This is a genomic window from Phenylobacterium sp. (assembly GCF_046291545.1).
In the GTDB taxonomy this organism is placed as follows: domain Bacteria; phylum Pseudomonadota; class Alphaproteobacteria; order Caulobacterales; family Caulobacteraceae; genus Phenylobacterium.
In genome coordinates this window covers 112,952-161,373 of sequence record NZ_JBKBSM010000006.1, presented here as the reverse complement: position 1 = coordinate 161,373, position 48,422 = coordinate 112,952, and the positions used below count along the sequence as shown (strand labels likewise).

At 71.5% G+C, this 48,422-nt stretch carries 45 protein-coding genes (1 of these 45 cut by a window edge); 18 read left to right on the top strand and 27 right to left on the bottom strand.

What is annotated here, in order from left to right:
* Positions 1-2,623: helicase-related protein (locus ACK4YQ_RS14495; protein ID WP_409612132.1), on the bottom strand; the 2,623-nt coding region annotated here is incomplete at its 3' end.
* Between the two features lie 343 nt (positions 2,624-2,966).
* Between ACK4YQ_RS14495 and ACK4YQ_RS14490 the strand changes: the two genes are divergently transcribed.
* Positions 2,967-3,515 carry a hypothetical protein gene (locus ACK4YQ_RS14490; protein ID WP_409612131.1) on the top strand — a complete coding sequence of 183 codons (549 nt, stop codon included), beginning with the start codon at positions 2,967-2,969 and terminating at the stop codon, positions 3,513-3,515.
* 112 nt (positions 3,516-3,627) lie between these two features.
* On the opposite strand, the gene ACK4YQ_RS14485 is transcribed toward ACK4YQ_RS14490, so the two are convergent.
* The 5 genes from ACK4YQ_RS14485 to ACK4YQ_RS14465 all read right to left on the bottom strand — a co-directional run bounded on the left by ACK4YQ_RS14485 (position 3,628) and on the right by ACK4YQ_RS14465 (position 9,255).
* The gene (locus tag ACK4YQ_RS14485) at positions 3,628-5,463 is read right to left on the bottom strand and encodes a DUF885 domain-containing protein (RefSeq protein WP_409612130.1); all 1,836 of its coding nucleotides are present in this window, start codon (positions 5,461-5,463) and stop codon (positions 3,628-3,630) included.
* Between the two features lie 117 nt (positions 5,464-5,580).
* Positions 5,581-6,729 (bottom strand): ABC transporter permease, encoded by a 1,149-nt coding sequence (locus ACK4YQ_RS14480; RefSeq protein WP_409612129.1) that lies wholly within the window; start codon positions 6,727-6,729, stop codon positions 5,581-5,583.
* The gene (locus tag ACK4YQ_RS14475; protein ID WP_409612128.1) at positions 6,726-7,643 is read right to left on the bottom strand and encodes an ABC transporter ATP-binding protein; all 918 of its coding nucleotides are present in this window, start codon (positions 7,641-7,643) and stop codon (positions 6,726-6,728) included. The genes ACK4YQ_RS14480 and ACK4YQ_RS14475 overlap by 4 nt, the downstream gene beginning before the upstream one ends.
* Entirely contained in the window at positions 7,640-8,614 is a 975-nt protein-coding gene (locus ACK4YQ_RS14470; protein WP_409612127.1) for an HlyD family secretion protein, read from the bottom strand. Before ACK4YQ_RS14470 ends, ACK4YQ_RS14475 begins: the two co-directional genes overlap by 4 nt.
* Positions 8,611-9,255 (bottom strand): TetR/AcrR family transcriptional regulator, encoded by a 645-nt coding sequence (locus ACK4YQ_RS14465; protein WP_409612126.1) that lies wholly within the window; start codon positions 9,253-9,255, stop codon positions 8,611-8,613. The genes ACK4YQ_RS14470 and ACK4YQ_RS14465 overlap by 4 nt, the downstream gene beginning before the upstream one ends.
* Before the next feature lie 119 nt (positions 9,256-9,374).
* Here ACK4YQ_RS14465 and ACK4YQ_RS14460 point away from each other — a divergent pair, with 119 nt between their 5' ends.
* Together ACK4YQ_RS14460 and rpmB are read left to right on the top strand one after the other, a co-directional pair.
* The gene (locus ACK4YQ_RS14460) at positions 9,375-11,180 is read left to right on the top strand and encodes a DUF4153 domain-containing protein (protein WP_409612125.1); all 1,806 of its coding nucleotides are present in this window, start codon (positions 9,375-9,377) and stop codon (positions 11,178-11,180) included.
* Positions 11,181-11,435: 255 nt separating this feature from the next.
* Positions 11,436-11,732 carry a 50S ribosomal protein L28 gene (gene rpmB / locus ACK4YQ_RS14455; protein WP_409612124.1) on the top strand — a complete coding sequence of 99 codons (297 nt, stop codon included), beginning with the start codon at positions 11,436-11,438 and terminating at the stop codon, positions 11,730-11,732.
* A 60-nt stretch (positions 11,733-11,792) separates the two neighbouring features.
* Here the strand turns inward: rpmB and ACK4YQ_RS14450 are convergent, their stop codons facing one another.
* The 3 genes from ACK4YQ_RS14450 to cobT are packed head-to-tail and all read right to left on the bottom strand — an operon-like array spanning position 11,793 to position 15,467.
* The gene (locus ACK4YQ_RS14450; protein ID WP_409612123.1) at positions 11,793-12,539 is read right to left on the bottom strand and encodes a dienelactone hydrolase family protein; all 747 of its coding nucleotides are present in this window, start codon (positions 12,537-12,539) and stop codon (positions 11,793-11,795) included.
* Between the two features lie 10 nt (positions 12,540-12,549).
* A complete protein-coding gene (locus ACK4YQ_RS14445; RefSeq protein WP_409612122.1) occupies positions 12,550-13,521 on the bottom strand; it encodes an esterase-like activity of phytase family protein in 972 nt (323 codons plus the stop codon).
* Positions 13,518-15,467 (bottom strand): cobaltochelatase subunit CobT, encoded by a 1,950-nt coding sequence (cobT, locus tag ACK4YQ_RS14440; protein ID WP_409612121.1) that lies wholly within the window; start codon positions 15,465-15,467, stop codon positions 13,518-13,520. The genes ACK4YQ_RS14445 and cobT overlap by 4 nt, the downstream gene beginning before the upstream one ends.
* A 122-nt stretch (positions 15,468-15,589) precedes the next feature.
* Between cobT and ACK4YQ_RS14435 the strand changes: the two genes are divergently transcribed.
* The gene (locus ACK4YQ_RS14435) at positions 15,590-15,769 is read left to right on the top strand and encodes a DUF1328 family protein (RefSeq protein WP_409612120.1); all 180 of its coding nucleotides are present in this window, start codon (positions 15,590-15,592) and stop codon (positions 15,767-15,769) included.
* A gap of 49 nt (positions 15,770-15,818) precedes the next feature.
* Here the strand turns inward: ACK4YQ_RS14435 and ACK4YQ_RS14430 are convergent, their stop codons facing one another.
* Positions 15,819-16,994 (bottom strand): DUF3089 domain-containing protein, encoded by a 1,176-nt coding sequence (locus tag ACK4YQ_RS14430; RefSeq protein ID WP_409612119.1) that lies wholly within the window; start codon positions 16,992-16,994, stop codon positions 15,819-15,821.
* A 107-nt stretch (positions 16,995-17,101) separates the two neighbouring features.
* Positions 17,102-18,106, bottom strand: coding sequence for a cobaltochelatase subunit CobS (gene cobS / locus ACK4YQ_RS14425; protein ID WP_409612118.1), 1,005 nt, complete (start codon positions 18,104-18,106; stop codon positions 17,102-17,104).
* 191 nt (positions 18,107-18,297) lie between these two features.
* Between cobS and ACK4YQ_RS14420 the strand changes: the two genes are divergently transcribed.
* Together ACK4YQ_RS14420 and ACK4YQ_RS14415 are read left to right on the top strand one after the other, a co-directional pair.
* Positions 18,298-19,167 carry a TauD/TfdA dioxygenase family protein gene (locus ACK4YQ_RS14420; protein ID WP_409612117.1) on the top strand — a complete coding sequence of 290 codons (870 nt, stop codon included), beginning with the start codon at positions 18,298-18,300 and terminating at the stop codon, positions 19,165-19,167.
* Between the two features lie 4 nt (positions 19,168-19,171).
* Positions 19,172-19,645: a GFA family protein gene (locus ACK4YQ_RS14415; protein ID WP_409612116.1), complete on the top strand. Its 474-nt coding sequence runs from the start codon at positions 19,172-19,174 to the stop codon at positions 19,643-19,645.
* Positions 19,646-19,649: 4 nt separating this feature from the next.
* On the opposite strand, the gene ACK4YQ_RS14410 is transcribed toward ACK4YQ_RS14415, so the two are convergent.
* Complete coding sequence (locus ACK4YQ_RS14410; protein ID WP_409612115.1) at positions 19,650-20,561, bottom strand: phytanoyl-CoA dioxygenase family protein; 912 nt, start codon at positions 20,559-20,561, stop codon at positions 19,650-19,652.
* Positions 20,562-20,644: 83 nt separating this feature from the next.
* Positions 20,645-21,304 (bottom strand): J domain-containing protein, encoded by a 660-nt coding sequence (locus ACK4YQ_RS14405; RefSeq protein ID WP_409612114.1) that lies wholly within the window; start codon positions 21,302-21,304, stop codon positions 20,645-20,647.
* A gap of 52 nt (positions 21,305-21,356) precedes the next feature.
* Here ACK4YQ_RS14405 and ACK4YQ_RS14400 point away from each other — a divergent pair, with 52 nt between their 5' ends.
* From ACK4YQ_RS14400 to ACK4YQ_RS14385, 4 genes are all read left to right on the top strand, one after another.
* Complete coding sequence (locus ACK4YQ_RS14400; RefSeq protein WP_409612113.1) at positions 21,357-21,629, top strand: BolA family protein; 273 nt, start codon at positions 21,357-21,359, stop codon at positions 21,627-21,629.
* An 85-nt stretch (positions 21,630-21,714) separates the two neighbouring features.
* Positions 21,715-22,221, top strand: coding sequence for a 2Fe-2S iron-sulfur cluster-binding protein (locus ACK4YQ_RS14395; RefSeq protein WP_409612112.1), 507 nt, complete (start codon positions 21,715-21,717; stop codon positions 22,219-22,221).
* Positions 22,218-23,171 (top strand): FAD binding domain-containing protein, encoded by a 954-nt coding sequence (locus ACK4YQ_RS14390; protein ID WP_409612111.1) that lies wholly within the window; start codon positions 22,218-22,220, stop codon positions 23,169-23,171. Before ACK4YQ_RS14395 ends, ACK4YQ_RS14390 begins: the two co-directional genes overlap by 4 nt.
* Complete coding sequence (locus ACK4YQ_RS14385; RefSeq protein WP_409612110.1) at positions 23,168-25,420, top strand: molybdopterin cofactor-binding domain-containing protein; 2,253 nt, start codon at positions 23,168-23,170, stop codon at positions 25,418-25,420. The genes ACK4YQ_RS14390 and ACK4YQ_RS14385 overlap by 4 nt, the downstream gene beginning before the upstream one ends.
* A 4-nt stretch (positions 25,421-25,424) precedes the next feature.
* On the opposite strand, the gene ACK4YQ_RS14380 is transcribed toward ACK4YQ_RS14385, so the two are convergent.
* From ACK4YQ_RS14380 to ACK4YQ_RS14365, 4 genes are all read right to left on the bottom strand, one after another.
* Complete coding sequence (locus ACK4YQ_RS14380) at positions 25,425-25,802, bottom strand: response regulator (protein ID WP_409612109.1); 378 nt, start codon at positions 25,800-25,802, stop codon at positions 25,425-25,427.
* A gap of 80 nt (positions 25,803-25,882) precedes the next feature.
* Positions 25,883-27,175 (bottom strand): HlyC/CorC family transporter, encoded by a 1,293-nt coding sequence (locus tag ACK4YQ_RS14375; protein ID WP_409612108.1) that lies wholly within the window; start codon positions 27,173-27,175, stop codon positions 25,883-25,885.
* On the bottom strand, positions 27,172-28,284 hold the full coding sequence (aroB, locus tag ACK4YQ_RS14370) for a 3-dehydroquinate synthase (RefSeq protein ID WP_409612107.1): 1,113 nt from the start codon (positions 28,282-28,284) through the stop codon (positions 27,172-27,174). The genes ACK4YQ_RS14375 and aroB overlap by 4 nt, the downstream gene beginning before the upstream one ends.
* Entirely contained in the window at positions 28,281-28,829 is a 549-nt protein-coding gene (locus ACK4YQ_RS14365) for a shikimate kinase (RefSeq protein ID WP_409612106.1), read from the bottom strand. The genes aroB and ACK4YQ_RS14365 overlap by 4 nt, the downstream gene beginning before the upstream one ends.
* Before the next feature lie 66 nt (positions 28,830-28,895).
* Between ACK4YQ_RS14365 and ACK4YQ_RS14360 the strand changes: the two genes are divergently transcribed.
* Positions 28,896-30,206, top strand: a complete 1,311-nt coding sequence (locus tag ACK4YQ_RS14360) for a hypothetical protein (RefSeq protein WP_409612105.1) — start codon at positions 28,896-28,898, stop codon at positions 30,204-30,206.
* Positions 30,203-31,120, top strand: a complete 918-nt coding sequence (locus tag ACK4YQ_RS14355; protein ID WP_409612104.1) for a site-specific tyrosine recombinase XerD — start codon at positions 30,203-30,205, stop codon at positions 31,118-31,120. The genes ACK4YQ_RS14360 and ACK4YQ_RS14355 overlap by 4 nt, the downstream gene beginning before the upstream one ends.
* A 4-nt stretch (positions 31,121-31,124) precedes the next feature.
* Here ACK4YQ_RS14355 and ACK4YQ_RS14350 read toward each other — a convergent pair whose 3' ends face one another.
* Positions 31,125-32,150: a YeiH family protein gene (locus ACK4YQ_RS14350; RefSeq protein ID WP_409612103.1), complete on the bottom strand. Its 1,026-nt coding sequence runs from the start codon at positions 32,148-32,150 to the stop codon at positions 31,125-31,127.
* An 80-nt stretch (positions 32,151-32,230) separates the two neighbouring features.
* On the opposite strand from ACK4YQ_RS14350, the gene ACK4YQ_RS14345 reads away from it, so the two are divergent.
* The 4 genes from ACK4YQ_RS14345 to ACK4YQ_RS14330 all read left to right on the top strand — a co-directional run bounded on the left by ACK4YQ_RS14345 (position 32,231) and on the right by ACK4YQ_RS14330 (position 37,036).
* Positions 32,231-33,133, top strand: a complete 903-nt coding sequence (locus tag ACK4YQ_RS14345; RefSeq protein ID WP_409612102.1) for a LysR family transcriptional regulator — start codon at positions 32,231-32,233, stop codon at positions 33,131-33,133.
* Positions 33,134-33,211: 78 nt separating this feature from the next.
* On the top strand, positions 33,212-34,174 hold the full coding sequence (locus ACK4YQ_RS14340) for an acetyl-CoA carboxylase carboxyltransferase subunit alpha (protein WP_409612101.1): 963 nt from the start codon (positions 33,212-33,214) through the stop codon (positions 34,172-34,174).
* Between the two features lie 90 nt (positions 34,175-34,264).
* Entirely contained in the window at positions 34,265-35,263 is a 999-nt protein-coding gene (locus tag ACK4YQ_RS14335; protein ID WP_409612100.1) for an NAD(P)H-dependent flavin oxidoreductase, read from the top strand.
* A 69-nt stretch (positions 35,264-35,332) separates the two neighbouring features.
* Positions 35,333-37,036: an alpha/beta fold hydrolase gene (locus ACK4YQ_RS14330; protein WP_409612099.1), complete on the top strand. Its 1,704-nt coding sequence runs from the start codon at positions 35,333-35,335 to the stop codon at positions 37,034-37,036.
* On the opposite strand, the gene ACK4YQ_RS14325 is transcribed toward ACK4YQ_RS14330, so the two are convergent.
* Genes ACK4YQ_RS14325 through ACK4YQ_RS14315 form a run of 3 tightly spaced genes read right to left on the bottom strand, consistent with a single transcriptional unit; the run spans position 37,033 to position 39,849 of the window.
* Entirely contained in the window at positions 37,033-38,046 is a 1,014-nt protein-coding gene (locus ACK4YQ_RS14325) for a threonine aldolase family protein (RefSeq protein ID WP_409612098.1), read from the bottom strand. The two genes, ACK4YQ_RS14330 and ACK4YQ_RS14325, sit on opposite strands and share 4 nt — an antisense overlap.
* Complete coding sequence (locus ACK4YQ_RS14320) at positions 38,043-39,194, bottom strand: epoxide hydrolase family protein (protein WP_409612097.1); 1,152 nt, start codon at positions 39,192-39,194, stop codon at positions 38,043-38,045. The genes ACK4YQ_RS14325 and ACK4YQ_RS14320 overlap by 4 nt, the downstream gene beginning before the upstream one ends.
* A 55-nt stretch (positions 39,195-39,249) precedes the next feature.
* Positions 39,250-39,849, bottom strand: coding sequence for a TetR/AcrR family transcriptional regulator (locus tag ACK4YQ_RS14315; RefSeq protein WP_409612096.1), 600 nt, complete (start codon positions 39,847-39,849; stop codon positions 39,250-39,252).
* A gap of 84 nt (positions 39,850-39,933) precedes the next feature.
* Between ACK4YQ_RS14315 and ACK4YQ_RS14310 the strand changes: the two genes are divergently transcribed.
* Together ACK4YQ_RS14310 and ACK4YQ_RS14305 are read left to right on the top strand one after the other, a co-directional pair.
* Positions 39,934-40,986: a DUF2855 family protein gene (locus ACK4YQ_RS14310; RefSeq protein ID WP_409612095.1), complete on the top strand. Its 1,053-nt coding sequence runs from the start codon at positions 39,934-39,936 to the stop codon at positions 40,984-40,986.
* A gap of 26 nt (positions 40,987-41,012) precedes the next feature.
* On the top strand, positions 41,013-42,398 hold the full coding sequence (locus ACK4YQ_RS14305) for a carotenoid oxygenase family protein (protein ID WP_409612094.1): 1,386 nt from the start codon (positions 41,013-41,015) through the stop codon (positions 42,396-42,398).
* Positions 42,399-42,539: 141 nt separating this feature from the next.
* Here ACK4YQ_RS14305 and ACK4YQ_RS14300 read toward each other — a convergent pair whose 3' ends face one another.
* The 6 genes from ACK4YQ_RS14300 to ACK4YQ_RS14275 all read right to left on the bottom strand — a co-directional run.
* On the bottom strand, positions 42,540-43,796 hold the full coding sequence (locus ACK4YQ_RS14300) for a DUF418 domain-containing protein (RefSeq protein ID WP_409612093.1): 1,257 nt from the start codon (positions 43,794-43,796) through the stop codon (positions 42,540-42,542).
* Positions 43,797-43,911: 115 nt separating this feature from the next.
* Positions 43,912-44,826, bottom strand: a complete 915-nt coding sequence (locus tag ACK4YQ_RS14295) for an SDR family NAD(P)-dependent oxidoreductase (protein WP_409612092.1) — start codon at positions 44,824-44,826, stop codon at positions 43,912-43,914.
* Between the two features lie 106 nt (positions 44,827-44,932).
* Entirely contained in the window at positions 44,933-46,426 is a 1,494-nt protein-coding gene (locus ACK4YQ_RS14290; RefSeq protein ID WP_409612091.1) for an MFS transporter, read from the bottom strand.
* Positions 46,427-46,486: 60 nt separating this feature from the next.
* Positions 46,487-47,809 carry an MATE family efflux transporter gene (locus ACK4YQ_RS14285; protein ID WP_409612090.1) on the bottom strand — a complete coding sequence of 441 codons (1,323 nt, stop codon included), beginning with the start codon at positions 47,807-47,809 and terminating at the stop codon, positions 46,487-46,489.
* Between the two features lie 75 nt (positions 47,810-47,884).
* Entirely contained in the window at positions 47,885-48,196 is a 312-nt protein-coding gene (locus ACK4YQ_RS14280) for a hypothetical protein (RefSeq protein ID WP_409612089.1), read from the bottom strand.
* A gap of 112 nt (positions 48,197-48,308) precedes the next feature.
* Positions 48,309-48,422: the end of an ABC transporter permease gene (locus tag ACK4YQ_RS14275; protein WP_409612088.1), read on the bottom strand. It continues 690 nt past the right edge of the window; only the last 114 of its 804 coding nucleotides appear in the window; its start codon lies beyond the right edge, outside the window; its stop codon occupies positions 48,309-48,311.

Below are 48,422 nucleotides of genomic sequence, written 5' to 3'. Positions count from 1 at the left end.
TCCACGGCCGTCGCCATCGCCGCCCTGTCGTCCGCCGACAGTCGGCCGAAACCTGAAATGAAGCCGTCGCCGAACAGGCCGGGCGATGCTGCGGCCGCGGCGGCGGCGCCTTCAGCGCGGCCAGGGCGGCGAAGGGCGAGGCCTCGGCCACCCGTTCGGCCTTGCGCCCGGCGCGCTTGTCCTCGGCCGGCTCGCCCCGCCGCCGCCAGGCCTGCGGCTCGCCGGGCTGCGCCTTGCCCTGGGGGGCAAAGCCCAGGCCCTTCAGGATCGCGCGCGCCTCGGCCTCGCTCCAGCCCAGCTCCTCGCGGGCCTGGTCGGAGAACACCGCCGCCGCCCCCTGCCGCGGCGCCCCGCGCAGCAGTTCGTCCAGCCGCTCCAGCGCGCTCACCGGAACCGCCAGTCCCGCCACCCGGCGAAGGCCGAAGGCGGCCAGGGCGGCGGGCGCGGGCGCCGGGTCGGGCAGGCGGCTCGGCCGGTCGGCGGGCGGGCGCCAGCCGCCGGCGCCGGCCGCCGTCGCGAATCCATGGGTGAACGCCTGGGCGAAGGCCAGGGCCTCGGGCTTCAGGAGCCCGGGCATGAACAGGCTGAAGGCGCCGATCCGCACCCCCAGGCCCTTCAGCGTGCGCCGCTCCACCTGGCTCAGCGCCCGGGTCTCCTCGCGCACCGCGGCGCGGTCCAGCACTCCGCCGCCCTCGATCAGCCGATAGGCCAGGCCCCGGGCTAGGCCCTTGACCGCGCCCTCGGCCACCGCGCTCTCCAGCCGGCGCAGGGGCGACAGCCGCCGGCCCGCCTCGGCCGCGATGAAGGCCTCCAGCCGCCGCGCCGCCCGCTCGCGGGCCGCCGCCGGGCCGAGCTCGCCCAGCAGCCGCACCCGCGGGGCGAACGGCGCGCCGCCGGCCAGGGCCCCGGCCGCTTCGCCGCGCCACAGCACCAGCCCGTCGGGCGCGAGGGCGAAGGCCTCGTCGCCCTCCGCCGCCAGGGCGCCCAGCCGCCGGGCGATCTCCGGCGCCACCGCCGCGTTGGCCGCCGCCCGCAGCGCCTTCTCCTCCAGAAGGCTGGCCCCCTGCGCCGGCTCGAAGCGCACCCCGCTCAGCCGGCCGACATAGTGGCCCTCCACCGTCACCTCGCCGTCGCCGCCGACCCCTGCCAGCACGTCCTCGCGCACCCGCAGCGCCCGCATCAGGGCGCTGGTGCGGCGGTCGACGAACCGGGCCATCAGCTTTTCGTGCAGGGTGTCGGACAGCCGGTCCTCCAGCGCCCGCGTGCGCCCCTGCCAGCCGGCCGCGTCGGCCAGCCAGTCGGGGCGGTTGGCCACATAGGCCAGGGTCCGCACCCCCGCCAGCCGCGCCGACAGGGTGTCGATCTCCCCGTCGGTGCGATCCAGGTGGCGGAACTGTCCGGCCATCCAGTCCTGCGGGATCTTGCGCTCGCGGCTGGTCAGCCAGCCGAAGAACTCCCGCGCCAGGCGCAGGTGCTCCTCGTTCGAGGTCTTGCGGAAGTCCGGCGTCTGGCACACGTCCCACAGCCGCATCAGCGCCACCCTGTCGCGGCAGCGGTGCGCCACGTCCGGATCGGCGGCGAGCTGGCGCAGGGTGGTCTCGTCCAGGCTCTCGGCCGCCAGCTTCAGCCCAGCCCGGTCCGGAGGCCGCGACAGGCTGGCCATCAGGTTCGCAAGGCTCGAGAAGTCCAGCTTGGCGTTGCGCCACTCGCCCGCGCCCAGCGGCTCGAAACGGTGGCCCTCCACGGCCGCCACCAGGTCCGGGTCCATGTCGTCGGCCTCGCCAGTCACGCCGAACGTGCCGTCCCGGCGGAAACGCCCCGCCCGCCCGGCGATCTGGCCGATCTCCGGCGGGTGCAGCCAGCGGGTGCGCCGCCCGTCGAACTTGCGCAGGCCCGCGAACGCCACATGGTCCACGTCCATGTTCAGGCCCATGCCGATGGCGTCCGTGGCCACCAGGAAGTCGACCTCGCCGGACTGGTAGAGCTCCACCTGGGCGTTGCGGGTGCGCGGACTCAGCGAGCCCATCACCACGGCCGCGCCCCCGCGCTGGCGGCGGATCAGCTCGGCGATGCCGTAGACCTGGTCGGCGGAAAACGCGACCACCGCCGTGCGCCGGGGCAGGCGGGTCAGCTTCTTGGAGCCCTGGTAGGTCAGGGCCGAAAACCGCTCGCGCGCGACGATCTCGGCCTTGGGCAGCAGCGCGCGCACCAGGGGGGCCATGGTCGCGGCCCCCATGAACATGGTCTCGTACTTGCCGCGGGCGTGCAGCAGCCGGTGGGTGAACACGTGGCCCCGCTCGGGGTCGGCGCAGAGCTGGATCTCGTCGACCGCCAGGAACTCCACCTCCCGCGACAGCGGCATGGCCTCCACGGTGCAGACGAAATAGACCGCCCGCGGCGGGACGATCTTCTCCTCGCCGGTGATCAGCGCCACCGCCCGCGGCCCGCGCAGCTTGACGATGCGGTCGTAGATCTCCCGCGCCAGCAGCCGCAGCGGCAGGCCGATCATGCCCGAGGCGTGGCCCAGCATCCGCTCGACCGCCAGATGGGTCTTGCCCGTGTTCGTCGGACCCAGCACCGCCACCAGCCGCGACGGCGCCTGTCCCGTGGGACGGTCGCTCATGACCTCAAGGTGGGGCGGGAATCGGGACCCGGCAAGCGCCTGCGACGTCAGGGCAGGGGAGGGCTCGCCCCCGGCTTTCCGATCAGGCGGAGTCCGGATGGGCGCGGTGGCGGCCGCGGGTACGCGACCTTCCCGTATGCTGTGCGCCCGAAGGCGCAGCCCGCAGCTCCACGATTGACTCGGCCGCCGCCGACCTTTGTACCGCCGATGCGGCGAAAGTCACCGTCTCCTGCAAGACGGCGTCTCGGGGGATCTCGGCGGCGAGGCCGTTCTGGCTCGAAAATCCTTGACTTTGGGCAAGATTGATGTTCTTGTGTTGTTCATGTGTGCGGCGCCCACCGAGATGACCGAACGGCAGGGCCGGGTGCTGTCCGAGCTTTGCGACATGGGCCTGGAGCTGACCCGCAAGCTGCACCGCATGGCCATGGACTGTGAGGACGCCGAGGAGGCCCAGCGCCTGGCCGCCGCCTTCCATCGCCTGTCCCGATCCGTGCGCCAGACCCTGGCCCTGGAAGCCCAGCTCGAGCGCCAGGCCCGCCGCGACCTTCTTGAGGCCGAGCATCGGGCCGAGGCGGCCCGCGCCCGCCGCCTCGAGCAGCGCACCGACCAGGCTGACGCCCGCCTCACCCGCCTCATCTGGACCGAGGCCGACCCCGCCGAGGCCTACCAGCTGCACAGGCTGATGGGCGTGCTCCTCGCCGACGAGGCCGCCCAGGACCGCTTCCTCGAGGGCCCGCTTACGGCCGTCATCGACCGCATCCGCGAAGACCTCGGCCTCGGCTGCGAGGCCGAAGACGACGAGGACCTGGAGCCTCCCCCTCTGGGGGACCGCGAAGCGGCGGCGGGGGCGCGCCCGCCCCCACGCCAGCCGGACCTCCACAGCTCCGCCTGAGCCGGCCGAACGTCTCCGGCCCGGAAGCGCGCGCCCAGCCTTGCGCCAGACCCAAGCCCCCGCGTCACGGCGCGCCCGCTCCCCCTCGGGGCGCGGGGCGCCGGCGCGCGCCTCAGCCCTTCTTGGCCGCGGCGATGTAGTTGTCGATCACCCGGTCCAGAACCGTCAGCGGGGTGCCCCCCGCCAGCAGGCCCGCGTCATGGAACTTGCGGATGTCGAACTTGCGGCCCAGGGCCTTCTTCGCCCGCTCGCGCGCGTTCAGCCAGGTCATCTTGCCGACCATGTAGCTGCAGGCCTGGCCCGGCCACACGCAGTAGCGCTCGACCTCGGTGATCGTGCCCGCCTCGGTGTCGCCCAGGGTGTCCATGTAGAACTTCACCGCCTGTTCGCGGCTCCAGCGCTTGTCGTGCATGCCCGAGTCCACCACCAGGCGCACGGCCCGGAACATGGCGTCGTGGATCATGCCGATGTGGCCCAGGACGTCGTTGTCGTAGGCGCCCATCTCGACGGCGAGCTGCTCGGCGTAGAGCGCCCAGCCCTCGCTGTAGCCGGAGAAGCCGACCACCTTGCGGATCAGCGGCAGGTCGCCGGCCTCGTTGTTCAGGGCCAGCTGCAGGTGGTGGCCCGGAATCCCCTCGTGGTAGCTCAGCGTCGGCAGGGTCCAGGCCGGCACCTCGGCGGTGTCGCGCAGGTTGATCCAGTAGATCCCGGGCCGCGAGCCGTCGAGGGAGGGGGAGTTATAGTAGCCCCCCGGCGCCCCGGCCTCGATCGCCGGCGGCACCCGGCGGATCTGCAGCGGCGCCTTGGGCAGCTGGCCGAACCACTGCGGCAGCTTCTTGGAGATCGCCTCGACCTGCTCGTTCAGCTTGGCCAGCAGCTCCTCCTTGCCGGCGTCGGTGTTTGGGTAGATCTGCTTGGGGTCCTCGGCCATCGCGCGGAAGCGCTCGCCGACCGAGCCCTGCGTGTAGCCGGCCTTCTTCATCAGCACGTCGGCTTCGGCGCCCAGGCTCTGCACCAGGTCCAGGCCCAGCTTGTGGATCTCCGCCGGGGTCATCTCGGCGGTCGTGTAGTTCTTCAGCGAGACCGCGTAGTATTCCTCGCCGTCGGGCAGGCGCCAGCAGCCGGCGTCATGCACCGCCGTGGGCCGCAGGCTTTCCAGGAAGGCGAGCTGGCGCTCGAGCGCGGGCTTCACCTGGTCGACGTAGAGCCCTTCGGCCTGGCCGGCCCAGTCGCCCTCGATCTTCTTCTCGCCCGTGCGCCGCACCAGGCTCTTGACCACCGGCGCCTCGGCCGGGGCGTAGGCCAGGAAGGCCTTGAGCTGGGTCATCGCCTTGTCGAGCACGAAGTCCGGCGGGGTCACCCCCAGGGCCACGTCGTGCTTGGCCACCTCGACCTCCTGGTCCAGCAGGCGGCCGAAGGATTCCATCCGCGCCAGATAGGCGTCGGCGTCGCCCTTGGCCTCGATGACGTGCTGGTTGTCCAGGAAGTCCGGCATCGACTGGTAGGAGCCGGTCAGCTGGGAGAGCACATAGGGCGCGCCCGAGCCCTGGCCGCCGTACTGGAACTTGGTGTCGCCCTCGTGCTGCACCGAAAGGGTGAACTCCACGGTGTCGTAGTTCACCGCGTCCATGCCCGACAGCTGCTTGCGGTCGATCGCCTTCAGCGCCTTGAGCTGCTCGGCGGTCTTGGCCTTGTTCTCGGCCAGGGCGGTCAGCGAATAGTCCGACAGCTCCGACTTGGTCCAGGCCATCGCCCCCTTGTCGATGCCCAGGTACGTCGGCAGCTCGGGCATCCGGCGGAAGGAGTCGGCCATCGCCTGGTCGAACAGGGCGTACATCTTGGCCGCTTCGCCGGTCGGGGCGGCGGCGGCGGCCTGCGCCATGCGCGGCGCTGCGGCCACGAGGCCGAAGGCGGCGGCGGTGGAAAACAGTTCGCGACGAGTCTGCATGGGATTGGTCCCCCTCCCGGTCAACCGTAACATTGGCCGGGAGTGTTACGCGGGCTCGGCCGGCTGCGCGCCTTAATTCTGCGTAATCCGCATTCTGCGTAATCCGCCGGGTCCGGATCAGTCCAGGGTGCGCCGGAACCGCGCCATCGCCAGGGCCGTGACCACGCAGACGAAGGCGACCAGGGCGGCCAGCTCGCGCCACATGTCCTCCAGCCCCTGGCCCTTCAGGAGCGCGCCGCGCACCACCCTGAGGAAATGGGTGACCGGGATCGCCTCGCCGATCGCCTGGGCCCATGCCGGCATCCCGCGGAAGGGGAACATGAAGCCGGACAGGAGGATCGAGGGCAGGATGTAGAAGAAGCTCATCTGCATCGCCTGGAGCTGCGAGCGCGCCAGGGTCGAGATCAGGAAGCCCAGCGCCAGCGAGCCGACGATGAACAGCGCCACCCCCAGCGACAGGCCGATCCAGCCGCCGCTCATCGGCACCCCGAACAGGAACCGCGCCAGCACCAGGATGATCAGCGTCTGCACCAGCCCGACCAGCACATAGGGCGCGAGCTTGCCGATCATCACCTCGATCGGCTCGGCCGGGGTCGCCAGCAGCGATTCCATCGTGCCGCGCTCGTTCTCCCGGGTCACGCTCAGCGCCGTCATCATCACCAGCGTCAGCGACAGGATCACGCCCAAGAGCCCCGGCACGATGTTGTAGGCGGTGACGGCCTCGGGATTGTAGCGCCGGTGGACCACCACCTCGAACGGGGCTGCGGCCTGGCCCCGGGCGGCCAGGGCGCCCTTCAGGTCGTGGGCCAGGGCCTCCTGCGGCAGGGCCGCCAAGGCGGCCACCGCCCCGCTGGTGGCGCTCGGGTCGGTGGCGTCGGCCTCCACCAGGATCTGGGCCTCGTCGCCGCGCACGACCCGGCGGCTGAAGTCGCCGGGAATGGTCACGGCGAACTGCACCTCGCCCTTTCGCACCATGTCGTCCAGCTCGGCCGGGGTGCGGGCCTGGGCGACCAGGTCGAAGAAGGCGCTGTTGCGCATCGCCGCCAGGATCGAGCGGGCGAACACGCCGTCCTCCTGCGCCAGCACCGCGGTCGGCAGGTGGCGGGGCTCGGAGTTGATCGCATAGCCGAACAGCAGGAGCTGGATCACCGGGATCGCCAGCATCATCGCGTAGGTCAGCCGGTCGCGGGTGAGCTGCTTGAACTCCTTGACCAGCACGGCCATCACCCGGCCGCCCGAAAAGCCGTGGCCGTTCGCCCCGCTCATTGGAAGTTGTCCTCGGAGCGGTTCATCAGGTGGATGAACACGTCCTCCAGCGTCGGCTCCACCGGCGTCCAGCGGTAGGGCTCGCGCCGCCACGGCGCGATCGCCGCCTCCAGGGCCTCCCGGTCCTGACCGCTGACGTGCAGGGCCGCGCCGAACGGGGCGGCCATCTCCACCCCCGGCCGCGCGCCGATCTCCTTGGCCAGCCGGTCGACGCCCGCGCCCTCGCCGCGCAGGGTGACGAGGTGCGAGCGGGCGACCACCTCCTCGGCCGTCCCGCGGGCGATCAGCTTGCCGTAGCTGATGTAGGCGATCTCGTGGCAGCGCTCGGCCTCGTCCATGTAGTGGGTGGAGACCAGCACCGTCAGCCCCTGGGCCGACAGGGCGTGGATCTCGTCCCAGAACCCGCGCCGCGCCTTGGGGTCGACCCCGGCGGTCGGCTCGTCCAGCAGCAGCAGCTTCGGCTCGTGCAGAGTGGTGGTGGCCAGCGCCAGCCGCTGCTTCCAGCCGCCGGAAAGGGCGCCGGCGAGCTGCTTGCGCCGCTGCGCCAGCCCCAGCCGCTCAAGCGCCTGATCGACCCGCTCGCGCCGCCGGTCCAGCCCGTAGACCCGTGCGGTGAACTGCAGGTTCTCCTCGATCGTCAGGTCCTCGTAGAGCGAGAACTTCTGCGTCATGTAGCCGGTCCGCCGCTTGATCGCCGCGGCCTCGCCGATCAGGTCGAAGCCCAGGCACTGGCCTTCGCCGCTGTCGGGGGTCAGAAGGCCGCAGAGCATCCGCAGGGTGGTGGTCTTGCCCGAGCCGTTGGGGCCCAGGAAGCCGCAGATCCGCCCTTCCTCCAGCTTCAGCTCGACGTCCTGGACGACGTGCTTGTCGCCGAAGCTCTTGTTCAGGCCATGGACGTCGATCGCCAGGCTCACGGCCGCGCCTCCAGCGGAACCACGTCCACCGGCTGGCCGGGGTTCAGGAGGGCCGAGGGCCGGGCCTCCACCAGGTAGACCAGCCGGTCGCGGGTCTCGCGGCTGTAGATCACCGGCGGGGTGAACTCCGGCCTTGGGCTGACATAGGTGATCTGGGCGCTCAGCCCTTCGGCGCAGCCGTCGCAGGAGAACCGGACCGTGCGGCCCGGCCGGTAGAGCGCGACGCTCGCCTCGGGCACGAAGAAGCGCAGCTTCACCCGCGCGTCGGGCAGGAGCGACAGGACCGGCTGATTGGCGCTGGCCCATTCCCCGGGCTGGAAGAAGACGTCCTCGACCCGTGCCGGGCCGGGGGCGCTGGGCGCGGCGTCGGAGAGCCGCGCGCTGGTGGAGGCGACGGCGGCCTTGGCCTGGACCACCTGGGCCTCGGCGGCGCGGATCTGGTCCTCCCGCGCCCCGAGCGCCGCGGCGTCGCGCCGGCGCCGGGCGGCCGCGGCCTGGGCGAGGGCCGCGTCGTGCGCGGCCTTGGCGTCGTCCAGCCGGGCGGGGGCGTAGACGCCCGTCTTCACCAGGGGGCGCACGCGGTTCAGGACGGCGGCGGCGTCGCGCACCTGCGCCTCGGCCGCGGCGATGTCGGCGTCCAGCACGGCCAGCTCGATCGGCCGCTGGCCCTTGCGCGCGTCCCGCGCCTGGGCTTCGGCCGCGGCCAGCCGGGCCAGGGCCTCGTCCCGCGCCCCGCCCACCTGGGAGGTGTCGACCACGAAAAGTTCCTGGCCGGCCGCCACGCGCTCCCCGCGCTGGACGAACACCGCGCGGACCGGCCCGGCGACGGGCGCGGCCATGTAGAGCGGCTCGCCCTCGACGTAGCCGGACAGCACCTGCGGCCGGTTGATCCGCGGGACCAGAACGATCGCCGCCACCACCGCCGCGGCGGCGAGCACGAGAACCGGGACGAGCAGGCGGTGCGGGCTCATGCGCAGGGGTCCTTGTCGGCGAGCATGCCCTGCAGCAGCGTCTCCACGTGCTGGCGGGCCAGGCGGGGCAGGTGGAAGGGCTCGGCGCCGATCGGCACGAAGGTCTCGCGCCAGATGACGCCCAGCAGCAGCGGGCTGATCAGGGACAGGGCGTAGGCGCGCGGGTCGCCGGCCCGCACCTCGCCGCGCGCCTGGGCCGCGGCGATCGCGCCGGCCATCGCCCCCAGGGCCGGCCCGACCAGCTCGTCGTGCCAGACGCGGGCGAGGGCGGGGAAGTTCTGCGCCTCGCCGATCACCATCTTGGCCACCCCGCCCACAGGGGTGGTCTCGACCATCGCGGCCATCCGCTCGGCGACGCCTCGGACGAGGTCGGCGAAGGGACCCGGATGGCCGGCGATGAGGCCGAGGACGAGCTGGATGTTGGGCGCGATGGCCTGCTCCACGACCGCGTGGAACAGCTCCTCCTTGGTGGCGAAATAGAGGTAGAGCGCGCCCTTGGAGACGCCGGCGCGGGCGGCGATGTCCTCCAGCCGCGCGGCGGCGAAGCCCTTTGCGGCGAACACCTGCAGGGCCGCCTCGACGATCTCGTCCGGGCGTTCGGCCTTGCGCCTGCGGAATTTCGGCTCCCCGGTGGGCAACATGTTCGATCGCAAATAACTGACTGGTCAGTTACTAATAGCGAGGGGCGGCCCCCCTGGCAAGCCGTCGCGATTGGCGAATGGGCCAGCCCGTGCCACCGTCGCGGGAAGCGGAGGCGTGGATGAGCGATCTGGCGGAACGGTCATTGATGATGCGCGCAGGTCGCGCGCGGCTGGCGATCGGGCTGGTTCAGGGGCTGGCGCTGTTCGTGCTGTTCGACCGGCTGAAGCCGGGCGACGGCGAGGTCCTGTCCTCGTGGCTGGCCGCGGCGCGCGCCGCGGCGGTGCTCACGCCCTTCGTCCTCCTGGGCGGACTGGGCGCGATGCGGATCAGAGCCCTGGCGGCCTGGGGCGCAGCGGCGGCCGTGGGGGTCGCCGCGATCGGCGGCTATGCGGCGGCGACCGGCCACGACGCCCTGCGCAATTCGACACCCTGGCCGCTTTACGGCGGGGCGACCGCCGTGACGCTGTTCATCATCCACCACCTCGTGGTGGCCGCGGACCAGGAAGGACGCTGGCGGGCGAGCTACCGCCGCTACTTCGACCTGGGCTGGACCGACGCGGTCCGGCTGGCCCTGTCGGCGGCCTTCGTGGCGGCGCTCTGGATCCTGCTGATGCTGGCCAAGAGCCTGTTCGACATGATCGGCCTGGAGGTCGTGGGACGGGCGATCCGCAACGCCTGGTTCGCCTATCCGGCCACGGCGGTCGCCTTCGCCATGGCGGTGCACCTCACCGATATCCGCGCGAGCCTGGTTCGCGGCGTGCGGACCGTGGCCCTGGCCCTGCTGTCCTGGCTGCTGCCGCTGATGGCGCTGATCGTCGGCGGGTTCCTGGCGGCGCTGCCGTTCACCGGTCTGGAGCCCCTGTGGAACACCCGCAGCGCGGCCGGGGTGCTGCTTGCCGCCGCCGCCGCCCTGATCATCCTGATCAACGCCGCCTACCAGGACGGTCCGCGCGAGGACCTGCCGGCGCTACTGAAGTGGGCCGGGCGGATCGGCGCGGCCCTCATCGCGCCGCTGGTCGGCGTGGCGGCCTACGCTCTCGGCCTGCGCGTCAGCCAATATGGGCTCACCCCGGAGCGGATCTTCGGCGGCGCCTGCGTGCTGGTGGGCGCGGTGTTCGCCGTCGGCTACTTCGCAGCCGCGTTCTCCAAGGGCGCGTGGTTGAAGAGGGTGGAAGCCAGCAACGTCGTCACCGCCCACATGGCGGCCGTGATCCTTCTGGCGCTGATGTCGCCCCTGGCCGATCCACGACGCCTGTCGGTGGAGGACCAGGTGCGGCGGCTCAACACCGGCCGGGTGACGCCGCAAGAATTCGACTACGCCTTCCTGAAGTTCCGCGCCGGCCGCTGGGGCGAGGCGGCCCTGAAAGACCTGGCGGCGAGGCGCGAGGGGCCGAACGCCGCGGTCATCGCCGCACACGCTGCCCAGGCCCTGAAGCAGGAGAACCCCTATGATCCGCTTCCGCCCACCGGCGCCGAACGCGCGGCTGCGGTGGCCGTCGCCGGGGGCCGGGCGCTGCCGCCCAGCTTCGCGGCGCAGACCTGGCCCGCCCGCGACGATCCCCTCCGCTTCTGCGCAGGCCGTCCGGCGAGGGACCGGCCGACCTGTGCGGCTCTGCTGGCCGACGTGGACGGCGACGGGCGCGAGGACATCATCCTGTTCGGGGGCGGCGAACGCTCCGCCTTCGCCGAACGGGACGGGCGCTGGACGCGCCTTGGGCGGCTGGAAGGCCAGATCTGCGGCGACGAGGTCGAGAGCGTGGTTCAGGGCAAGGCCAGGGTCGTCCCGCCCGTCGACCGCTGGCTCGACGTGGAGGTGGCGGGACGCCGGCTGAAGGTGGCGCCGCAGCCTGCCTGCCCGGGCGTCGACCGGGACGTCGCCGACGTCGCGATCATCAAGCCGCGGGCCAGTCCGGGCGCGGATTAACGGGGCTTGGTTAACGGCAGGAACGCGCGCGAAACGAATCAGGACCGAATCACTGACTCGGCCCGATTCGGGATTTGTTCTATACTAGAGATTGTAGTTGATTTGCGATTAACCACAAACAGCTTCGCCGTAACCGCGCGCCGCCGCACGCAGAGTCAGGCCTCGCCTTGACGCCGGGCGCGGCTTTCGCCTATATCGCCGCTCCCGCGCGGGTCCGCCCGCGTCACTGACTTTCCACGCGTAGGGTTGAACACCATGTCGCGCCGTTGCGAACTCACGGGCGTTGGTCCGATGGTCGGCCACAATGTGAGCCACTCGAACATCAAGACCAAGCGCCGCTTCCTGCCCGCCCTGGCCCCGGCCACGCTGCAGTCCGACGCGCTCGGCCAGTCGTTCAAGCTGCGCATCACCAATGCGGCGCTCCGCACGCTGGATTTCCGCGGCGGTCTGGACGCCTTCCTGGTCAAGGCCCGCGACGAGGACCTCTCGCCGCGCGCGCTGAAGATCAAGAAGCAGGTGAAGGCCAAGCTCGCGGAAACCGCCGCGGCCTGAGCCGATCGATCCTGAAGATGTGAAAAGGCCGGCGGTGACGCCGGCCTTTTTCGTTGCGCCCTACTTCAGCGTCGCGTCGAGCAGGGCTGTCAGCTCGCGCCAGTGGCGCTCGGAGGCTTCGCGGTTGTAGACGGGCATGTCCGGCGGGGCGTAGCCGTGCAGCGCGCCCTCGTAGATCGTCACCTCGGCGTCGACGCCGGCGGCCTTGAGCGCCGCATCCAGCCGGTCCTTCTGGGCCACGTCGAACCCGCGGTCGTTGTCGCCGCCGGCCACCAGCACCCTGGCCCTGATCTTCGGCGCCAGCAGGTGCGGACTGTTCTCCGCGTCCGTCGCCAGGCTGGAGCCATGGAAACACCCGGCCGCGGCCACCCGGTCGGGGTAGCTCCCGGCGGCGCGCAGGGCGAATCCCGCACCCATGCAGTAGCCGGTGACGCCCACCTTCGGGCCCTTCACGTCCGGTTGGCCGGCGAGGTAGTCGAGGAAGGCACGGGTGTCGGCCATCGCCTTCTCCGGGTTGGTGCTGCCCATGAGCCTGGCGAAGACGGCGCGGCGCGTCTCCTCGTCCTTGAAGGCGGCCTTCAGGTCGATCGGCTCATAGGGGCCGGCGCGCCAGAACATGTCCGGCAGCAGGACGAAATAGCCGTGGTCCGCAAGCCGCTGGCCCATCTCGAACAGGGCCGGGCGGATCGCCGGCGCGTCCATGTAGAAGATCACCGCCGGCCAGGGGCCGGAGCCAGCATCAGGGCGGAACACGAAAGCGCGCGCCTCGCCCTCAGCCGTGGGAATGGAGACGTCGGTCCGGCTCATCGCGGCCTTCCTATGACTTCGGGCTCCAGTCGAACGCGAGCAGCAGGGTGCGCTGGGAGCTCGAGAAATTATCATCTGAAATCAGATAGAAGCGAATGTCGCCATTGGCCTGGGGGAGGGCGTCGAGGCCCTCGAAATTGTCCACCGTCAGGGGCCGGGAGAGGTCCATGCGGTCCACCTCGCCGGCGGGGCCCTGGATCGTCAGGGTGATCCGGCTGCCGCGGACCGGGTCCCAGGCGCGCAGCAGATAGGCCGTGCGGCCGGCCGGCAGGCGGGTGATCGCCACGAGGCCGAACTCCGGCGGCTTGGCCACCGCGGGACCGGCCACGCAGACGGCCACCAGGCGGCAGGTCCAGGTCTGACCCGAGTCCTCGCCGCCCACGACATAGGCGCCGGCGCCGGCCGCGGGGTCGGCCGCCAGGGCCTCCATGCCGCCGTTGTCGGGGAACGACGCTTCGGGCGCAGGCGCGGGGCGCGGCGGGCCGCCGTTCGCCGGGTAGAGCCAGATACGGTGGCGGCGTTCGAAACTCACCAGGCGAGAGCCGTCGGCCAGCAGGGCCAGGCCCTCGGCGTCGGCGTCGACCTTGTTCTGCAGCGGCGCGCCGTCCGGACCGGTCATCGGCGTCAGCCTGGCGTCGGCCACGCCGGTCAGACGGCCCGACGGGTCCAGGGCGAGGCGGGCGCGCAGCAGGTCGCCGTCGTCGCTGACGGCGATCAGGGCCCCGTCCGACCCGATGCGCACGTCGGAGAGGCCATGCAGCCGCGAGGTGTCGCTGGAGCTCAGCGCCAGACCGCCCGCATAGCGGAAGCGGCCGATCGCCGCCTGCGCCGGATCGTCCGGATTCAGGGGCACGGCCTGAACGGAGACTGCGACGGAAGGCCCGGCCGGAACGGGTGCGGAGGGCAGCGTGGCCTTGGTCGGCGCGCAGGCGGCCGCCGCGAGCAGCGCCAGGAGCGTCAGCGCGCGACGAACTGGCCTCACGCGATGGCTCTCCGGACTTCCTTGAAGGTCGAGCCCCGCGTCGGCCCCTGGGGCCCCTGGGTGGAGGGCGGGGGCTGCAACAGGCCCGCGGACCTGCGGCTCACCTTCCGCGGCTCCTCGTCGAAGAGCTCGGCGAGCTGGTCGACGATGACGCCGGCGAGCTGCTCGACATCGACGATGGTGACCGCCCGGCGATAGTAGCGGGTGACGTCGTGGCCGATGCCGATGGCGATCAACTGCACCGGGCTCTTGCCCTCGATCTCGGCGATCACCTCGCGCAGGTGGCGCTCCAGGTAATGGCCTGAGTTCACCGACAGGGTGGAATCGTCGACCGGCGCACCGTCCGAAATGACCATCAGAATCCGGCGCTGCTCAGGCCGCCCGAGCAGGCGCTGGTGGGCCCAGATCAGGGCCTCGCCGTCGATGTTCTCCTTCAGGAGGCCCTCGCGCATCATCAGGCCGAGGTTCTTGCGCGCGCGCCGCCAGGGCGCGTCGGCGGCCTTGTAGATGATGTGGCGCAGGTCGTTCAGGCGGCCGGGCTGGGCGGGCTTGCCGGCCTTGAGCCAGTCCTCGCGGGAGGAGCCGCCCTTCCAGGCGCGGGTGGTGAAGCCGAGGATCTCGGTCTTCACCCCGCAGCGCTCCAGGGTGCGGGCCAGGATGTCGGCGCAGACCGCGGCCACCATGATCGGGCGGCCCCGCATCGAGCCGGAATTGTCGATCAGGATCGTGACGACGGTGTCCCGGAATTCGGTGTCCTTCTCCTCCTTGAAGGAGAGGGGGGCGGTCGGGTCGATGATCACCCGGGTCAGGCGCGCCACGTCGAGCAGGCCCTCTTCCAGGTCGAAGTTCCAGGAGCGGTTCTGCTGGGCCATCAGCTTGCGCTGCAGCCGGTTGGCCAGGCGCGAGACGACGCTGGACAGGCTGGCGAGCTGCTGGTCCAGATAGGCGCGCAGGCGGCCCAGCTCCTCGGCCTCGCAAAGCTCCTCGGCGGCGACGATCTCGTCGTGGGCCGTGGTGAAGACCTTGTAGGTGGCCGGCTTGCCTTCGCCCTTGAGGTCCGGCCGGGCGGGCTGCTCGCCCTCGCCCATGTCGGGCGGCTCGTCGGTGTCCTCGGCGTCGGGGTTCTCCTCGGCCTGCATCATCTCGCTGTCGGCGTCCTCGCTTTCGCGGTGGGTCGCCTCGCTGTCGTCCATGGCCGCCTGCTGGGGCGACTGGCCTTCGCCCTCGCCCTCCTCGCCGTCCTCGGCGGCTTCGGACTCGCCGTCCTCGTCGGATTCCTCCTCCTGCTCCGGCTGGTCCGGGGCGTCCGACAGATCGTCGGCCATGGACAGGTCGCGCAGGATGGTGCGGGCGAGGCGGGCGAAGGCCCTCTGGTCCTCGACCACTTCGGCCAGCTTGTCGAGGTCGGCGCCGGCCCTGGCCTCGACGTCGGCGCGGAACATGTCGACCATGGCCTTGGCGCCGTCCGGCGGCGCCTCGCCGGTCAGGCGCTCGCGCACCATCAGCGAGACCACCTCGGGCCAGGGCGGCGCCGCCTGGGCCTCGATCGGGTTGAAGGTGCGCCGGGCGTACTGCTGCTCCAGCACCGCCTTCAGGTTCTCGCGCACGCCGCCCATGGCGTTGGCGCCCAGGGCCTCGATCCGCGCCTGCTCGAGGGCGTCGTAGACCGGCGCGCCGATGGCCGAAGCCGGCCGGGTCTTGGCGTGCTTGGCCGGGTCGTGGTGGGCGATCCGCAGGGCCATCTGGTCGGCCAGGCCGCGGATCCGGGCCGCATCGGCGGCCGACAGGTCGCGAGGCGGGTGCGGCAGCACCGCCCGGTTGCCCTGAAGCTGCGGCCCCTCGCCGGAATAGACGATCTCGAGGTCCGGCGTTTCGGCCAGCGACCGGGCCGCGTTGGCCAGGGCGCGCTTGAACGGTTCGATCGGGCTCTCAGGGGACTTGGCCATGATCGTTCAATTAAACATCCCGCCGAAGGTGCGAAAGGCCATTCCGCATCGGCGACGCGGCGGAACGCAAGGCCCAGCCGCTGCGTTGGCTCGGGGCGACAACAGGATTGGAGGCAAGAGTCATGCTCAAGTGGGCGCTCATTTTCGCCGTCATCGCGCTGATCGCGGGCGCGTTGGGCTTCGGCGGCATCGCCGGCGCGGCGGCCGGCATCGCGAAGTTCCTGTTCTTCATCTTCGTGATCGGTTTCCTGATCTTCCTGGCGCTCGGCGTCTTCGCAGGCAAGAAACTCACCGGAAGATAGACGGCGGTTCGAAGGCTCCGGCGGCCGCGCGGCCGCCGGAGCCGAACCCCTAACGCGCGGCCAGCCAGGCCTTGGACTGGCTGTCCACCAGGTTCACCAGATCGCCCATCGCCAGGTTGGCGTCGATCAGGTGCAGGCCCCAGTCCTTCTGGACCACGCCCCCCACCACAACGTCGCCGGCGATGTCGTCCGTGCGCGGGTCGGCCGGGTCGGCGTTCACATGCACCGACAGATAGTTGAACTTGCCGGAGGTGGCGCACTGGGCCGTCAGCAGGCCGGGCGTGGAGACGAACGGCGTCTCGACCTTGGGGCCGTCCTTCACCCAGGCCGGGGGCTCTGAGGCGTCCGCGGCGATCATCGCGCCGGCGGACAGGTAGGGGTGCAACTCGCCCGGGCCGCCGGACAGGTTGGCCGGGTTCACGCAGGCCGTGACCATGGTCGAGCCGGGCTCGCGGGGGGCGCCGAAGCGGCTGTTCGCCGGCGGGGGCGCGGTGTCGCGGAACGAGGCGTAGGCGACGGCGCAGCCGGTCTGCGTCGGCTCACGGCAGAGCGGGATGGTCTTGAACAGGCCGGTGTCCTTGCCCTGCTCGACCGGCAGGTTCGTACCCAGCAGCAGGGCCGAGACCAGCAGCTTCTGGGCCGGCTTGCCGTCGATCTCGTTGACGATGAGCTGGGTCAGCATGCCCGAGCCCTGGGAGTGGCCGATCAGCACCACGCCGCGGCCCTTGTTCTCGTGCTCGAGGTAGTGGTTCCAGGCGTCGCGGACGTCGTCGTAGGGCGTGGTGGGGCGCGGCCCCGAGGCGGCCGGCCCGCCGGCCACCGCCGCGCGCAGGGCGGTCAGGGTGAACTGGCGGTACATGGGCGCATAGACCCGGCACTTGGAGCCGAAGCGGGAGAGCTGCTGCTCGACCACGCGCCGCTCCTCGGCGTTGGGCGTCATGTCCGAGATCACGCCCGGATCGAGCGAGACCGTGGGGTAGACGTAGAAGCAGTCCACCGGGGCGTTCGGATCGGCGGCCCAGGTCTGTCTGGTCATGGACCCGTCGGCCGTGATCACCGTGGCGGTGTTGTCGCCGGCGCAGGCGTCCTCGCGCCCGGGCCAGCACAGCCAGCTCGCCTTGTCGCCATAGTCATTGGGCGCGGGCTTTTCGGGCGCCTGGGCGAACGCGGCGGCGCCGACCGCCAGGGCGCAGAGACCCCCGGCCGCCATGAGAATCCTGGACATTTCCATCCCCACTCAAATCGTTGAACGAACAATGGGCGGGAGATTGGCCCCGGCGCGAGCCGGGGTCCAGTCGGATTCTAAGGTTCGGTATGCCGAGGCCGGGCGGCTCAGCTCACCCGCACGCGGGCCGTGCTTTCCGGCAGGTCCTGGCCGAAGGCGCGCTGGAAGAACTCGGCCACGGTGCCGCGCTCCAGCTCGTCGCACTTGTTCAGGAAGGTCATGCGGAAGGCGAGGGCGATGTCGCCGCCGAAGATCTCGGCGTTCTGCGCCCAGGTGATCACGGTCCGCGGGCTCATGACGGTGGAGATGTCGCCGTTCATGAAGGCGTTGCGGGTCATGTCGGCGACGCGGACCATGGCGTTGATCGTGCGCTTGCCGTCGGGGGTGTTGTAGTTCGGCGCCTTGGCCAGCACGATCTCGGCCTCGACGTCGTGCGCCAGGTAGTTGAGCGTGGTGACGATGGACCAGCGGTCCATCTGCGCCTGGTTGATCTGCTGGGTGCCGTGATAGAGGCCGGTGGTGTCGCCCAGGCCGATGGTGTTGGTCGTGGCGAACAGCCGGAAGAACGGGTTGGAGCGGATCACCCGGTTCTGGTCCAGCAGGGTCAGCTTGCCGGACGCCTCCAGAACGCGCTGGATGACGAACATCACGTCCGGGCGGCCGGCGTCGTACTCGTCGAACACCAGGGCGATCGGCCGCTGGATGGCCCAGGGCAGGATGCCCTCGCGGAATTCGGTGACCTGCTTGCCTTCCTTCAGGACGATGGCGTCCTTGCCGACCAGGTCGATCCGGCTGATGTGGCTGTCGAGGTTCACCCGGATCATCGGCCAGTTGAGGCGCGCGGCCACCTGCTCGATGTGGGTCGACTTGCCGGTGCCGTGATAGCCCTGGACCATCACCCGCCGGTCGAAGGCGAAGCCGGCGCAGATCGCCTTGGTCGTCTCCGGATCGAACTTGTAGGTGGGGTCGACGTCCGGGACGTGCGGGTCGCGGGTCGAGAACGCCGGCACCATCATGTCCACGTCGACGCCGAAGGTGTCGCGCACGGACACCTTCCGGTCGGGAACCATGGTGATCAGCTTGTCTTCTTGAGTGTCGGCGAACGAGGTCATGGCGCGGTTCGATTACAGGGTTACGGAGGCGATGCAAACGGGTGTTTGCGACATTCGCCGATGCGACTTCATGCCCGCAAGTCCTTCCGCAACGTCAGGACGGCTGACGATTGGGCGTGCCCGGGCCGCCCGCGCCCGCTAGTCTGGAGCGCGAACGGGCGCGAGGACGCCCGCACAGGGAGGACAAGCCGATGCGCCAGGCGCTCGCCGAGCCGCACGCCATCACGGTCACGCCGCAACCCTCGGGCTTCGGCGCCGAGGTGAGGGGGCTGGACCTGTCCCGCCCCCTGCCGGACGAGGCCCTGGCCGAGGTGAAGGCGGCCTGGGCGCGCCATGCGGTGCTGGCCTTCCCTGACCAGCCGCTCAGCCTGGAGGCGCTGGAGGCCTTCACCCAGGCGATCGGCCCGTTCGGCCACGACCCCTTCATCGCGCCGATGCCCGGCCATCCCAACGTGCTGGAGCTGCGCCGCGAAGCCGACGAAAAGGCCACCAACTTCGGCGCAGGCTGGCATTCGGACTGGAGCTTCCAGGCCGAGCCGCCGGCGGCCACGCTGCTCCGCTCGCAGGTGGTGCCGCCGGTGGGAGGCGACACCCTGTTCGCCGACTGCGCGGCGGCCTACGAGGCGCTGACGCCGGCCTTCCAGGCGCTGCTCGCCCCGCTGAAGGCGGTTCACTCGGCGTCCCTGGCCTACGGGACCAAGGGCGTGTTCGCCCGGGAGACCGAGAAGCGGACAATGAAGATCATCGTCAGCCCCGAAGCCGACAAGACCCAGGCCCATCCCCTGGTGCGCACCCATCCGATCACCGGGCGCAAGGCGCTCTACGTGAGCCCGGTCTACACCCGCGGGATCGAGGGGATGACCCACGCGGAAAGCGCCGCGATCCTGAAGTTCCTCTACGAGCACATGACCCAGGACCAGTTCGTCTACCGCCACAAGTGGCGACCGGGCATGCTGCTGATGTGGGACAACCGCTGCACCGTGCACTTCGCCGAGGGCGGCTACGACGGCCATCTGCGGGTGATGCACCGCACGACCGTCGCCGGGGAGCGGCCCGTCTGAGGCGTTGCTGACAGGAGGCTGGCAGCAGCAGGCGCTTATCCTGCAGGCAGGATCACACCTTCGGAGACGCCAGATAAAGCGCACCTACCTGGGAAGCTGCCACTGCGGACAAGTCCGCTTCGAGGCGGACATCGACCTCGGCGCCGGCACGGGCAAGTGCAACTGCTCGATCTGCACCAAGCGGCGCACCTGGGAGGCCCTGATCAAGCCGGCGGACTTCCGCCTGCTGTCGGGCGCGGACGTGCTCAGGGACTATCAGTTCGGGACGATGAGCGGCCATCACCGCTTCTGCTCGGTGTGCGGCGTCGCCCCGTTCGGCGACGGCCACATCGAGGCGATCGGCGGCGACTATGTGGCCGTCAACCTGGGGGCCCTGGACGACGCCGATCCGGCGGACCTGGCCCAGGCGCCGGTGCGCTACATGGACGGGCGCCACGACAACTGGTGGAGCGTGCCGGCGGAAACCCGCCACCTGTGAGCGGCTAGAGCTGCGATTCCAGCTTGCGGCGGGCGGCGGGCGTGAGGGCGGCGGCCCAGCCGGCCGCCTCGGCGGCGCCCAGGATGTGCTCCGGCGGGACCACCTCGGGGCCTTCGCCGGGGGGCAGGGGCGGGGTGTAGTAGCCCAGGGCGTAGCTGCCCATGGCGTAGCCGAGCAGGGCCTGGAGCTCCGGCTCCAGATCCTTGGCGATGTGCGGTGGACAGGAGAGGTACTGGTTCTCCTCCTGGCGCAGCCAGCCCAGGCAGTAGGTGATGTTGATCCCAATCCGGTCGTGATCGGCGCGGTTCTCGCCGCCGGCGTGGATCACCGAGCCGGAATAGACCAGCACCGAGCCCCGCTCCATTTCCGCATAGCCGATCTCATGCGGCTCTGCCTTGCGGCCTTCGGGCCAGGCGGGGCTGCCGGGGACCACCTGGGTGGCGCCGTTCTCCTCGGTGAAGTCGGTCATGGCCCAGATGGTGTTGAACTGCGGCTCCACCCCCTGAATCCAGCCTCCCCAGGCGAGCTTGTCGCGGTGGAGCATCTGCCTGGGCTGGCCCGGGCGGATGCGGATCACCTGGGTGAGATGGAGCTGGTAGCGCGAGCAGTAGCGCAGGAGGAAGGCGTCGGCCGCCGCCAGCACCGCCGGATGCGTCACCAGCTTGCGGGCTTCCGCGGAGCGGGCCACCAGGGCGCCGGTGCGGGTGGTCCGCACGCCGGAAAAATCGTCCGTGCCGGCCGGCGTCGCCTCGATGTAGGGCCTGAGCTCGGCCATCACCGCGTCCACCTGGGCGCGGGGGATCACGTGGTCGAGGATCAGGGCGCCGTCGGTGTCGAGGATCTCGCGGATCGCCTCGGCCGGGGCGTCCGCCGGCAGGTGCTGCAGGCTGGGCATGGTCGTTTCCTCCAGCTCCACCTTCGGCTCCGGCGCGGCGCGGCGTCAATCGGCCAGACGATCCCGACGATCAGACGATCCCGACGATCAGACGATCCCGGCGATCAGACCATCCCGGCCTTGCGCAAGGTCTGGTAGGCCTTGATCACCCGCTGCAGCTTGTGCTCGGCCGAGCGGTCGCCGCCGTTGGCGTCCGGATGGCAGCGCTTGACGAGCTCGGTGTAGCGCTGGCGGATCTTGGGCCCTTCGGCGTCCTCGTCGAGGTCGAGGTCGGCCAGGGCGTTGCGCTCCAGCTTGCCGAGCCGCCGCCCCGTCGGGGCCTGCGCCTGCGGCTGGGGGGTGGGGCCGCCGCCGCCGAACATGTTGTAGGGGTCGCGATAGCCCTGGCCGCGGGCGAAGTTGGCGGTGAAGGCCGCCGCCTCGCGCGACATCCGGCCGGCCTTCATCTCCCAGGTGGGGCGACCGCCGGTCATCAGTTCCTCCTCGCGGCGGGCGCGGATCTCGCCCTCGCTCATGCCGGAGAAGAAGTTCCAGTTGCGATTGTACTCAGCCGCGTGCGGCTGGCAGAACCAGTAGTGCTCGTGCAGCATGTCGCGCGACTTGGGCGCGCGCGCCGTCGCCGGCAGGCGGCAGCCAGGGTGATCGCAAGCCCGCTCCCCGGGCTTCAGGGCATAGACATCCTCGGCCTGCGCCTGCTCCCCCGGCTTGGGGGGGCGCACGCGGATGTCGACGAACTTGGGCCTGTATTGAAACGCGCCGCTCATGGCCCAAGTATGAGGTTCAAAGATTCCCTTTCAAGAATTGAAGACGCGGCCGATGGGCGCCATATTTGAAGCCATCCAAACCAAGCTGACCGCAGCGTTCTCGCCGACCCGCCTGGAGATCGAGGACGAGTCGGCGCGCCATGCCGGCCACGCGGGGGCCAGGCCCGGCGGGGAGAGCCATTTCAACGTGCTGATCGAGGCGCCGGCCTTCGCTGGGACGCCGAAGGTGGCGCGCCAGCGGATGGTCTATCGCGCGCTCGCCGAGGAACTGGCGGGCCCGGTGCACGCCCTTTCGGTGAAGGCGCTGGCGCCCGGCGAGCCCTGAGCCGTCACACGACTCGACGAACATGCGCCGCCGACCAAGGCGGCCGATCGGACATCCGGCTGTAGCGCAGACTGGGGAGGCGCTCATGAAGACCACCATGACGGTCAACGGCGAGGCGAGGACGCTCGACCTCGACCCGCGGACCAGCCTGCTCGACGCCCTGCGCGAGCACCTGAACCTGAAGGGCTCCAAGAAGGGCTGCGACCACGGCCAGTGCGGCGCCTGCACGGTGCTGGTCAACGGCGCGCGGATCAACGCCTGCCTGAGCCTTGCGGTGATGCACGACGGCGATGCGGTGACCACCATCGAGGGGCTGGGTTCCGGCGAGAACCTGCACCCGATGCAGGCGGCGTTCCTGGAGCATGACGCCTTCCAGTGCGGCTATTGCACCCCGGGCCAGATCTGCTCGGCGGTGGCGATGCTGGCCGAGGCCGAGGCGGGCGCGGCCAGCCACGCCACCGCGGACCTGACCGCGCCGGTGGTCCTGACAGACGACGAGATCCGCGAGCGCCTGAGCGGCAACATCTGCCGCTGCTCGGCCTATCCCCAGATCCTCGCGGCCGTGCGAGCCGTGGCCGGAGAGCCCGCATGAGGCCGTTCACCTACGAGCGGGCGGAGGACGCCAAGGACGCCGTTCGCGCCGTCCGCGAGACGCCCGGCGCGCGATTCATCGCCGGGGGCACCAACCTTATCGACCTGATGAAGGCCGACGTGGAGCGGCCTGCGCACCTGGTGGACGTCGGCCGCTTGCCCCTGGCCGAGATCTCGGAGACGCCGGAGGGCGGCCTGCGCATCGGCGCAATGACCACCAACAGCCAGGTGGCCGACGACCTGCGGGTGCGCGCCCGCTACCCGGTGCTGGCCCAGGCGATCCTGGCCGGGGCGACGCAGCAGCTGCGCAACAAGGCCACCACCGGCGGCAACCTGCTGCAGCGGACCCGCTGTCCCTATTTCTACGACGTCTCCAAGCCCTGCAACAAACGCGAGCCGGGCGCCGGCTGCGCGGCGCTGGACGGGCTGAACCAAGGCGCGGCCATTCTCGGCGCGACCGAGGCCTGCATCGCCGTGCACCCGTCGGACATGGCCGTGGCGCTGACCGCCCTGGACGCGCGGGTCGAGACGCTTTCGCCGTCTGGCGAGACGGGGAGCATGGCGATCGAGGCGCTGCACCGGCTGCCGGATTCGGCGCCGCAGCACGACACCAACCTGGAGCCGGGCTCGCTGATCACGGCGGTGGTGCTGCCGCCGCCGCCGCAGGGCGGACAGGTCTATCGCAAGGCGCGGGAGCGGGCGTCCTACGCCTTCGCCCTGGTCAGCGTGGCCGTCGCCGGCGATGCGGTGGCGCTGGGCTCGGTGGCGCACAAGCCCTGGCGGGCGAGCCGCGCAGAGGCGGCGCGGGCCGCCGGCGCCTCGCCGGCCGAGGCCATGGCGGCCGAGCTGGAGAGCGCCCGCGGCTACGGGCGCAACGACTACAAGATTCGCCTGGCGGCCCGCCTGGGCGCGGCCGCGGTGGAGCAGGCCATGAACGGGAGGGCCGCATGAGCTCGGTCGCAGACTTCGCCGCCCCCAATCCGGTCGTCGAGAACCGCAGCGGCCTGATCGGCAAGGGCGTCGACCGCTACGAGGGCCGGCTGAAGGTGACCGGCGCGGCGCCCTACGCCTATGAGGTGGAGACTCCCTCGCCCGCAGCCTACGGCTTCGTCGTCGGCGCGAGCATCGCCCGCGGCCGGATCGTCGCCGTGGACGCGAGCGCCGCCGAAAAGGCGCCCGGCGTACACCTGGTCTGGACGCACCTGAACGCGCCCGCCCAGGCGGAGCGGGGCGCGCGCGCCAACCCGCGCAGCCAGCGGCCGTCAAATCCCGCGCTGGACAGCGACGAGGTGCGCCACTTCGGCCAGACCGTGGCCCTGGTGGTGGCCGACACCTTCGAGAACGCCCGCGGCGCGGCGCGGCTGATCCGCTTCGACTACGCCGCCGAGCCGGCGGCGGTGGCTTTCGAGGCCAGCCTGGGGGCCGCCCGGCAGCCGCCGGGCGAGGAGGACGTGCGCGTCGGCGATTTCGAGGCCGCCTTCGAGCAGGCGTCGGTGAAGCTGGACGAGACCTACACCAGCCCGCTGCAGAACCATGTGCAGATGGAGCCCTGCGCCACGACCGCCTGGTGGGAAGGCGACAAGGTGGTGGTCCATACCTCGATCCAGATGGTCAAGGGCGGCCAGCACGCCCTGGCCGAGACCCTGATGATCCCGACGGCCAACGTGCGCCTGTTTACCCGCTATATCGGCGGCGGGTTCGGCGGGAAGGGCCAGTCCTACGACGACCTGACCCTGGCCGCCCTGGCGGCGCGGGAGCTGGGGCGGCCGGTGAAGCTGGCCTACACCCGCCAGCACATGTTCCAGGCGACGATCCACCGTCCGGCCACGATCCAGCGGGTTCGGCTGGGGGCGACGCCGGACGGGCGGCTGACCGCCTTCGCCCTGGACGGCTACACCCACTGCGCCCGATGGGCGCCGTTCACCGAGCACTTCGCCAATTTCGCGCGGCCGCTCTACGCCGCGCCGAACCGACTGACCGGCCACCGGCTGGTGATGCTGGACCTGCCCGGCGCCGGGCCAATGCGCGCGCCTGGAGAGGCGTCCGGCATGCTCAGCCTGGAATGCGCCATGGACGAGCTGGCCGAGAAGCTGGGTCTCGATCCCATCGAGCTGCGGGTGCTCAACGAGCCGGAGCGCGACCCGGAGACCGGCCGCCCATTCTCCACGCGCCAGCTCGTGCGCTGCATGCGCGAGGGCGCCCAGCGGTTCGGCTGGGAGCGCCGCAACCCCCGCCCCGGACAGGTGCGCGACGGGCGCTGGCTGGTGGGCATGGGCATGGCCGCCGCGATCCGCAGCGACTATCTGCTGCCGGCCAAGGCAGGCGCCCACGTGGGCGCCGACGGGATCGTCACCCTGCGCCAGGGGATGACCGACATCGGCACCGGCACCTATACGATCCTGGCGCAGATCACCGCCGAGACGCTCGGCGTGCCGCTGGAACAGGTGCGGGTGGAGATCGGCGATTCCGACCTGCCGCCGGCGCCCGGATCGGGCGGACAGTTCGGCGCCTCGACCGCCGGCTCGGCGGCGCTGGACGCCGGCATGAACCTGCGCAAGGCCCTGGCCAGGCTCGCGGTGGAGGATCCGCGCTCGCCGGTCTACGGCGCCGACCCGCAGGCAGTGGACTTCCACGACGGGACGGTCGGCATCGAGAATCGCACGGAGAGCCTGGCGCAGCTGGTGGCGCGGGCCGCCCCGGAGGGCGTCTACGCCGAGGGGGCGATCACCCCGCCGGCCGACCGGCGCGACTATTCCCTGCACACCTACGGCGCCCATTTCGCGGAGGTCGGGGTGGACCCGGCCACCGGGGAGGTGCGGCTGCGGCGCATGTTCGGCGTGTTCGCCGCCGGACGGATCCTCAACGCCAAGACCGCCAAGAGCCAGATCACCGGCGGCATGATCTGGGGCGTCGGCACGGCCCTGACCGAAATCAACGAGGTCGACCCGCGCTACGGGTCGTTCGTCCATCAGGACATGGGCGGCTACCACGTGCCGGCCCACGCCGACATCGTGGAGCTGGACTCGATGTTCCTGGACGAGGCCGACGACAAGGCCAATCCCATGGGCGTCAAGGGCGTGGGCGAACTCGGCATCTCCGGCGCCGGGGCGGCGGTGGCCAACGCGGTCTACAACGCCTGCGGCGTTCGGGTGCGCGACTACCCGCTGACGCCGGACAAGGTGCTCGCCGGCCTGGCCTAGGCCGTCAGCCGACCAGCTTGCGCAGTTCGCCCAGCACGCGAGCCAGGTCGACCTCGCGGAACGGCTTCTGCAGCACCGGCGTGCCGCGGTCGGCCTCTCTAAGGCCGGCGTCGCCGTAGCCGGTGGCGAAGGCGAACGGGCGGCCGCGCTCGCGCAGGATGTCGGCCAAGGGGAAGATCGGCTGGCCGCCGAGATTCACGTCCAGCACGGCGCAATCGATGGCGGCGCTGTTCATCAGCTCCAGGGCGTCCTCGATGCGGGAGGCCGGGCCCACGACCTGGCAGCCCAGGTCGCCGAGCATGTCCTCGATCAGCATCGAGACCATCATCTCGTCTTCGACGACGAGGACCCTCAGGCCGTCCAGACCTCCGCCTTCGCTCATTCTGTTCTTTGCTCCAGCGCCCGATGATCAATCATGGATTGCATAGCGCGAACGCGGGCGCACGGCTACGGTCACGACCGTCAGCCGCCGTCGGCCGCCTCCAGCCGAGGCGAGACGCGCAGGCCGGTGATCTGGTTGCGGTCGCGGCGAACCACCTCGAAGCGGTGGCCGTGGAAGATGAAGGTCTGCCCCACCCGCGGGATGGTCTGGCTCTCGTGGATCACAAGGCCCGCCACGGTGACGGCGTCGTCGTCGGGCAGGTGCCAGTCCATGGCCCGGTTGAGATCGCGGATCGCCACCTTGCCGTCGACCATCACCATGCCGTCCGCCTGCGGGCGGACGCCGGCGAGGCCCGTGGGATCGTGCTCGTCCTCGATCTCGCCGACGATCTCCTCGAGGATGTCTTCCAGGGTGACCAGGCCCTGCAGCGCACCGTACTCGTCCACCACCAGGGCGAAGTGGGTCTGGCGCTTGAGGAAGGCGTTGAGCTGGTCCTTGAGCTTGGTGGTCTCGGGGATGAACCAGGCTTCGCGGGCGATGGCGGCGATGTCCAGGTCGTCCATGCGCCCGTCGGCCTCGGCGATCGCCTGGAGCAGGTCCTTGGCGTGCAGCACGCCGACGATGTTCTCGGGGTCGTCGCGATAGAGCGGCAGGCGGGTGTGGGCGCTTTCCAGCGCCGCGGCCACCAGCTCGCGGGGCGGCAGGTCGACCTCGATCATGGCGATGGACTTGCGGTGGACCATCACCTGGCTGACGTCCATGTCGGCCAGGTCCAGCACGCCGCCGAGCATGCGCCGGTCGCGGCTTTCGACCAGGCCCTCGGCGTGATGGTACTCCACGGCGCCGCGGATCTCCTCGTGGGCGGCGAGGACGTCGACCTCCATGTCGAGGTTGACGCCGAACGGCCGGAGGGTGTGGCGAACGATCCACTGGGCGCCGTTGGCCAGGGGCCCGAAGATGCGCACCAGCCACCAGGTCGGCAGCGACAGGGTGCGGGCCACGTCGTCGGCCCGGGCGATGGCCAGGGTCTTGGGCAGGATCTCGGCGAACACCACCACCAGCACGGTGACGATGGCGGTGGCGATCAAGGCGCCGGTCGCTCCCGGGAATACGGCGGTGAGCACCGCCGTGGTGAGGGCCGAGGCGCCGATGTTGATGACGTTGTTGGAGAGCAGGATCGCCCCGATCATGGTCTCCTGGTTGGAGATCAGCCGGTTGACCCTGGCGGCGGCGCGGTCTCCGTCCCGCTCAAGCTGGTGCAGGCGCCCGCGGCTGGCCGCGGTCATTGAGGTTTCCGCCGCCGAGATCAGGCCCGACAGCGACAGCAGCACGATCAGCGACGGCGCGAGCGCCGCCAGCAGGCCGGCGATCACGGCGAGGCTCCCTCCGCCAACAGAAATTCACGCACCGCCACGGCGTCGACGTCGCGGGCGGTGAAGGCTTCGCCCAGGGCGCGGGCGAGGATGAAGGTCAGGCGTCCGCCTTCGGCCTTCTTGTCCTGGGCCATGTGCCGCACCAGGCGGGCGGCGTCGAACGGCTGGGACGAGATCTCGGAGAGGCGGGTGGGCAGGCCCGCGCCGGCGATGGCGGCGACGGCGCGTTCGGCGTCCTGCCCCGGGCACAGGCCCTGGGCGGCGGAGAAGCGGAACGCCAGGGCCGAGCCCGCGGCGACCGCCTCGCCGTGGAGCAGGGCTTCGCCATAGCCGGTCTCGGCCTCCAGCGCGTGGCCGAAGGTGTGGCCGAGGTTGAGGAGCGCGCGGCGGCCGGCCTCCTTCTCGTCCTCGGCGACGATCTCGGCCTTCATCTCCACCGAGCGAGCCACGGCGTGGGCCAGGGCCTGGGGCTCGCGCGCCAGCACCGCCGCGCCGTGAGCCTCCAGCCACTGGAAGAAGGAAAGGTCGCCCAGGAGCCCGTACTTGATCACCTCGGCGTAGCCGGCGCGCATCTCGCGGGCGGACAGGGTGCCGAGCACGTCCAGGTCGGCCAGCACCAGCCGTGGCTGGTGGAAGGCGCCGATCAGGTTCTTGCCGCGGGGGGTGTCGATGGCGGTCTTGCCGCCGACCGAGGAGTCCACCTGGGCCAAGAGGGTGGTGGGGATCTGCACGAAGTCGATCCCGCGCTTGTAGATCGCCGCGGCGAAGCCGGCGAGGTCGCCCACGACGCCGCCGCCGAAGGCGACGATCAGGTCGCCGCGGTCCAGTTCCAGCGCGAGTAGGCGGTCGCAGAGATCGGCCAGGCCTTCGAAGCTCTTGGTCGCCTCGCCCGGGGGCACGATCACGGCGGGGGCGGCGAGGCCGGCGCTCTCGAGCGAGGCGGTCAGGCGCGCGCCGTGCAGGGCGAAGACCGTCTCGTCGCTGACCACGGCCACGCGCCCGCGCTTGACGAATGGGGCGATGCGCGCGCCGGCCGCGTCGAGGAGGCCGGCGCCGATGAGGACGTCGTAGGCGCGCGCGCCCAGGCCGACGGGAACGGTGCGAATCATGCGGAGGTCCGCTCCAGATGGGCGGTGAGGGCGCGGATCACCTGGTCGACGGTCACGTGGTGGGCGGTGTCGCCGGTTTCCACCGTCACGTCGGCCTCGGCGTAGACCGGGTAGCGCTCGGCGGCCTGGGCCTTCAGCACCGCCACCGGGTCCTTGCCGCTCAGCAGGGGCCGGTTGTCCTTTCGCCCGACCCGGCGGGCCAGGACGTCGAGGTCGGCCTTGAGCCACACTGAGATGGACTTCTCCTTGATCAGCCGGCGCGTCTCGGCGTTCATGAAGGCGCCGCCGCCCGTGGCCAGGACGTGGGGCGGCTCGTCCAGCAGGCGGGCGATCACCCGGCGCTCGCCCTCGCGGAAGGCCGGCTCGCCCATCTCGGCGAAGATGTCGGGGATGGAACGGCCCGCGGCGGCCTCGACCTCGGTGTCGGCGTCGCGGAAGGGCAGGTCCAGGGCGTTGGCCAGGCGCCGGCCCACGCTGGATTTGCCCACCCCCATCAGACCGACAAGGGTGATGGTGCGGGCGCGCAGAGGTGCATATCGGTCCATGAACGGCGAAGGTCTACACGACCAGCCGGGGTCGCGCCAATGTTCCGCGTTGGCTATGCTGTCGTCATGATCCGTCGTCCGCCCTGGCTGGCCGCGCTCGCCGCCGCCTGCCTCGCCGCCACGGCCCACGCCCAGGGCGTGCAGGTGGCCCCGCTCGCCGCGCCCGACCTGTTCTCGCCGGGGGCCCGCGACACGGGACTGCCCGGCGACCTCTGGCGCGGGACCTCGCCGCGGACGATGGCCGCCGTGCTGCCGCTGGTGTCGGCCAAGCCCCTGTCGCCGGCGGCCCGCGCCCTGGCGCTGCGAGTGCTGGCGACCGGCGCGGCGGGACCGCAAGGCGCCGGGGAGGATCCGGCCCTGGCCGGCGCGCGGATCGAGGCCCTGATCGCCCTGGGCGATGCGCCGGGGGCGGCGGCGATCCTGTCGCGGACGGCCAACGTCGAGCGTTCGCCGGCCCTGGCGCAGGCGGCGGCGGAGGCGGCCCTGCTGGCCGGCGACGACGCGCGCGCCTGCCAGATCGGCGAGTCCCTGGCCGCGGACCGGGACGCCGTCTACTGGCTGCGGCTGCGCGCCTTCTGCCGGCAGCGGGCGGGGGACGCGGGGGCGGCGCGGCTGACCTTCGACCTCGCCCAGGGCCAGGCGCGGGACGCCGTGTTCGGCCGGCTGATGGGCGCGAAGCTGGCCGGCGCGGGCGATCCTGGCGCGGCCTCCCTGCGCAACGGCCTGGACTACGCCCTGTCGCGCAGCCTCGGGCTCGACCTTTCCCAGGCGAAGCCCGCGCCGGCGGTGGCGGCGGCGCTGTCCGGCGAAGCGCCAGTGTCCGCGACCTGGACGCTGCCGTCGGGCCCCGGCCTGGCGGACGCGGCGATGGCCATGCTGGCCGGCGGCGACGTCGCCGGGGCGCGGCTGATCCGCGCCGGACTGATGCGCGACGAGCCTGGCGTGAGCGCCCAGGACCTGGCCCTGCTGGACGCCATGCTGGCCGCCGCGACGGGAACCCCCGACGGCCCTACCCTTGACCGGCTGCTGGAGCGGGGCGGCGTCGGCGATGCGGCGGGCCGCGCGCGCATGCAGGCCGCGGCCCTGTACCTGGCCGCTCTCGGCGCGCCGCTGAGCCCGGAGGGGCGGGGCGAGCTGGCCGCGGCGGCGGCCGGCGAGGCCAAGGCGCCGCCGGCGCGAACCCTGGCCATGGACCTGGCGGCCGAACAGAAGCTGATGGGCGAGACCGCGCTGCTGGCGATCTGGACCTCCGCCGACGCGGGGGCGAGCGGCCCCGCCCCCGCCGACCGGGCCCGTATCGTGCGCGCCCTGCGCCAGGCCGGGCTGGAGGCCGACGCCCGCGCCTTCGCCCTCGAAGGCCTGATCGCCCTCAAATGAGCGGCCAGGACGCCGGCTGGACCGAGGCCTTCCTGGAGATGATGGCGGTCGAGCGCGCGGCGGCCAAGAACACCCTGACCGCCTACGCCAAGGACCTGGAGGACGCCCGCGGCTTCCTGGCCGCCCGCGGGCCGGGACTGGACCGGGCCACGGCCGAAGACGTGGAAGCCTATTTCGCCGCCCTGGGCGCGCGGGGCCTCTCGCCGGCCACGGCCGCCCGGCGGCGGGCCTCGCTGCGCCAGTTCTATCGCTTCGTCCTGGGCGAGGGCTGGCGCGCGGACGATCCCTCGCGCCGGGTGGACGCCCCGCGCAAGGGCCGGCCCCTGCCCAAGGTGCTGAGCCGCGAGGAGGTCGACCGGCTGATCGCCGCAGCCACGGCGCGGGACGGGGGGCAGGGGCTGCGGCTGGCCTGCATGATCGAGCTGATCTACGCCTCGGGCCTGCGGGTCTCGGAACTGACCGCCCTGCCGCTGTCGGCGCTCGCCCGCGATCCGGCCTATCTGATCGTCAACGGCAAGGGCGGCAAGGAGCGGCTGGCGCCCCTGAACGGCGCCGCGCGCGAGGCGGTGCGGGCGTGGCTCGAGGCGCGCAAGGACTTCCTGCCCAAGGGCGACGCTGGCAATCCGTGGCTGTTCCCGTCTCGCGGCAAGGCGCGGCGGCTGACGCCCCGCCGCTTCGCCCAACTGCTCGACGAGGCCGCGGCCGACGCCGGCATTGATCCGGCCCGGGTCAGCCCGCACGTGCTGCGCCACGCCTTCGCCACCCATCTGCTCGAGGGCGGCGCGGACCTGCGGGTGGTCCAGACGCTGCTGGGCCACGCCGACATCGCCACGACCCAGATCTACACTCACGTGGCCGAGGACCGCCTGGCCGAGGTGGTGGCGACCAAGCACCCGCTGGGGCGGAAGTCCTAGGCCGTCAGGCGATCTTCAGCGCCGCGATCAGCAGCAGGGCCACGACCGCCAGAGCCCCGAACGAGACGGTGACCGCCGCGGCCACCCGGCCGCCGGCGCGGGCGACGGCCCGGATGTCGACGCCCAGCCCGAGGGCGGCCATGGAAATCACGGTGAGCCAGGTCGCCGCATGGCCGGCCGGCGCGACCAGGGGGGCGGGGAACCAGCCCAGGGACCGGAGCGCGGCCAGGGCCAGGAAGCCGAGGATGAACCAGGGGACCAGGCGGTGCAGGCGCAGCTTGCCCGCGTCGCGCGCACCCCGGCCCGCGAGGGACAGGACCAGCACCACCGGCCCCAGCATCAGCACGCGGGCCAGCTTCACGATCGTGCCGACCTGGAGCGCCAGGGGCCCGGTGGAGGCGGTCGCCGCCAGCACCTGGGGCACGGCGTACACGGTCAGGCCCGCCAGCACGCCGGAGGCGCGCGGGCTCATGCCCAGGGCCGCGGCCGCCGCGGGGAGGGCGAGGACCACCGCCACGCCGAGCACGGCGGTGAAGGCGATGGCGGCGGCCACGTCCTCGCGCCGGGCGCCGATCACCGGGGCGACGGCGGCGATGGCCGAGTTGCCGCAGATTGAATTGCCGCAGGCGACCAGGGTGGCCATGTGGTGCGGCAGGCCGAACAGCCGGCCGATGCCGTAGCCGGCGGCGAGGCTGGCGGCGACCACCAGGGCGACGCCCGCCAGCAAGGGAACGCCCACCCCCAGCGCCGCGCCGGCGCTGATCGTCGCGCCCAGCAGAAGGACGGCGACCTCGAGCAGGGTCTTGGCGCAGAAGTCGACGCCGCGCGCCCAGCGCTCGCCCGGCGTCCAGAGGGTGCGGACAAGAGCGCCTAGGAGGATGGCGAGCACCAGGGGCTCCAGCCAGGCCCGGCCGCCCCACCGCGTCTCCAGCGCTTCGGCGCCGAAGGCCGCCGCGGTCACCGCCAGGCAGAGCGCCACGCCGGGCGCAAGGGCGGCGAGCTGTCGGATGGGGCGGCGCGGCGTTGCCATGGCCGCACCGTGGGCTCCGGCTACTGACAAATCCAACGAATTGATTTGATCTGAATGATCGAAATTAGTGATCATTCGCCATGAACCTGGAGCAGCTTCGCATCTTCGTCAGCGTCGCCGAGCACCTGCACGTGACCCGTGCGGCGCGGGCGCTGAACATCACCCAGTCGGCGGCCAGCGCCGCCGTGGCCGCCCTGGAGGCGCGCCATGGGGCGCGGCTGTTCGACCGGGTCGGGCGCGGGCTGCAACTGTCCGACGCCGGACGCATGTTCCTGCCGCGGGCCAAGGCGGTGCTGGCCGAGGCGCAGGCGGCCGCCGCGGCGCTGGACGACCTGGCGGGGCTGCGGCGCGGCGCCCTGGCGGTCGCCGCCAGTCAGACGGTGGCGAGCTATTGGCTGCCGGCCCGGCTCGCCCGCTTCGCCCTGGCCTATCCCGGAGTGAAGACGCGCCTGACGGTGGGCAACACCGCCCAGGCCGCGGCCCGGGTGGTGGAGGGCGCCTGCGCCCTGGCGGTGGTCGAGGGGCGCGTGGAGTGCGCCGTGCTGAACGCCCGCACCGTCGGCGGCGACCGGCTGGCCGTCTACGCCGCCCCGACGCACCTTCTGGCGCAGACCCCGGTCACGCGCCAGGCGCTGCAGAGCGCCGCATGGATCTGCCGCGAGATCGGATCCGGCACTCGGGCGGCGGCCGACCGCGGGCTGGAGGCCCAGGGCGTCGACCCGGCGGCCCTGCGCATCGCCCTGGAACTGCCGTCCAACGAAGCCGTGCTCACCGCCGTCGCCGACGGCCAGGCGATCGCCGCCGTCTCGGAACTGGCCGCGCGGCCCCACGTGGAGACCGGTCGGGTGGTCGCCCTGCCCTTTGAGCTAGGGGCCCGGGAGTTCGTGCTCGTGTCCCACAAGGAACGGGGGCTAGGGGCGGCGGCGGCGGCCTTCGTGGCCTCGCTCTCAGCGCCCGGCCTGGACCGGCCGGGGCGCGGCTGACCCCGACGCCCTTGTGACCGCGCCGGATCGCGCCTAATTTCCGCGGCTTCGCCAACGGCGCAGAGAAGATTCCCCCGCATGGCCGCCCACTACCTCGAGTTCGAGCGCCCGATCGCCGAACTGGAAGCCAAGATCGAGGAGCTGGACAAGCTTTCGGAGACCGCCGGCGTCGGCGCCTTCGACGCCGAGATCGAGGCGCTGCGCGCCCGCGCCCAGGAGCTGCGCCGGGAGGCTTATTCCGGCCTCGACGCCTGGCAGAAGACCCAGGTGGCCCGCCACCCCGACCGGCCCCACTTCGTCGACTACTGCGAAGCCCTGATCGACGAGTTCGTGGAGCTGCGCGGCGACCGCAAGTTCGCGGACGACCAGGCGATCATGGGCGGCCTTGGCCGGTTCCGCGGCCAGCCGGTGGTGGTGATGGGCCACGAGAAGGGCCGCGACACCGTCGGCCGTGTGAAGCACAACTTCGGCTACGCCCGGCCGGAAGGCTACCGCAAGGCGATCCGCCTGATGGAGCTGGCCGAGCAGTTCAACCTGCCGGTCATCAGCCTGGTGGACACCGCGGCCGCCTATCCGGGCGTCGGCAGCGAGGAGCGCGGCGTGGCCGAGGCGATCGCGCGCGCCACCGAGAAGAGCCTGCTGCTGAAGACGCCGATGGTGGCCGTGGTCACCGGCGAGGGCGGCTCGGGCGGGGCGCTGGGCATCGCCTGCGGCAACCGCGTGCTGATGCTGGAACACGCCATCTATACGGTGATCCCGCCGGAAGGGGCGAACTCCATCCTGTGGCGCGGCTCGCGCACCGCCGAAGAGGCGGCCAAGGCGCTGAAGATCACCGCCCAGGATCTGCTGAAGTTCAACATCATCGACCGCATCGTGGCCGAGCCGCCGGGGGGCGCGCACTCCGACCCCGCCGCGGCGATCAAGGCGGTGGGCGACGCCGTCGAGCAGGAGATCGCCGCGCTCGGCAACATGGGGCCGAGCGAACTGAAGGCGCAGCGGGCCGAGCGTTTTTACGCCATCGGCCGCGAGGGCCTGCACTAGGGCGCGACCGCGCTTTCAGGAAACCTGCGCTTGCCTGACCCAGCGTCCGGCTGTTCACTGTCATCCAAACGATCGTTTGGAGGAAACGCCATGGCGTTGAAGACGCGGTTCACGGAGCTTGTGGGGATCGAGCATCCGATCGTCCAGGGCGGGATGCAGTGGGTCGGCCGGGCCGAACTCGCCGCGGCGGTGTCGGAAGCCGGGGGCCTGGGCATCATCACCGCGCTGACGCAGCCCACGCCGGACGACCTGCGCCGCGAAATCGACCGGGCGCGGACGCTGACCAGCAAGCCCTTCGCCGTGAACCTGACGATCCTGCCGGCGATCAATCCGCCGCCCTACGCCGAGTACCGCCAGGCGATCATCGATTCGGGCGTGAAGATCGTCGAGACCGCAGGCCACAAGCCGCAGGAGCATGTCGACCACTTCAAGGAGCACGGGATCAAGGTGATCCACAAGTGCACCGCCGTGCGCCATGCGCTCTCGGCCGAGCGGATGGGCGTGGACGCCATTTCCATCGACGGTTTCGAATGCGCGGGCCACCCGGGCGAGGACGACATCCCCGGCCTGATCCTGATTCCGGCTGCGGCCGACAAGCTGAAGATCCCGATGATCGCCTCGGGCGGGTTCGGCGACGGGCGCGGCCTGGTGGCGGCCCTGGCGCTGGGCGCCGAAGGGATCAACATGGGCACGCGCTTCATGTGCACCAAGGAAAGCCCGATCCACCAGAAGGTGAAGGAGCAGATCGTCGCCAACGACGAGCGGGCGACCAACCTGATCTTCCGCACCATGCACAACACCGCCCGGGTGGCGAAGAACGCCGTCTCCGACGAGGTCGTGGCCATCGAGCGCCGGGGCGGGGCCAAGTTCGAGGACGTGAAGGACCTGGTGGCCGGGGTTCGCGGCAGGGTCGTCTACGAAGAGGGCGATCCGGACTACGGCATCTGGTCGGCGGGCATGATCCAGGGGCTGATCCACGACATTCCGTCCTGCGGCGAACTGGTCAGCCGGATCGTGCGCGAGGCCGAAGACATCATCTCCGGCCGCCTGGCGCGGCTGGCCGGCCTGAGGAGCCTGGCGCCGGCCTGATCCTGAGAACCCGTCTGCGCATGGCGGACGCGGGCTTGCCGCGCCTGCCGGTCGTGTACACTTAAGCCCGTGCAGACGCCGCCTCGACTCGCAGGGCTGACCGACAAGGCCAAGGCCAACGTCTCGTTCGTGATCGAGACGATGTACGCCGTCGCCGCCAATCCGGAACGCTGGGAAGAGGTGATCGACGCCCTGGGCGAGCCGGTCGCCGAGCCCATCGGCGAGGAGACCGCGGCCAGCCTGGTGCGGGCGGCGGCCCAGCCGATCGAAGCCCCGGGCCCGCAGGTGGGCGTGGTGCTGATCACCCCCTCGGGCGGGGTGGCGAGCTGCAACGCGGCCGGGGAGGCGGTGTTCCAGCAGCGCCTGGGCCTGATCGAGGCGCAGGGGCTGCGCTTCTTCGATCCCTCCAACCACGAGGCGCTGGCCCAGGCCCGCCGCCGGCTGGAGGCGGCGCGCACCGGCCAGGTCATCGTCAAGTTCACCCAGGCCGAGGACGAGGGACCGCACTTCGCCTATGTCGTCCCGGTGGAGGCCCTGCCGCCGGCGCTGGCGGCGAGCCTGCCCGACGCGCGCCCGCCGGAGCGGGGCGTGGCCCTGATCTTCCCGGCGGTCGAGAGCACCGATCGGCTCTGGGCCAGCATCCGCGAGAGTTTCGGCCTGACGCCGGCGGAGACGCGGCTGGCGGCGCGGCTGAAGGAGGGCCAGACCCTGGCCGAGGCGGCCCGCGACCTTGGGGTGTCGGTCAACACCGTCCGCAATCAGCTTCGCGCGATCTTCGACAAGATGGGCCTGAACCGGCAGAGCGAGCTGGTGCGCGCGCTCACCCAGCTTGGCGCCCTGGCCGGCGTGTTCCAGGCCGACGAAGTGCGGGGGCCGGCCATCCTGGCGACCGAGCGGGGGGCGGCCGAAGCGGCGCCGCAGACCCGCTTCCTGCGTCTGACGGACGGACGGCGCATCGCCTATCGCGACTATGGCGCCCTGCGCGGCCGGCCGGTGCTGATCGTGCACCAGGGCATGGGATCGAGCCTGCTGCCCAGGGGGTCGGACGCCCTGGCGCGGGATTTTGGCCTTCGCCTGATCTGCCCTGAGCGGCCCGGGGTGGGCCGCTCCGAGCCGCGCGCGGACTACAGCTTCGAAGGCGTCGGCGCGGACCTGGCGGAAGTCTGCGCCAGCCTGGGGCTGAGCGACGTCCAGGTGGTGGGGGTGATGTCGGGCGCGGCCTTCGCCCTCTGCGCGGCCGAGGCGCTGGGCGAGGCGGCGCGTCGGGTCCTGCTGGTGTCGGCCCGGCCCCCGGGCCTGCCCCCCGACTCGGAGCGGGAGCCGGGGCACCGGCTGGCGCAGTTCCGCCGCCGGCTCATGCGCAGCGCCTGGCTGTCGGACACGGTGTTCGCCATGATGCGCCTGCAGATGACGCGCAGCCAGGTCGCGCGGATCGTGCGCACCGGCGCCACCGCCCCCGGGGATGCGGCCTATCTGGCGGCGCATCCGGCGGTCCTGGAGTTCATCACCGACTACATGCTGGAATCCCTGGCGGTGACGGCCCGCGGGATCGCCGACGAGGTGAAGTGCGCCGCCCGCGAACCGGGGTTCTGCACGCCGCCGGTGACGGCGCCGGTGACCCTCTGGCACGGCGCGCAGGATCCGCAATCGCCGCCGAGCGAGGCCACGCGCTGGCTCGGCGACCTGGCCCCGGACGTGCGGGTGTTCCCCGACATCGGCCACTTCCTGCCGCACAAGCACTGGCCGGAGATCGTGGCCTGGCTCGCAGGCTAGGCGATGGCCTTCAGGTCGGCGCCCAGGGCCTCGACAGCCTCCTCGGTGGTGGCCCAGGAGCACATGAAGCGCACCGTGCCGTCCAGGAAGCGGTAGACCTGCCAGCCCTTGCCCAGGAGGCGCTTGTGGGCGGCCCCGTCCATCTCCACGAAGACGCCGTTGGCCTCGACGGGGTGGACGGTCTTGAACGGCGAGAGGGACGCCAGCTTTCGGGCCATGGCGTTGGCGTGGGCGGCGCGCCGAAGGAATGCGCCGGTCTCGAGCATGCCGACGAAGGGGGCGGCGTAGAAGCGGGACTTGGAGGGAAGCTGGCCCGACTGCTTCAGGCGCGCGTCGAACCGGCGGACCAGGGCATTGTCGAAGATCACCAGGGCTTCAGCTGGGGTCATGCCCGCCTTGGTCCCGCCGACCACCAGGATATCGACGCCGGCGCGGGCGAGGAGCCTGGCGTCGCACCCCGCGGCCATGGCGTTGGCGAGCCGCGCGCCGTCCAGGTGGATCTTCAGGCCGGCCCCGCGGGCGCGGGCGGTCAGGGCGGCGAGCCGGTCGTCGGAATAGACCGTTCCGTACTCGGTGGCGTTGGTCAGCGACAGGGCGGCAGGCGACTGGTGGTGGGCGCTGTCGTGGGCGGCGAGCGCCCGGTCCAGCGCCTCCGGAGCGATGCGGCCCGAAGCGCCCTCCAAGGCGGTGATCCCCAGGCCGTGGCCGAAGAAGCCCGGCGCCCCTGTCTCGTCGGTGGCCACGTGCGAATGGCCGTGGGACAGAACCGCCTCGAACGGCCGGCAGAGGGCGGCCAGGGCGATCGCGTTCGCCGCGGTTCCTGAGGCGACGAAGCGGATCTCGGCGTCCGCGTCGAGAAGGCCGCGGATCAGGTCGGCCGCGCGGGCGCTGACCTCGTCGTCGCCGTAGGAGGCCATGAAGCCCTGGTTGGCGGCGAGGAGGGCGTCGATCGCCTCGGGCGCGGCCGGCGCGGTGTTGTCTGAGGCGAAATCGTAACGGGGGCGGGTCACCCGGCGCTTCTACCCCAGGCGCGGACCTCGTCCACGAAAAGATCGGGCTCCTCCATCGCCGCGAAGTGGCCGCCGCGGGGCATCTCGCTCCAGCGGGCGATGTTGTAGGCGCGCTCGGCCCAGCTTCGCGGCGGGGCGGTGTAGAGGGGCTCGCCGGGGAAGTTGGCGAAGGCGGTCGGCGTCTCGCAGCGCTCGCCCTCGGCCAGGGCCACGCCGCCCTCTTCGAGCAGGCCGCGATAGTACCAGGCGCCCGTCGTGAAGCTGTCCGTCATCACGTAGATCATGATGTTGGTGATCAGGGCGTCGACGGGATGGACCTGGTCGAAGGGCTTGGCGCGCAGGTCGGACCAGTCGTGGAAGCGCTCGATGATCCAGGCGGCCTGGCCGACCGGATTGCCCGCCGCCATCCAGGCGATCGACTGGGGCTTGGACGCCTGCAGGCGGAAGTAGGCGCCCATCACGTCCATCATCGCGCCCTGGCGGGTGATCCAGGCGATCTCGTCCTGCGACTGCGGCCCGCCATGCGGGCGAAAGCCGATCATATTCAGGTGGATGGCCCGGGCGTGGGCGCCGTGGTCCTTGCCGAGCCAGGAGGTGACGAGGCCGCCCCAGTCGCCGCCCTGGGCGAGATAGGACCGATAGCCCAGCACCTCGGTCATCAGGGTGTTGAACAGCCGGGCGGTGGTGCGCTGGCCGATCGGGCGGGCCGGCTTGGACGAGAAGCCGAAGCCGGGCAGGGAGGGGATCACCAGGTCGAAGGCGTCGGCCGGATCGCCGCCGAAGCGCGATGGGAAGGCCAGCTTCTCGATGGCGCCCCAGAACTCGTAGTGCGAGCCGGGCCAGCCGTGGGTGACGATCAGCGGCCGCTTGCCGCCGGCCTCGCCGACGACATGCAGGAAGTGCAGGTCGAAGTCCTCGACGCGGGCGGTGAACTGGTCGAAACGGTTGAGGTCGGCGACGGCGCCGCGCCAGTCCCAGCCGCCGGCCCAGCGCTCGCAGAAGGCCTTGAGGTAGGCGCCGTCGCAGCCATAGGCCCAGCCGTCGGAAACCTGCGGCGCCGGCGGCCATGGATAGGCGCGGACCTGGTCCAGCACCGCCGAGACCGCCGCCTCGCTCCACTCCACCTTGAACGGCTTCACCCCGGCCATGACGCGCTCCCTCGTGTTGTCTGGGCGCAACTTCCAGGGCCTGCCGCGAGGGCCGTCAAGGGGCCGGGCGCAGTCCCCGCGAAAGGGCCGAGTTCATCGCCGCGATCAGCTCGCGCGCGCGCTCCTGGGTGATCTTGCCGGCCAGGGCCAGGCTGACCGCGCCGTGGCTGGCCACCCAGAACATCGCGCCGATCTCCACCGGGTCGCCCTGCAGCACGCCCTCAGCGACCAGGGTGCGCACGTAGCGGCTCATGGTGTCGCTGGCCCGGGCGCCGGCGCGCTCCAGGTCCGGATAGGCGCCGTCGTTGGGCTGGTTCAGGTCGAACATCAGCTTGTAGGTCTGCGGATGCTCGAAGGCGAAGTTCACATAGGCCTCGCCCACGGCCGCGCCCCGCGAGCGGGCCGAGGCGGGCTTGGCGTAGGCGCTTTCCAGGGCCTCGGCGAAGCGGTCGAAGCCGCTGGTGCGCACCGCCGCCAGGATGTCGTCCTTGTCCTTGAAGTAGCGATATGGCGTCATGGGGCTGACGCCCAGCTCGGCGGCGAGCTGGCGCATGGTCACGGCCTCGGGGCCCTTGTCGGCGAACAGGCGCTCAGCCGCCTCGCAGAGGCGCTCGCGGAAGTCGGCGACGTCGGACTCGGACAGGACTCTGGGCATCGGATTTGGCTTACGCAGAAAACGCTTGCCATGGGTTAGCGCTTACGTAATAAATTTACAACGTAAAAGGTGAGGGACGACGCGATGCCTTGCTGGGACCTGCTGGTCGACAAGACGGACCTGCGCCGCACCGAACTGCGCGAACACGAGGCGCCGGACCTGGCGCCGGGCGAGGCGCTGCTGGCCGTGGAGCGGTTCGCCATGACGGCCAACAACGTCACCTACGGCGTGATCGGCGAGGCCTTCGGCTACTGGAAGTTCTTCCCCGCGCCGGCGCCGTTCGGGCGCATTCCGGTCTGGGGCTTCGCCAGGGTGGTGAAGTCGCAGGCCCCGGACGCCCTCGAGGGGCTGCGGGTGTTCGGCTACCTGCCGATGTCCAGCCACTTCGTCGCCCGGCTGACGAAGGGGGGCGAGGGATTCGTGGACGCCAGCGCCCACCGGGCCGAGCTGCCGCCGACCTACAACGCCTACGCCGAGGCGCCCGCCGACCCGCTGGACGACCACCGCGCGCTGCTGCGGCCGCTGTTCATGACCTCGTTCCTTTTGGACGACTTCCTGGCCGAGGACGCCGGGCTGAAGGCGCTGGTGCTGTCCAGCGCCTCGTCCAAGACCGCCATGGGCCTTGCGTGGCTCGCCCGACGGCGCGGCGTGCGGGTGGTGGGTCTGACCTCGCCGGCGAACCAGGCGCGCCTCGAAAGCTTCGGCCTCTACGACGAGGTGGTCCCGTACGGGGCGGCGGCGGATCTGAGGCTCGAGGGGCCGGCCGCCTACGTCGACTTCGCCGGCGACCGGTCGGTGACGGCGGCGGCGCACAAGGCGCTGGGCGGGGCCCTGTCCCGCAGCCTGATCGTCGGCGGCACCCACTGGGAGGCGCGGGGCGAGGGGCAGGCCGAGCCCGCGCCGGGGCCGCAGCCCGTGCTGTTCTTCGCCCCCGACCAGATCCGCAAGCGCGCCAAGGACTGGGGCGCGGCCGAGCTGGACCGGCGCTTCACCGAAGCGCTCAAGGCCTTCGTCGCGGCCAACGCCTGGCTGCGGCTCGTGCATCACCAGGGCCCCGAGGGCTTGTCGCAGGCCTATTCGGCGGTGCTTGAGGGCCGCGCTGCGCCCGACGAGGGACATATCATCAGGCTGGACTGAACCGGCCATACGAAGGGAGCTACGCCATGGACGGCGACGTTCGCATCAATCCCTACCTGACGGGCAACTTCGCCCCCGTGCGCAGCGAGGACGACTTCGACCTCGTGGTGAAGGGCGAAATTCCGCGGGAGCTCGCAGGGACCCTCTACCGGACTGGGCCAAATCCCCAGTTCGAGCCGCGCGACCCCAACTACCACTGGTTCACCGGCGACGGGATGATCCACGCCTTCCGCGTGGAGGACGGCAAGGTCGCCTACCGCAACCGCTATGTGCGCACGCCCAAGTGGGAGCTGGAGCACGAGCACGGCCGCTCGCTGTTCGGCGGCTTCAATCCGATGCTCACCGACCCGATCGCCCAGGGCAAGGACTCCGGCGTCGCCAACACCAACATCGTCTTCCACGCCGGCCGGCTGCTGGCGCTGGAGGAGGGCCACATGCCCTTCGAGCTGGAGCCGGGGACGCTGGAGCCGAAGGCCTACGTCGAGGCCTATCGCGCGCGCACCACGGCGCACCCGAAGATGGACCCCAAGTCCGGCGAGATGGTCTGGTTCGGCTATGGCGTGGGCGAGGCGCCGCTGAGCGCCGGGATGAGCTACGGCGTCACCGGGCCGGACGGCCGGGTCGTGCGCCGCGACGACTTCCAGGCGCCCTATTCGGCGATGATCCACGACTTCCTGGTCACGGAGAACTACGTGCTGTTTCCGGTCCTGCCCCTGACCGGCAGCCTGGAGCGAGCGATGAAGGGGCTGCCGGCCTACGCCTGGGAGCCGGAAAAGGGCGGCTATGTGGGGGTGATGCGCCGCGACGCCGACGTCTCCACCATCCGCTGGTTCAACGTCGAGGCCTGCTACGTCTTCCACCCGATGAACGCCTGGGAGGCGGACGGAAAGATCTACGCCGACGTCTTCCGCTATGACACCGCGCCGCTGTTCCCCCTGGCCGACGGCCGGCCGGGCAGCAAGTCGGCGGCGCGCCTAGCCCGCTGGACCTTCGACCTGTCCGGCGCGTCGGACGCGATCAAGGAGGAAGCGCTGGACGACCTGGACGGCGAATTCCCGCGCTTCGACGAGCGGTTGGCCGGCTCGGGCTATCGGCACGGCTGGTTCGCCGGGGACTCCACCCGCTCCGGCTCGGTGAAGATGAACACCATCGCGCACATCGACCTGAAGACGAACCGGCGCACCGACTTCGTGTTCGGCCCCGACCTCGTCTCCGAGCCGGTGTTCACGCCGCGCAGCGACGATGCGGCCGAGGGCGACGGCTGGCTCACCGCGGTGGTCTGGCGGGCGGCCGAGAACCGCTCCGACTTCGTGGTGTTCGACGCCCTCGACGTAGGCAAGGGGCCGGTCGCGGTGGCGGAAGTCCCGCGCCGGGTGCCCTTCGGCTTCCACGGCAATTGGGTGGCGGCCTGATCCGCACGGGGCGGTTCTCCCCCTCGAGGGAGGCGCCCCGGAGGGCCGGAGGAGCTTCTTGAGTCGTGAAGTCCCTCTCAGCCGCTCCGCGGCGGCCGAGGGGGAGCTTCCGGCGCAGGCCGGCCTCGTCGCCCGAGCAATCTAGGCGGACCGCTTCACGAACGGCTGCGGCGAAAGCTGGACGAGCGAGCGCCAGATCCACTCGAACGGGCCATAGTGGAAGCGGGCGAGCCAGGGCTTGGACCAGAGCAGGATGAAGGCCCAGACGCCGGCCACGACGTAGAGCTGTTCGAACCGCGAGAGCTTGCCGAACAGGCCCAGGCCGAACCCGCAGAACACGAACGTCGTGATGATCGAGGTCATCAGGTAGTTCGAGAAGGCCATGCGCCCAGCGGCGGCGAGACGCTCGACCAGGCCGCCCCAGATCCCGGCCTGCACCAGGCGCATCATCAGGGCCCCGTGGGCCAGGGCGACGAAGGGACGGGTGGGCGCCTGCCAGACCTGGAGGCGGTGCAGGGCCAGGGGCTCGAAGCCGCTCTTCCAGATCATCCAGGCCAGGACGGCGGTGACCGGCGCGGCCACAAGGTAGCCGACCGCCATGGTCGCCTCATAGGCGCGCCTGGACCAGCCCAGGGTGAAGAAGCCCGAGCGGAACAGCGCCATGCCGATGAACATCTGGCCGATCGCCTCGGGGATCTCGTCGGTCAGCAGGATGGTGGAGTGCAGGAGCCGCACGATGTAGGCGCGGGCCTGCAGCGCCTCCATGAAGCCGCCGCCGAAGCCGGCGATCTGCTGGGCGGCCATTTCGGCGGGGGGATCGACCAGCATCCGGATCTCCGCCCAGGCCGCCAGGGCCTGCGGCGAGGCGCCGGGGGCGTGGGCCGCCGCATGGATCTGCTCGAGCATGCGGGTCTCGAGCAGGTGGTAGCCCAGGAGCGCCAGGAGGATCGCGACGCCGACGATCGCCTGGGTGCGGATGCGGATCCTGCGGAAGGGGAAGATGACGAGGCCGGCCAGGGCGTAGGGCACAAGGATGTCGCCGAACCACAAGAGGTAGGCGTGCGCCATGCCGATGACGAACAGCCAGAACATTCGGCGATAGTGGGTCTGGAACGGCCCCGGGCGACGGCCTTCGGCGCGCTCGGCGATCAGCACCGTGGAGGCGCCGAACAGCATGGTGAAGAGGGCGCGCATCTTGCCGTCCGTCAGGACGTTGTTGACCGCCCAGGTCCACAGGTCCGCCCCGGTGGAGCCGCCGGCGTAGGCCGGATTAAGGTAGGCGAAGGTGGGCAGGCCCATGCCCACGATGTTCATCAGCAGAATGCCGAGGACGGCGAATCCCCGGACGGCGTCGATCGACAGATGTCGCTGGCTCTCGGCGGCCTGATCCCCCGACATGGCCTTCCCCCCCTTGTTGTTTTGGGCGGCAGGATGGACGGCGGCGGCGGCGAGTCAATCGCCGAAAGGCCAAGGTTCGCCCGCCCGGCGCCAGGGGGCCGAGCGGGCGAGGGACCTAGACCGGATCGTAGGGGAACACGGCGGCGGAGGCTTCCAGGGGCGTGAAGCTCGCCTGCATGGCCGGCATGCCGTGGCCGATCAGGGTTTCCGGCGTCCAGCCTTCGAGGCGGGCGACGAACTTGACCGGGCGCGGCTGGCTGAACAGGGCGACCTCGTTGCCGCGCACCGAGAACACCTGGCCCGACGCCGGGCAGGACGGTGCGGCCAGGGCCACGGCGAGGGGCGCGACCTGGTCGGCGCGCATGCCTTCCTGCATCCGCTTCACCCGCTGGGCCGAGGCCTCGTCCTTCACGGGGATCGTGGCGATCATCCGCGTCCAGGCGAAGGGCGCGATGACGTTGGAGCGCACGCCCTTGGCCGCGCCCTCCATGGCGATGATCCGCGACAGGCCCATCACGCCGAGCTTGGCCGCCGCGTAGTTGGCCTGGCCGATGTTGCCGATAAGGCCGGAGGTGGAGGTGAACAGGGCGTAGGAGCCTTCGCCCTGGTTGCGGAAGTGCTCGATGGTGGCGCGGGTGACGTTGTAGGCGCCCCGCAGGTGAACCTCGATCACCGCGTCCCAGTCGGCGTCGCTCATCTTGTGGAACATGCCGTCGCGCAGGATGCCGGCCGGATTGATCACCGCGTGCAGGCCGCCGAAGGTGTCCATGGCCTGCTCGACCATGCCCTTGACGGCGGCCATGGAGGAGACGCTCTCGGTGTTGGCCACGGCCTCGCCGCCCGCGGCGCGGATCTCCTGGCAGACGGTCTCGGCGGGGCCGGTCGAGCCCTCGTCGCCGCCGGAGACGCCGCCGCCCAGGTCGTTGACCACCACCTTGGCGCCTTCGCGCGCGGCCAGCAGGGCGCACTCGCGCCCGATGCCGTTGCCACCGCCCGTCACCAGAACCACCTTGCCGTCCAGCACGCCCATCTCGTCCTCCGATGCCTGTTGCGCAACGCGCGTAGGGGGTCCGTCTTAGGCGGGGACGAGCGGCTTGTCATGGGCGCGCTGGGGCGCCGCTGGGGCGCTGCGCCGTCTACTGGGCCGCGCGCCGTTCGGCGAGCTTGCGCAGGTTCTCCTCGTGCTCCTGGCGGTTGAGCTTGTAGGTCGAGATCACCGCCATCATCGCCAGGTAGAGGCCGAGCAGCACGGGCACGTAGTAGGCGCCGAGCCGCAGCACGGCCTCCTGCGGCACGCGGGTCGGATCGACGCCGACGGGGAACTGGGCGAGGGTGAGCACCGTCGTCGCGGTCATCACCCCAAGCCCGGTGACCATCTTGCGGATGAAGGTGGAGGCGGCGAAGAACACGCCTTCGGACCTGCGGCCGGTCTTCAGCTCGGCCTGCTCGACCAGGTCCGCCATCATCGAGGCCGACAGGATCTGGAAACAGATGATCAGGCCCACGTCGATCAGGGTCGCGAAGAACACGAACCAGAAGATGAAGGGATCGCCGTTGGGCGGCATGATCCCCGCCAGCCGCAGGATGATCGCGAGCGGCGAGCCCAGCACGGCGATCAGGCCGATGATCATGGCGCCGCGCTTCTTGCCGATGGTGCGGGTGACGACCGGCGCGAGCGTGGCCCCGATGAGCGCGGAGGCGAAGACGCTCATGGTGATGAGGCCGTTCTGTTGCGAGCTGAAGCCCCACATGTAGGTGAGGAAGTAGAAGGCCAGGGTGGCCGACAGGCCGGCGGCGATCGAGCCGAACATGGCCGCCACGAACAGGGCCAGGAAGGAGCGGTTGCCGAGGGTCTGGAAGATCTCGGCGAACACCATCGGCAGGGAGAGCTTGCGCTGCGGGGGCGGCGGCTTGAGCTGGACGATGCGCGAGTGGGTGCCGGCGGCCGAGACGACGATCGCCACGAAGATCAGGACCGAGGCGACGATCCCGTAGACCTGGTAGGCGTCGCGGTTGAACTGGCCGTTGGGAATGGCCGGCGTGGCGAAGGCGGGGAACAGCAGAAGGAAGCTGCCCACCGTCATGGCGTTGCCGCCGCACCAGCCGAAGAAGTAGCGGAAACTGAGCAGCGAGCTGCGCTGGTCGTAGTCCTCGGTGAGTTCCGGCGCCAGGGCCGAGCTCGGCGTCTCGTAGAAGGTGATGAAGGTGCGGATCAGCACCGCCAGCACGAGCACGTACCAGAACAGCGCCTGCTGCGACCAACCCTCCGGCGGGGTCCAGAGCAGGAAGTAGGTGGCCGCCACCGGCAGGGCCGAGGCGTACATGAACGGATGGCGCCGCCCCCAGCGGGAGCGCAGGTTGTCCGACCAGTAGCCGACCACCGGGTCGCTGAGGGCGTCGAGGGCCAGGGCGATGGTGACCGCAAGGCCGGCCAGCCGCGGGTCGAGGCCGACGACCTGGCTGTAGAAGATCACCAGGAAGTAGGCGAATCCCTGGTCCTTCACGCCATAGGCCACCGAGCCGAAGCCGTAGGCGAGCTTGGTCCAGAAGGAGGGAGGCGGCGCCTTGGGGACCGCTTCGGCCCGGTCCTCGCCCAGAGTGGCGCCTGACGGCGCCGCCGCTTCACTCATCGTTCCTGCCCTGAAAACGCCGCCCGGCGGGTCCGGCTTGAGTACGCATCTTCGAGAGGTTCAGGAGGACTGTAAACCGGGCGCGGTGAAACTGCGTCGCGAAAGCGGGGCCAGCATGAGGGCCTGTCCCGCCGCCCGCGCCAGGAAGAACAGGGTGAAGGACAGCCAAAGGCCATGGTTGCCCAGGGGCCGCGTCAGGATCAGCAGGACGACGAACACCGCCAGGGCCGCGGCCATGCCGACCAGCATCGCCCGGGTCCAGCTTGCGCCGATGTAGACCCCGTCGAAGACGAAGGAGACGACCCCGCACAGCGGCAGGGCGACGGCCCAGGCCGCGTAGGCCGCCGTGGCGGCCACCACCTGCGGATCGGCGCTGAAGCTCGCCGCCAGCCCCCGGCCGCCAAACAGGTAGGCCAGGGAAATGGCCGCGGCCGCCCCGAGGCCCCAGGTCAGGACAGCGCCGACCAGCCGCCGGAATCGGGCGCGGTCGCGCGCGCCCAGCGCTTCGCCACAGAGCACCTGGGCGGCGCTTTCGAACCCGTCGAGGATCAGGGCCGAGAGCATGAAGAGCTGATAGAGGATGGCGTTGGCCGCCAGCACCACGGCGCCCTGCTGGGCGCCGGCGCGGGTGAGCAGGACCGTGGCGCTCATCAAGAGCAGGGTGCGGGCGAAGAGGTCTCGGTTCAGGGCGAAGAGGGCGGAGAGCTCGCCGGCCCTCCAGGTGGCGGGCTCGCGCACCAGGGCCAGGGCGCGGCGGGCGGGCGCCTGGCGGGCGACGATCGCGGCGAGGGCCGCGAGCTTGGCGGTTTCCGAGGCCAGGGTGGCGGCGGCCACGCCGGCGACCCCCAGCCCCAGGCCCAGCACCAGGGCCAGGTCGAGGGCGATGTGGAACAGGTTGGCGCCGATCTCCACGCCCAGCACCGCCCGCATCCGGCGCCGGCCGATCAGCCAGCCGGTCAGGGCCGCGTTGACGAGCCAGGCCAGGCCCCCGGCGTAGCGGATGTCGACATAGGTGCGCGCCATCTGCGCCACCTCGCCCTCGGCGCCCAGCATCCGCAGGCCGAGGCCGACCACCGCCGGCCAGGCGAGCAGCAGGACCGCCCCGATCGCCAGGGCGGCCGCGACGCCGCGGGTGAGGACCGCCGCCTGGGCCTCGTCGTCGCCGCGGCCGGCGGCCTGGGCGGTGAGGGCGGTGGCGCCCGAGCGCAGGAAGTTGAAGACGATTAGCAGGGTCATCAGCAGCTTGGCGCCGACCTCGACCCCGCCCTGGGCCGCGGCCTCGCCCAGCCGCCCGATCACCCACATGTCGGCCAGGCCGAACAGGGCGGTCGCCACGTTGGTGAGCATGGAGGGCAGGGCGATCGCCCAGATCGCCCTGTGCATGCCCCTGTCCTGCCCCGCTTCGCCCATCCGCCTCGACTGGAGGCCGCGGGCCGGGCGGTCAAGCCTGCTGCGTCGTCAGCTCGCCAGGGGCCTGGGCTTGGGTGATGGCGTCGACTGGCGGTCGAGCCTGGCCAGGGCCTCCAGGACATCGACCAGCGGGACCGGCTCGGGCGTGCCGAGCAGCCATCTGAGGGTCGGCTGGTCTTCGACGGCCGAGGCGTCGGAGGCCCAGGACGAGAGGACCGCACGCTTCTGCTCGGCGTCGAGCAGGGGGTCCTTCAGCACGTCGCGGGGATGTCCGAAGCCGACGCCGGGCCGCAGCCACCGCTCCAGGGCGGCGGCCAGTCCTTGTTGCTGGATGAGCTCATACGATGTCGCCAAACGCATCGCCGTGTCTCCGATATCCGTCCTTTCTCCTGCGCCTCCGGCGGCCGGCCGGAAGCGGCCGCGCAAGAATTTGCCATCGCCTCCTGCGGTTTCAAGACCCGGCGCGGGCGCCTCAGCTTCCGGTCGAGCGGTAGCGCCGCACGCCGAAACTCCAAGCCGACAGGGCGATCGCCAGGAAGACGAAGCCCACCACCGGCGTGAAGGGCAGAAGGGCCTGGGGCGCGCC

Bases quoted from the DNA above. Each gene is read 5' to 3' on its own strand.
- ACK4YQ_RS14465 (WP_409612126.1), bottom strand. From the start codon at position 9,255: ATGTTGCCCACCGGGGAGCCGAAATTCCGCAGGCGCAAGGCCGAACGC.
- ACK4YQ_RS14310 (WP_409612095.1), top strand. From the start codon at position 39,934: ATGCCTTGCTGGGACCTGCTGGTCGACAAGACGGACCTGCGCCGCACC.
- cobT (WP_409612121.1), bottom strand. From the start codon at position 15,467: ATGGCCAAGTCCCCTGAGAGCCCGATCGAACCGTTCAAGCGCGCCCTG.
- ACK4YQ_RS14335 (WP_409612100.1), top strand. From the start codon at position 34,265: ATGGCGTTGAAGACGCGGTTCACGGAGCTTGTGGGGATCGAGCATCCG.
- ACK4YQ_RS14385 (WP_409612110.1), top strand. From the start codon at position 23,168: ATGAGCTCGGTCGCAGACTTCGCCGCCCCCAATCCGGTCGTCGAGAAC.
- ACK4YQ_RS14400 (WP_409612113.1), top strand. From the start codon at position 21,357: ATGGGCGCCATATTTGAAGCCATCCAAACCAAGCTGACCGCAGCGTTC.
- ACK4YQ_RS14345 (WP_409612102.1), top strand. From the start codon at position 32,231: ATGAACCTGGAGCAGCTTCGCATCTTCGTCAGCGTCGCCGAGCACCTG.
- ACK4YQ_RS14320 (WP_409612097.1), bottom strand. From the start codon at position 39,194: ATGGCCGGGGTGAAGCCGTTCAAGGTGGAGTGGAGCGAGGCGGCGGTC.
- ACK4YQ_RS14365 (WP_409612106.1), bottom strand. From the start codon at position 28,829: ATGGACCGATATGCACCTCTGCGCGCCCGCACCATCACCCTTGTCGGT.
- cobS (WP_409612118.1), bottom strand. From the start codon at position 18,106: ATGACCTCGTTCGCCGACACTCAAGAAGACAAGCTGATCACCATGGTT.
- ACK4YQ_RS14360 (WP_409612105.1), top strand. From the start codon at position 28,896: ATGATCCGTCGTCCGCCCTGGCTGGCCGCGCTCGCCGCCGCCTGCCTC.
- ACK4YQ_RS14485 (WP_409612130.1), bottom strand. From the start codon at position 5,463: ATGCAGACTCGTCGCGAACTGTTTTCCACCGCCGCCGCCTTCGGCCTC.
- ACK4YQ_RS14290 (WP_409612091.1), bottom strand. From the start codon at position 46,426: ATGAGTGAAGCGGCGGCGCCGTCAGGCGCCACTCTGGGCGAGGACCGG.
- ACK4YQ_RS14430 (WP_409612119.1), bottom strand. From the start codon at position 16,994: ATGTCCAGGATTCTCATGGCGGCCGGGGGTCTCTGCGCCCTGGCGGTC.
- ACK4YQ_RS14280 (WP_409612089.1), bottom strand. From the start codon at position 48,196: ATGCGTTTGGCGACATCGTATGAGCTCATCCAGCAACAAGGACTGGCC.
- ACK4YQ_RS14420 (WP_409612117.1), top strand. From the start codon at position 18,298: ATGCGCCAGGCGCTCGCCGAGCCGCACGCCATCACGGTCACGCCGCAA.
- ACK4YQ_RS14480 (WP_409612129.1), bottom strand. From the start codon at position 6,729: ATGAGCGGGGCGAACGGCCACGGCTTTTCGGGCGGCCGGGTGATGGCC.
- ACK4YQ_RS14490 (WP_409612131.1), top strand. From the start codon at position 2,967: ATGACCGAACGGCAGGGCCGGGTGCTGTCCGAGCTTTGCGACATGGGC.
- ACK4YQ_RS14435 (WP_409612120.1), top strand. From the start codon at position 15,590: ATGCTCAAGTGGGCGCTCATTTTCGCCGTCATCGCGCTGATCGCGGGC.
- ACK4YQ_RS14460 (WP_409612125.1), top strand. From the start codon at position 9,375: ATGAGCGATCTGGCGGAACGGTCATTGATGATGCGCGCAGGTCGCGCG.
- ACK4YQ_RS14300 (WP_409612093.1), bottom strand. From the start codon at position 43,796: ATGTCGGGGGATCAGGCCGCCGAGAGCCAGCGACATCTGTCGATCGAC.
- ACK4YQ_RS14285 (WP_409612090.1), bottom strand. From the start codon at position 47,809: ATGCACAGGGCGATCTGGGCGATCGCCCTGCCCTCCATGCTCACCAAC.
- rpmB (WP_409612124.1), top strand. From the start codon at position 11,436: ATGTCGCGCCGTTGCGAACTCACGGGCGTTGGTCCGATGGTCGGCCAC.
- ACK4YQ_RS14380 (WP_409612109.1), bottom strand. From the start codon at position 25,802: ATGAGCGAAGGCGGAGGTCTGGACGGCCTGAGGGTCCTCGTCGTCGAA.
- aroB (WP_409612107.1), bottom strand. From the start codon at position 28,284: ATGATTCGCACCGTTCCCGTCGGCCTGGGCGCGCGCGCCTACGACGTC.
- ACK4YQ_RS14305 (WP_409612094.1), top strand. From the start codon at position 41,013: ATGGACGGCGACGTTCGCATCAATCCCTACCTGACGGGCAACTTCGCC.
- ACK4YQ_RS14350 (WP_409612103.1), bottom strand. From the start codon at position 32,150: ATGGCAACGCCGCGCCGCCCCATCCGACAGCTCGCCGCCCTTGCGCCC.
- ACK4YQ_RS14470 (WP_409612127.1), bottom strand. From the start codon at position 8,614: ATGAGCCCGCACCGCCTGCTCGTCCCGGTTCTCGTGCTCGCCGCCGCG.
- ACK4YQ_RS14390 (WP_409612111.1), top strand. From the start codon at position 22,218: ATGAGGCCGTTCACCTACGAGCGGGCGGAGGACGCCAAGGACGCCGTT.
- ACK4YQ_RS14340 (WP_409612101.1), top strand. From the start codon at position 33,212: ATGGCCGCCCACTACCTCGAGTTCGAGCGCCCGATCGCCGAACTGGAA.
- ACK4YQ_RS14295 (WP_409612092.1), bottom strand. From the start codon at position 44,826: ATGGGCGTGCTGGACGGCAAGGTGGTTCTGGTGACGGGCGGTGGCAAC.
- ACK4YQ_RS14450 (WP_409612123.1), bottom strand. From the start codon at position 12,539: ATGAGCCGGACCGACGTCTCCATTCCCACGGCTGAGGGCGAGGCGCGC.
- ACK4YQ_RS14395 (WP_409612112.1), top strand. From the start codon at position 21,715: ATGAAGACCACCATGACGGTCAACGGCGAGGCGAGGACGCTCGACCTC.
- ACK4YQ_RS14355 (WP_409612104.1), top strand. From the start codon at position 30,203: ATGAGCGGCCAGGACGCCGGCTGGACCGAGGCCTTCCTGGAGATGATG.
- ACK4YQ_RS14405 (WP_409612114.1), bottom strand. From the start codon at position 21,304: ATGAGCGGCGCGTTTCAATACAGGCCCAAGTTCGTCGACATCCGCGTG.
- ACK4YQ_RS14315 (WP_409612096.1), bottom strand. From the start codon at position 39,849: ATGCCCAGAGTCCTGTCCGAGTCCGACGTCGCCGACTTCCGCGAGCGC.